The sequence below is a fragment of the Acetobacter okinawensis genome (assembly GCF_002153655.1).
Classification (GTDB): domain Bacteria; phylum Pseudomonadota; class Alphaproteobacteria; order Acetobacterales; family Acetobacteraceae; genus Acetobacter; species Acetobacter okinawensis_A.
Genome location: NZ_JOPJ01000008.1, coordinates 57672 through 115342, shown reverse-complemented (window position 1 = coordinate 115342; position 57671 = coordinate 57672). Strand labels below are relative to the sequence as shown.

The window sequence follows — 57671 nt, the reverse complement described above, 5'->3', positions numbered from 1 at the left end:
CGGCACGCCCACACGCATGCCGTGCGTCTTTGCCCCCCGCACCACCACTGCCGCAGCCCTTGCGCTGGCCTCCGTCTGGCACGCGCCTTTTGCGACGGGCGTGGCCCGTGCGCAGACCACCCATGCCTCCGCCCTGACGGCGCAGCCCAGTGTGGCCCCCATCTCGGACACGATCATCAACCCCGGCAGCAAGGTCCATGCCCTGCCCACGCAGTCCCTGCGCCCGCTGGATGCAGAGACCATGGGCCCGGACCTGAGCGCAATCCGCCGCCCGCCCAATACGCCCATCCCGCCCAGCGGGGTGCCCATTCTGCCGTCCCCCGGTCTGGCGCCGCTGAGCGTCATGCCGATCATGCCGTCAGACACACCCCACTCCCTGCACCAGATTGAACTGGACGCCCTGAGCAATGCCGAAGGGCCATCCGCCCTGCTGCCCGCAAGCATAGACGCCCAGCGCGACTATGACCTGCCAGACCCCTACTACGTGCCCACCGCAGGCACAGGGCACCTTATTCCGCAGTTGATGCCATTCCGCGACCGGCTGCGGGACAAGGGCTTTTCGTTCTCATTCTCCTACAAGGGAGAGGCCATGGGGCTGGCCGCAGGGGGTCTGCATGACCAGAAGGGCATCAGCTACGTGCATGAGCTGACCTTGCAGACCACGTTTGATCTGGGCCGCATGAACCCGGCACTCAACGGCTGGTCTGTGCATGGGCTGGTGATGGAACGTGCAGGCCGTGCGGCGCAGAACGTGCGCGCGGGCGAATACTACGTGGCCCTGCAGGAGGTGTACACGCTCTCTGGCAACGTGGCGGCCCATCTGGTGGACATGTACGCCGAAAAGAAGATGCTCAACAACAAGCTGGACATCATTTTTGGCCGTATGTCCCTGACCCATGTGTTTGCCACATCTCCGCTGCTGTGTTCGTTCATGGTCACCTGCTCCGCCCCTGTGGCCATCAAGCAGTTGCCGGGCATGAGCGTGTACCCCAAGGCCACATGGGGCGCGCGCGCACGCTTCCGCCCCACGCGGGACACGGCCATACAGGTGGGTGCATACTCCGTCAGCACCCTGACGCAGAACCCCTCTGGCTGGTCATGGGGGTCGGAGGACGCTACGGGTCTCTCCCTGCCAATCGAGTTCACGTGGGCGCCGTTCCTGACCCGCAACCGCCTGCCCGGCCACTACGTGATCGGGTATGAGCACGATACAACCCGTTATGCGGACAAGATTGGCTCGGTCCTGCCCAGCCGCGTGGCCAACACGCTGCCGGGTACACGCTCCGCGCCATCCGACGCCATGTGGCTGGAGGCAGACCAGATGGTCTACCGCCTTGGCGGACGTAACCAGATGGCCGGTGGCTACCTGATGGCAGGCTACGTGCATGCCACCCCACGCGTGGTCAATATATCTGATCAGGCTTATGGGGGCCTGTCGTTTGTGGGGCTGATTCCGGGGCGTCTGACCGACCGGTTTGGCGTGCTGTACTCCTGGTACAAAGTCAGCCGCCGCCGCCGCGAGAGCGAAATTCTGGCCGTGGACGGCGGGTACTCGCTGGGCTCGACCATTCGCGGAATCCAGAACGATTCCGAGCTGATCGAGGCCTACTACGGGATTGATGCAACCCACGGCGTGCTGGTCCAGCCCGAGTTCCAGTACCTGATCCACCCCGGTGAGACGCACCACATCCCCGATGCGGCACTGATCGGCCTTAAGGTTATTGCCAACCTGTAAACACCCTGCGGGCAAGCCCCTGCTTTGGCCCCCGCCCCACAAAACAGCATGAACAGGGCCTGCCCCCGTGGCAGGCCCTAGGCATGGGGTGGTAGCTCTGCTAGTCAACAAGGCGAACGTTCAACCTGCACGCGACTGGCCTTGCTGCATCTGGCATGACTGACACGCCCGACAACACCCCCTCCCCCGGACAGACCCTTTCCGCCAGAGCGGAAGCGGCCCGCACCGAACGCCTTGCCCGGCAGGCTGCGGCCCTGCGCGCCAACCTGCGCCGCCGCAAGGATCAGGCCCGCACCAGACAGGACCACACGGCGGAGGACAAACCCGCCACCACCACACACACACCCGGTAATGGAGAGAGCAAGACATGCCCGTGATGCCCGATACATGGATCCGCCAGATGGCGAACGATCACGGCATGATCGAACCGTTTGTGGAGAACCAGCGGCGCGAAGGCGTTATTTCCTACGGTCTGTCCTCCTACGGGTATGACGCCCGGGTGGCAGATGATTTCCGTATTTTTACGGATGTGAACAACGCCATTGTGGACCCCAAGAACTTCAGCCCCGAGGGTTTTGTGTCCCGCAAGGCGGATGAATGCATTATTCCGCCCAACAGCTTTGTGCTGGCCCACACCATTGAATACTTCCGTATTCCGCGTGATGTGCTGGTGGTCTGCCTTGGCAAGTCCACCTATGCGCGGTGCGGCATTATTGTAAACGTCACCCCGCTTGAACCCGAATGGGAAGGGCAGGTCACGATCGAGATCAGCAACACAACGCCCCTGCCTGCGCGCATTTACGCCAACGAGGGTATCTGCCAGTTCCTGTTCTTCAAAGGCGATTCCCCGTGTGAGGTCAGCTACGCTGACCGTGCCGGCAAATACATGGGCCAGCGTGGCGTTGCCACGCCACGGATGTAAGGCACATGGACCATTTTGTCATTCGCGGGGGGCGCCCCCTGCATGGAGAAATTACCATTGGCGGGGCCAAGAACGCAGGGCTCAAGCTGCTGGTTGCAGGGCTTCTGACCTCTGAGCAGCTTGTGCTGAGCAATGTGCCCCATATTGCCGACATTGCCACCATGCGCGCCCTGCTGGAGCAGCACGGGCTGGATGTGCAGGACGTGGCGGGCGATGGCACCACGCTGTCGGTCGGGGGAGAGATCACCAACACCGAAGCCCCGTATGACATTGTCTCCAAGATGCGGGCCTCCATTCTGGTACTGGGCCCCCTGCTGGCCCGCTGCCGGGAGGCACGCGTGTCTCTCCCCGGTGGGTGCGCCATTGGCACCCGGCCTGTGGACCTGCACCTGAAGGGGCTGGAAACACTGGGGGCCGAGATTACGCTGGAGAACGGCTACATCAACGCCCGCGCGCCCAAGGGGCTTAAGGGGGAGCGGATCATTCTGCCCTTCGCCTCCGTTGGAGCGACCGAAAACCTGATGATGGCGGCAACGCTGGCACAGGGTAAAACCGAGATCATCAACGCGGCCCGCGAGCCTGAAATGGTGGATCTGGCCAACTGCCTGAACGCCATGGGCGCGCGCATTACCGGCGCGGGCAGCTCCGCCATTCTGATTGATGGCGTGGAGGCCCTGCACGGGGCCGAGCACCGCATTATGCCCGACCGGATTGAATGCGGCACCTACGCCTGCGCTGCCGCCATTACGGGGGGTGACCTGCGGCTGGTCGGCGGGCAGATGGACCACCTTGGCGCTGTTGTGCGCGCGCTGGAAGAATGTGGGGTTGAAGTCACCCAGGATGGAGACACCATGCGCGTGCGCCGTACTGGTGCCCTGCGCGGGATCGATATCATGACCGAGCCTTACCCCGGCTTCCCGACCGATATGCAGGCCCAGTTCATGGCCCTGCTCTCGGTCGCTGAGGGCGCGTCCATGATTACCGAAACCATTTTTGAAAACCGGTTCATGCATGTGCCCGAGCTCAACCGCATGGGCGCACGCATTAACGTGCATGGGTCTTCTGCCATTATCCGTGGGGTGCACAGCCTGTCTGGCGCACCGGTCATGGCGACCGACCTGCGGGCGTCGTTCTCGCTCATTCTCGCAGGGCTCGCCGCCCATGGTGAGACCATTCTGAGCCGCGTGTACCACCTTGACCGGGGGTACGAGGCCGTGGAACGCAAACTGGCCAAATGTGGCGCACTGATTGAGCGCGTGCGGGACTAAAACCTTCCGCCCTGCACATAAAAAAGCCGGATCAGCACACGCTGGTCCGGCTTTTTTTATAACCAGCCCTCAGGGATTACCCTGTGGGAGCAGGTCATCTGGCGTTCAGTCTTCCCACCAGACACTGAGTGTGCGCACACCCTGTGCCCCACGGACCAGCACGCCCTGAATATCCGCTGTGGCGGACGGCCCGCTCATGAGCACACCGTAATTGGCGGTATGGAACTCGGGGCGGTCCATATAGGCCGTGTGCATGTTGGCCGTCAGGTTCTTGGCCGAGAGAATGACCACAATATGCTGGGTCAGATGCGCTGCCGAGTTCAGGTCCTTCAACTGGGCCTCGCTCAGGTAGATGGACCCCATTTCCGCAATACCAAAGGGGGAGCGCACCACCAGCACATCCACCGATGCCGCCTGCTGTGGTGTACCCAGCTCCTCTATGCGGATGGTGCCGTCAAAGTCCGGCACAGCGGAGCAGATGATCTTGGAATCGGGGAAGCGGCGGGCAATGGCTGTGGCCAGTGTATCCCCTTCCTGCCGCTCCAGCACCTGCCCACCCAGAAGCTGGAGGCTGTTTTCAAACCGGGCCTGCCCGTTGTCCATATCCCCAAGCCGTGCCACGGGGGGGAGCGGGTGGGCCTTGGGGTCTGGCCGGTTGTCCCGCAGGCGGGTCAGAATGGCGTCGCGCGAGGTGCTCATGCGCCTTCCCCTTCCTTCTTTTTGGTTTTCAGCCGGTTCTGCTTGTACCAGCCATGAAAAGTCTGCTTGACCGGGTGTGGCAGTTCGCGGTGCTTGCCCCACGGGTTAAGCCAGTTATACAGCACAAAGCGCGGCATGGTGCTCAGCGCGACCTCCGTGCCGTTAATGGCCGCACGGTACAGGCTGGGCTGGCCCATAAGCTTGCCGGCCATATACATGACCTCACGCTTTACAAACGGCAGTTCGTGGTGTTCGGCCAGAACCCTGCGCCATTTGTAAAGCTGCTCGTGGATGTTGATCTTGACCGGGCAGACGTTGGTGCAGCTCCCGTTCATGGTCGAGGCAAAGGGCAGCGTGCTGTATTTGCGCTCGTTAAAAGTGGGGTCAATAATTGCACCAATGGGGCCGGAATACACCGCACCATAGGACAGCCCGCCAGAGCGACGGTACACCGGGCAGGTGTTCATACACGCGCCACAGCGGATACATTTGAGCGAGGTCCAGAACTCCTCCATGCCCAAACGGTGCGAACGCCCGTTATCCACCAGCACCACGTGCATTTCGCTCCCCTTCTGCGGGCCACGGAAATGCGTTGTGTACTGCGTAATGGGCGAGCCAAGGGCCGAGCGGGAGAGCATGCGGATAAACACCCCCATGTCCGCCATGCGCGGCACCAGCCGCTCAATGCCGATTGTGGCAATGTGCAGGCCCGGCACGGTAGCACTCAGGTCGGCATTACCCTCGTTGGTGCAGACAACAAAGGAGCCGGTCTCGGCCACCACAAAGTTGCCCCCCGTCATGCCCGCATCGGCGGACAGAATGACCGGGCGTGCGGCCAGTCGCTGCTGCCACGCAAGGGACTGCGCGCTATTGTCGTTGGGGTCGGTGTGGTAGTGCTCGGCAAAAATCTTGGCCACATCGGGGATCAGCTTGTGTACGGCTGGCACCACAATATGGCTGGGCATCTGGTTATCAAGCTGCTGGATGCGCTCGCCAAGGTCGGTCTCCGTCACCACCACGCCGCGGGGTTCCAGATACTCGCGCATGCAGCATTCTTCGGTCACCATGGACTTGCTCTTGATGAGCGATTTGGCGCCGTGCTTTTCCAGAATTTCGCCAACGATGCGGTTATGTTCCGCACCATCCGCCGCCCAGTGGACGTGGATGCCGTTCTTTTTGGCATTGGCCTCAAACTGCTCCAGATATTCGGGCAGGTTGGCCAGCGTGTGCTCCTTGATGGCGGAAGCACGCGCGCGCAGCTCCTGCCACTCGGGCAGAATGTGCATCTGGTCGTCGCGCTTTTGCCGCAGGTCCCACAGCCGCTCGTCATGGAAGTCCATGTGGGCCGTATCTTCAATAAACGCTTCGGCCGCCTTGGCGTGGTTGACAGGTTTGACTTTCATTCCCGAGCTCCATTCAGAATTTCAGCAATATGAATGAAGCGGATGGGAACACCGGCCCGCTCCGCGCACCCCTGCTGATGCATCATGCATGACGTATCGGCCGAAACAATGTATTCCGCCCCGGCCTGATGGTGGTCACGCACCTTGTCCGTACCCATTTTGGCCGACACGGCCTCCTCCGTCACCGAGAAGGTGCCGCCAAAACCGCAGCATTCATCGGGCCTTTTGGGCGTTGCAAAGGAAATGCCCTTAACCTTGTTCAACAAATCCATGGGTTTGGAAAAAAACGGCTCGCCCAGTTCGGACATGCTGGCCGTGCGCAGCGCCCGCAGCGTGCCGCAACTGTTGTGCAGCCCCACCTTGTGCGGAAACTCGGCCCAGGGGAAGTCCTCCACCTTGAGCACGTCATGCAAAAACTCGACCAGTTCAAACGTGTTTTCACGCACGTGGCGCACTTCGTCCGTCTGTTCTATGGCGTCAAAATTGTCACGCACATGGTGTGTGCAACTGCCCGACGGCATGACAATAACGTCGTATTTGGCAAAGTTTTTAACAAACAGGGCTTCTGCCGGAGCCGCATCCTTGTTGCAGCCCGAATTGGCCATGGGCTGGCCACAGCAGGTCTGGTTCATGGGGTATTCCACATCCTGCCCCAGCTTTTCCAGCAGTTCCAGTGTAGCAATCCCCGCGTTTGGATAAAACGCGTCTATATAACAGGGAATAAACAACCCGATTTTCATACGCACCCCCGGTAAAGAGCGAGCCTCCTCAGCTCGCTGCAATCACAATTTCCACTAAAGATGGGCCATCAGTTGCCAAAGCCGCCTCCAGTGCCGGGGCAATGTCGGCTGCCCGCGTCAGTCTGGTGGACGGCACACCCATGGAACGGGCAAGCGCCTGATAGTCTATGCTCGGGTTGACAATATCCATGGCCGGATATGTGCCCTCCCGCGCGGAAATATAATCTTTTTGCTGCCGCATGAAGTTCTTGAGCACATTGTACTCCTGATTATTCATGACCACAAAAGTCACGGGCAGCTTTTCATGCGCCGCAGTCCACAGCGCTTGTGGCGAATACAGCGCGGCCCCATCCCCCACGAGCGAGACCACACGCCCCCGCCCAAGGCCGAGTGACGCCCCAACGGCTGCGGGCATGCCCCAGCCCAACGCCCCACCACGCAGGAAGGAATACTGCGCAGGCCATGCACTTTCCAAAAACAGGCGCACATCGGAGGACGTGGCTATGGCCTCGTCCACAATGGCAATGTCAGGGCCTATGGCACGCACCACCTCCCACGCAGCCACACTGGGGTGGATGACCGCATCCGTCTTGTGGGTCAGCACATCCGCACGGGCCTGCGCCCTGTGCTGCCGCCGCGCCGCAGCCACCTGCGCACCTGCGGCACTATAGGCCTGAGCGTTAGCCTGTGTGGCCCTGCGCAGTGCGGGCAGCAGGGCATGCAGGGACGCCTTGATATCCCCCACGACCGAGAGCGGGGTCCAGAACGTCCGCCCGAGGTCACGCACATCGGACGACATCTGATACACCGCGCAGCTTGGCGGCAGGGCCGGACCTTCGGTGTAGAGGATGGTAATGAGCGATTTGCCACCCAGTGCAAAAATAGCGTCATACGCGCCCAGTTTTTCGGCAATGGCGGTAGCCTGCGTTGGCAGGTTGCCACACCACAGCGGATGCGCGGTGGCAAAGGGAATGCGCGATGGCCAAGAGGACCCAAAAACCGGAGCGCCCAGACATTCGGCCACGGCTGCAACCTCGACCGCGGCATCGGAGCCGTAAACCTCGTCCCCCGCAATAATGGCCAGCCGTCCCGGAGCAATCCCCGCCAGCGCATGTGCAAGTTCGGGCAGCCCCCCCGCTACGGCCTGCCGGTTGATCTGCGATGGCGCGCCAATATCCACCGCACTCAATTCCTCCATCACATCCATGGGGAGCGAGAGGAACACCGGCCCGCTGGGCGCTGCCGTGGAATCGTGAAAAGCGCGGCGCAGCAGCACGGGCAACTGGTCCGCGTGGGCAACCTCCTGCGCCCATTTGACGGCGGGGCGGGCAATCTGCACCAGATCACCAAACAGCAGCGGGTCGGAAATAGTGTGGCGCGAATCCTGCTGCCCTGCTGTCACCACCAGCGGGGTCTGCGCAACACTGGCATTGAGCAGGTTGCCAAGCCCATGCCCCAGCCCGCCCGCCGTGTGCAGGTTGAGAAAACCCGGCCTGCGGGCAGCCTGCGCGTAACCATCGGCCATGGCCACCACGCTGGCCTCCTGCAGACCCAGCACGTAGTGCACGTCCGGCACTTCCAGCAGGGCGTCTATCAGCGGGAGTTCGGTGGTGCCGGGGTTGCCAAAGATGTAATCCACCCCCTCGCTCCGCAACACCTCCAGCAGCACGGCGGCACCACGGCGTACCCGCCCCCCTGCTGCATCCACCCCTGTTATGCCTGACATGCCCTGTGTTCCCCCGCGCTGCTGTTACGCTACCTTGCGTATGCGCAAACCCATTTTACACACCCATACGGGCCGCACGGCTTGCGCGGCCCCGCACCGGGCGCTCTATTCCGCTGCCAGTTTCTGGCCCTGAATGGCGGCGGGTTCCGGCCCCCCTGTAGCCCAGTCCAGCAGTTCCACGGTGTGGACAAACGGTAGCCCCACCTCCCCCGCAAGCTGGGTCATGCAGCCAATGTTACCGCTGGCGGCAATCTGGGCCTGCACGGAGCGGATGTTCTTGAGCTTGCGCGCCTTGAGCTCATTGGCAATGTCGGGCTGGAGCAGGTTGTACGTGCCTGCCGAGCCACAGCACAGGTACCCCTCTGGCACGTCCAGCACACTAAAGCCCGCAGCACGCAGCAGGTCCTTGGGCTGGTTCACAATCCGCTGGCCATGCTGCATGGAGCAGGCGGAGTGGTACACCACACGCAGCCCCGTGGGGATTGTGGGCTTTTGCAACCCGATTTCCACCATAAACTCGGTAATGTCGCGCGCCATGGCAGACACACGCGCAGCCTTGTCCGCCCATGCCGGGTCCAGCCGGAGCGCATGGCCATAAGCCTTGATGGACGTGCCACAACCTGATGTGTTGATGACAATGGCATCCAGCCCGTCCGGGCCATCGGCCTCGCGCAGCCATGCGTCAATATTGGCCTTGACCAGTGGCAGGGCCTGCGCTTCGTCCCCCATATGTTCGGCGGGAGCGCCACAGCAGCCTGACCCTGCGGCCACCACAACCTCCACCCCGTGGCGCTGGAGCAGGCGGATTGTGGCCTCGTTAATGGCGGTGTCCAGCACCGTCTGCACGCAGCCGTTGAGCAGGGCCACACGCTTGCGCGGCTTGACCGCCCGGCCCCCTTCGGGCGCAGGCAAAAAGGTCTGGGGCCGGTCCACGGGGCTTGGGGCTGGCAGGGGTGTTGTGGGCACCATGTCCAGCATGGCGCGCAGGGTGCCAGAGAACAGACTGCGGAAGGGCCGCCCCAGACGCCCGCCAAAAATGGCAAGGCGGAACAGCCGCGCATTGGGGATGAGCCGCACCAGTAGTTCGCGCACGGCACGCTGGAAGAGCGGACGTTTGTAGTGCTCCTCCACATATTCGCGCCCGTGGGCAATGAGCTTGGAATATTCCACGCCGGAAGGGCAAATGGCCTCGCACGCAAGGCAGGTCAGGCAGCGGTCCAGATGTTCGACCGTTCTGGCGTCTGGCACGCCGCCTTTTTCGTACATGTCCTTCATCAGGAAAATACGGCCACGGGGGCTGTCGTTTTCCTCATGCTTTACGGCATAGGTGGGGCAGCGCGACAGGCACACCCCGCAATGCACGCAGTTGCCAATAATGTCTTTGGCCAGTTGCACGTTCGGGTCCGCATCCAGCGCGGCCTGGGGAATATGGCTGAGCATTGGGGCGTCTCCTATGCCTGAACGGTCATGCGGCCGGGGTTGAGAATACCTGCGGGGTCAAAGGCTGCACGGGTGCGTGCTCCAAGGGTTGCAACCCCTGCACTTACGGGTGGGAACGCACCAAAGCGCACAAGCACATCCTGCGGTGCGCGCAGGATGGTCGCACGCGCACCGGCCTGCTCCGCCATTTTGCGGTAACGCAGGGTGTCCACCTCGGGCTGGACACCACGCATGGTGGAGAACACAACGCCCCCCGCCCAGTCCACAAAAAAGCGGTTGATACAGCCTGCACTACGCGCCTGCTCCACAAAAGCAGGCATGGTGGTGGCGGGCAGGTTTACGCGCCAGACCAGCTCGTCCGGGCGGGCGTTCAGGCACTCCAGTTCCCGCACACCGGCCCACAGGGCATGGCTTGCCTCCTGCTCCAGCACCACCATACCCCCACGTGGGGCCAGCAGACCGGCCAGCACCTGCTGGTTGCCCGCAACACCGGGCACGGTCCCTTCCACACGCACCAGCAGCTCGCACGCACCAGCCGCGTTAACCCGGCGGGCCAGCCCGCCAATGCCCAAGGGCAGTGCGCGCATCTGGCCAAACAGGGCCACGTCCTCCGCCAGTGTTGCGGCAGGCAGCACCAGAGTGACTTCCGCCCGGGGGGCGGGCAGCACCTTGATGGTCACACTGGTCAGGGCTGCCAGCGTGCCATTGGCCCCGGTCACCAGCTTGCTGATATCGTAGCCGGTCACGTTCTTCATGGTCCGGCCACCGGCCTTGAACACGTCCCCCTGACCGTTCACACCCTCCACACCCAGCACAAAGTCGCGCACCGCGCCGGTTAAGATCCGGCGCGGGCCGGACAGGGCGGTGGAGACAGCACCACCCAGCGTGCAGCGTGCGCCATCCGTGCCATACAGCCCGGCATAACGTGGCGGCTCAAAGGGAAGATACTGCCCTTTTTGCGCCAGAATCTGCTCCACGCTCTCCAGCGTCACGCCAACACCTGCGCGGATGACAAGGTCATCGGGGTCGTAAAAATCTATCTGGTCCAGCCCGCCCAGTTCCAGCACCTGTGTGGCGGCAACCGGGTTGCCCAGACCGGCGCGGGTGCCATTGCCCCGCACTACCAGCGGTGTGCGGTTGTGGGCCGCGTCCATAAGAATATCCGCAACGTCCTGTGTGGTGGCAGGACGCATGGATGCAGCGGTTTGTGTGTCTGTCATGCTTGCAATGCCCTACCAGAATCAGAAACGCGGAATATCCGCAAAACGCAGGTTGCCGTTATGCACATGCATCCGCCCGAACTCCGCACAGCGGCACAGGGTGGGGAACATCTTGCCCGGATTGAGCAGGTCCTTGGGGTCAAACGCACATTTGACCATCTGCTGCTGCTGCAAATCAATTTCGGTAAACTGGTGGGTCATCAGGTCACGTTTTTCAACGCCTATTCCGTGTTCCCCGCTGAGCACCCCGCCCGCGTCCACGCAGGCGATCAGCACATCGGCCCCAAACTCCTCCGCTTTTTCCAGATCCCCCGGCTTGGCCGCGTCATACATGATGATGGGGTGCAGGTTGCCATCCCCCGCATGGAAGCAGTTGGCATAGTCCAGCCCGTATTTTTTGGACATATCCGCCATCTTGTTCAGCACCTCGGGCAGTTTGTTGCGCGGGATGGTGCCGTCCGTACAGTAATAATCGGGGCAGAGCTTGCCAATGGCCGAGAACGCCAGCTTGCGGCTGCTCCATATGCGCTGGCGTTCCTCCTCCGTGGTGCTGACCTTGAGCTCGATCGCCCCCTGCGCGCGGGCCACATCGCTCACCACCCCCACAAGGGCATCCACCTCGACCGCCGTGCCGTCGAGCTCGCACAGCAGCAGGGCCGCCGTGCGGTCATCAAATTTTTCCTTGATCAGGACGGAGACGGCATCAAGCACCTTGCGGTCCATGAACTCCAGCCCGGCGGGAATAACCCCCACACCAATAATGGCGCCCACGCAGGCGCAGGCCTCCTCCACCGAAGGAAAACTCATGGAGATCACACGCGCCACCTCTGGCACCGGCTCCAGCCGCACGGCAATTTCGGTCACTACGGCCAGCAGCCCTTCCGAGCCGGTCAGCACCCCCATAAGGTCCAGCTCGCCCTCGGCCGCACCAAGGTAGGCACCGCCAAGCTCCACCATCTCCCCGGTCATCAGCACGGCCTGAATGCCCAGAATATGGTTGGCGGTCACGCCGTATTTAAGGCAGTGCACGCCCCCTGCGTTTTCGGCCACGTTGCCACCAATGGTGGAAATAAGCTGGCTGGACGGGTCGGGCATGTAGCACAGCCCAAGATGGCTGACTGCCTCGGTAATTTTGATATTGGGAACACCGGGCTGCACGCGGGCAACGCGGTTGTGCGCATCCACCTCCAGCACGTTACACAGCCGCGAGGTTACAAGCAGCACGCCATCTTCCAGCGGCAACGCCCCGCCAGAGAGCGAAGTGCCCGACCCGCGCGGGACAATCTTGACGCCCCGTTCATTGCAAAAACGCAGAACCGCCTGCACTTCCGCCGCACAGCCGGGCAGCACCACAAGCAGCGGCATGGCCATGTAAGCGGTAATGCCATCACACTGGTATGGCCTGCGCTGCGCATCGTCGGAAATGACCCAGTCTTTCCCCACGATCTGGCGCAGGCCCTGAGCCAGTGCATCACGCTGGCTGATAATGGCCTGATTGGGTTCGGGCATCTGCATTCTTGTTCTCTTTCATACTGCGTTGCCGCGTCATGGAAGAAAAAAGGCAGTGCGCCTGCCTCCTTTGCTCCGTCCGCCAGTGGCGCCGTGTTGTGGTGTTATAACAACATTGTCGCGCTAATGAAACGGATGGAGCGGATGACAGCAATAGAACCTGTTCTGCGTCAAGCGCAGCCCTATGTTCAGGCTGCGGCTGTGGTCTCACCCAACTGTGCGAGTGGCTGCATGAGCAGGTGGTTGTGCGAGTAATCAACCGGCACGGCAATCACCACCGGGCCTTCCACATCCATAGCCTCACGCAGAGCCTGACGCACCCCGTCCTCCGTTGTGGCTGTAATGCCTTTTGCCCCGCAGGCTTCTGCATATTTTGCAAAATCTATCGGGCCAAAATGCACGCCGGAGCCACGGCCGTATTTTTTCTGCTCCTGAATTTCCACCATGTTGTAAGCCTGATCGATCCAGACCATATGGATCAGGTTGCACTTCAGGCGCACCGCAGTCTCAAGCTCCATGCTCGACATCATGAACCCGCCATCGCCAGAAATGGAAACAACTTTTTGCGATGGGTTTACAAGGCTGGCTGCAATACCCCATGGCAGGCCAACCCCCATGGTCTGCTGGCCATTGCTGATCAGCACCTGCCGTGCGCGGAAGGACAGCAGATACCGCGCGAGCCAGATGTGGAATGTCCCCATATCTAGGCACAGCGTCATGTCCGGGGTAACAAACTGCTCCAGTTCACGCACGATCTGGAGCGGGTGCACCGCGGTGTTGCTGCTGCTGCGCGCATTGAGCAGGGCGGAGCTACGGGCCTTTTTATACCCCTCCAGCACGGCCTCCAGCTCTGGCGCACGGGCCAGACCACCCGCCTTGCCCCCCAGAGCAGACAGGCTGAGCCCGATATCGCCAATCAGTTCAATGGCTGGGACAAAGGCATTGTCGAGTTCGGCTGGCACAATGTCGATGTTGATAATCTGGCGTGCGTCGTTCACGTTCCACAGCCACGGGTCATATTCCACCGGGTTGTAGCCCACGGCCACCACCACATCTGCCTCGTGCAGAAGCTGGTCCCCATGCTGGTTGCGGAACAGGCCAATACGCCCGCCAAAGCGGTCCACCAGTTCTTCCGACACCGCCCCCGCAGCCTGATACGTCCCCACCACGGGCACACCGGTCTGCTTGACAAAGGCGCGCACGGCCTCCGCCACATCCGGGCGGCTGGCCAGCATACCCAGCAGCATAACCGGGCGTTTGGCATGCCTGAGCAGTGTGGCGGCCTCGGCCACCACATCAGCCGGAGCGCCCCCCATGCGCGGCGCAAGGCGGTCTGCCAGCACCGGAGCATGAGCGGGCATGGACAGAACATCCATGGGCGTGCTGACAAAGGCCGCACCGGGGCGCCCACTTTCGGCAAAGCGGAAGGCATTGGCCATCACTTCGGAAATGGCGGTGGGGGTGGTCAGCTCCACGCTGTATTTGGTCACGGGGCGGAACAGGCTGACCGTATCCATGGTCTGGTGGGTCAGTTTAAGCCGGTCTGCCAGCTTGACCGCACCGCCAATGGCCAGCACCGGGTCCCCTTCCGAGTTGGCAGTGGCCAGCCCGGTAATAAAGTTGGAAGCACCGGGGCCGGATGTGGCAATGCACACCCCGGCCTTGCCGGTAATGCGGCCAAGACCACCGGCAATAAAAGCAGCGTTCTGCTCATGCCGCGTTACCACGGTCTCGATCGAGGAATCGACCAGCGCGTCAAACAGGCGGTCCACCTTGGCGCCGGGAATACCAAACACATGGGTAATGCCATGTGCTTCCAGATTTTTGACAATAAGCTCCGCACCGCACTGGGCGGTGGTGTCTGCATTTTTGGTCATTGTAGAAAAAACCTCTGGTCAGCCGGGGGCCGGGTTACAAAAACCGCGTGCAAACCCCGTGCAATTCAACAAAACAGGTCAGGGCCGAGAGCGGTTAGCCACCCTCGGCAATACGAATGGCCTCGCTCAGGCTTTCGGGGTTCAGGTTGGCCTGCGCAAACTGTCTGGTGCGCGGCAGCTGCACCTGAAGGTCGGAAATGCTGGCCACTTCCAGCATCCCCTTGATGATCTTGTATTCGGTCACATGCCCGCCGCGTTTGTGATCTTCGGAGAGGAAGTGCAGGTGGTAGCCCGCCACGTTCACGCCCTGCATATACACCGGGGTGCGGAAGCCGATCATGGTGCCGCTGACCGATTCCATGGTGAAGGTCGGCTGTTTTTTCACCACTTCGAGCATATGGGGGTAGGGCTTGCACTGGCAGAACACCGTGCGCGTATCCACCCGCTCGAACAGGCCGGTAAAGCGCACCGCGCCAAACAGGTTGGGGTTGCCCAAAAGCTGGTCCACCAGCTCTTCAAAACTTTCCTTGTCCTTGGGCGTATCGACCATGACATTTTTTTCGGGTTCAAAATATGTCACGCAGGCAAAAGGTGTTTTAAGCGATCCGGGCACTTCTGCCGCCAGCCCTTCCGCACGGAACTGGCGCACCACACCGTCTGTAACAATCATCTCCCCATCAAGGGAGTTAAAGGTGCCAAGGCCAAAGTTGCCGTGCTGGAGCAGCTCATCCAGCGTGGTTTCCCCATCGTATACCGCATCGAGCAGTGCGGCCATGGTGGAGGTCTGGTAAAGGCGGTTGACCGCAGGCTTGCCAACAACCCCGCCCCCAAGGGCGGAGGACCGTAGGTCTATGTCTGCTACCGGCTGCTTTACCATGTTCTACACTCCTTCAAACGCGCACTGGCCCAAATCATCTGACGCAGATGTTATAACGGTCCGAAGCAGTCTTCCAATATATCTTGGCGGTGTTATCCATATCGGATATATATGGGTCATGGACATCCGACACCTGCGCTATTTTGTAACCGTGGCCGAGCATGGCAGCATTACCCGCGCGGCCGAAGCACTGGGCATGGAGCAGCCACCGCTCAGCCAGCAGATCCGCCAGCTTGAAAAAAACCTTGGTGTGGTGCTGTTCGAGCGTTTGACGCGCGGTGTCCGGCTGACCGATATCGGGGCCATGCTGCTCCCACGCGCCAAGACCATTCTGGAGTTGCAGACGCAGTTCCTGTCCACAGCGCAGGGGCTTGCGCGCGGGGAGATGGGGCATATCCGCCTTGGGCTTGCGGGGGCGGTCTCACTCCTGCCGGTTATCCCGTTCACCATCCGCCGGTTCCGGGAAATGGCGCCAGATGTCACCATTTTTCTGGAAGAGAGCAATACGCCCTCGCTGTGCACCGCACTGCATGAACCCAGCGTGGACATTGCCATTGTACGCCCCCCCGTGCCGGACCCCGTGCGGCTCTCGGTTTTTCATCTGCTGGACGAGCCCACGGTTATTGCCCTGCCACGCGGCCACCAGTTGGCGGATACCCCCGTCATCAGTCTGGATATGGTGGCGCAGGACCCGCTGATCATCTTCCCGCGTGAGTTGGGTCCGGGTTTTCATGACGCCATTCTATCGGCCTATCAGGTGGCGGGGGTCACACCGGTTATGGGGCAGCAGGCACCCCAGATTGCGGGCACCATTCCGCTGGTGGCCGCAGGGCTTGGGGTGTCTGTGGTTCCGCGCTCACTCAGCCAGATCCATGCCGGGGGGGTAACCTTCCACACCATAAGCGAGCCTGCGCCACGCGCCACGCTGGCGGTGGCCATACGGGCGGGGCAGAATATGCCGCTGGTTACCCGCTTTGCCAGCGTGCTGCGCACTGCCTGCCGCAAATGGACAAACCGACAGCCCGGACAGGATTTTTTTGATCTGGAATGACCGCGCAGCAGCGCAGGTTGCCTAAAACGCGTATTCCCTTGCATCCGCCACCGCGCGGAGCACAAAAAACGTGCGGGTCTGGCGCACATGGGGCAGCACACTGAGCACATCGGTATGGAAGCGGTCAAAACCCTCCATGTCTGCCACCCGGACTTTTAAAAAATAATCAAAATCCCCGGCAACAAGGTAGCAGTCCAGCACTGCGGGCTGCGCGTCCATGGCCGCCTCAAAGGTGGGAAAGCTCTGGGGGGTGCGTTCAAGCACAACCCCGACCAGCACCACCATGCCAAGGCCCACCCGGCTGGCATCCACCCGTGCCTGCACGGAGGAGATATACCCTTCATCAAACAGCCGCTGCACCCGGCGGTGGCAGGTGGCGGGGCTGACCCGCACCTTGTCCGCCAGGTCCGTATTGTGGATCCGCCCGTTATTCTGCAACAGGCGCAAAATCTGCCGGTCCGTCTTGTCCAGACAGTTTTCCATGAAATGCTGCTCTCCAATTACCCAAATTTATGAAATTTTGTTATTTATTTTTTATTAAATCCGAAAGATTCCATCACAGGATGTCTTGTTTTTAAATTAAAGGCCATCTGCCCCGCACCCGCAATGTTTTATCATCACAACCGGGTGCGCAAGAGCAAAAAAGGGCAGAAGCGCCCTGCACACCCAACAGAACGACAATAAAACCATTTGCTGCACCAGACAGATTTTGTTTAATTTTATACAAGTTACAAAAGGACTTACACGCCCCTGATTTGTTGCATGGCCGGAACCAGCACCCCCGCCAGCACGGAGACAGACCACTTTGAGCATGAACGCACCCCTCCCCTCCGCCACCCCGCCCGAGCAGACAGTGGAAGGCTACAGGCAGGGTCTGGGTAAACGACAGATCCAGATGATTTCGGTCGGGGGGGCCATTGGCACCGGCCTTTTTCTGGGAGCGGGCAGCCGGTTGCAGGCCGTGGGGCCATCGCTTGCCATTGTCTATCTGGTCTGTGGTGTCTTTTCCTTTCTTATGCTGCGCGCTCTGGGCGAGCTGGTCATGTACCGCCCCACCAGCGGCAGCTTTGTCTCCTACGCGCAGGAATTTCTGGGCGACAAGGCCTCTTACGTTGCGGGCGCGCTCTCATTCTTCAGCTGGGCCATGACCGGCATTGTCGATATTACCGCCGTGGCCCTTTACATGCACTTCTGGGGTGTTTTTGCCGTTGTGCCCCAATGGGTCATGGCGTTTATGGCGCTCCTTGTCATTACCGCCATGAATCTGGTGGGCGTCAAATGGTTCGGGGAGATGGAGTTCTGGTTCTCCATCATCAAGGTTGCGGCTCTGCTGGCTTTTCTGGTCGTGGGCACAGCCATTCTGGGCCTGCGTGTGCCGGTGGATGGGCATACCACGGGGCTGGGGCTGATTACCGAGCACGGCGGGCTGTTCCCCCACGGCATGTTACCCGCACTTGTGCTTATTCAGGGCGTTGTGTTCGCCTATTACGGCATAGAGATGATTGGCACCGCCGCTGGCGAGTGCCAGAACGTGCGCGAAGTCCTGCCCTCGGCCATTAACAACGTGATCTGGCGGATTATGATTTTTTATGTCGGCACGGTCACATTGCTGGTCCTGCTGCTGCCGTGGTCGGCCTATCAGGCAGGGGTGAGCCCGTTTGTCACCTTTTTCTCGCGCCTTGGGGTGCCGGGGGTGGATTCGCTCATGAACATGGTGGTGCTGACCGCAGCCCTGTCCAGCCTGAACTCGGGCCTGTATTCCACAGGGCGGGTACTGCGCGCGCTGGCACTCAACGGCACGGCACCGCGCTACCTTGCCCATATGAACAGGCAGGCCGTGCCTGCTGCGGCCATTTTAACAACGGTTGCCATTTATCTGGTGGGAGTGGGGCTGAACTACCTGCTGCCCGCCCAGATTTTTGAAATTGTCCTGAACATGGCCTCCATCGGCATTGTCAGCACATGGTGTTTTATTGTGTTCTGCCAGATCAAACTGCGGCAGGCCATTCGCGCAGGCCGCATTGCCCCAACCGGCTTTGCCATGCCCGGAGCCCCCGTTACAGCCTGGCTGACCATTGCCTTTTTTGTCAGTATTCTGGGGTTGATGCTGTTTGACTACCCAACGGGCACCTACTCCATTATGGCCATTCCGGCACTGGCCGCCCTGCTGTTTGTGGGCTGGAAAGCAGCAAGCCATACTCCGCTCAATGTTGTGCCGCAGACAATTCCCTCGGCTGAACTGACGGATGATGCGAATTTTACCCCCACCAGCCACACAGGCCAGAACACCCCATAACAACCCGGCCCAACACAGCATGACAAACAAAAAAGGGGAGCCCTGTGTGGGCTCCCCTTTTTGCTGTTTCCGCCAGTCTCAGTATCCCGGCGGGGGTGGGTATGGCACGGGCGCTGGCACAACAGGCACCGCCGGGTAAGCCGGGTACGGTGTTGCCACCGGGTAAGGTGCTGCGGCATACGCGCCACCGGCTATCACGTTGGAGATCACGCCGGTTGCAATGGCCGCGAGCAAAAAGCTGCCACCATAATTGATCCAGCGATAACCCGGCGGAGGCGCGTACAAACCACCGTAACCACGCCAGTTATCTACAAAAATACCGCCGCCATCATACCGGTCGCCTGCGCGCCACATGCCGCCATGCGGGCCACCGCCCCCACGCCAGCCACCCGGCCCACCGCGAAAACCACCGCCCCCCGGACCGCCATGAAAACCCCCACCACCGGGGCCACCACGACCGCCACCGGGCCCACCGCCGGGTCCGCCACCACCATGACCGCCCCAGCCGGGACCACCCCCACCGGGGCCGCCGGGGCCACGCTGCGCATGGGCAGCAAGCGGAGCAACCGCCACAAGCAACCCCATAAGGAACGCCATTGAACGCTTTGTCTTGAAGATCATTGTCAATCTCCTTCCTTCCTGCACCATTGAGGCGAGCATGATGTGGCAAAAGTTTGTCTGGGTCATGCCCACGTACGCTCAGGCGCGCTCGGGCCTGCCTGCACGGTGGTACGGGTGGCCTGCCGCAATGGCCTGCGCGCGGTAAACCTGCTCAACCAGCATAATCCGCACCAGCATGTGCGGCCATGTGAGTGTGCCAAAAGACAGGGTTGAATCCGCACGTTGCAGCACCGCGCCATCCAGCCCCTCTGCCCCGCCAATAACAAAGCAGGGGGGGCGGGCATCGGCCTGCCAGCCCGCAAGGGCTGTGGCAAAGGCAACACTGCTGTAGGTGCGCCCGCCCTCATCAAGGGCAACAACATGGCTCTGCGCGGGGCAGGCCGCCAGAATGGCCTGCGCCTCGCGCCGCTTGATCTCGTCCGGGCTGCCGCGCCCGTCGGGCAGTTCCACAATATCCAGCGCAGGGCGCAGGCGTTTGAGGTACCGCTCGACCAGCGCACGCTCGGACTTGTCCTTCATGCGCCCAACCGCCACCAGCCTCATACCCGGCTCCCGTGGCGGCGCAGCGCTGTGGGTTTAAACACAGGACACCAGCACTTACAGACGGGTCACGCCGTCTTCGTTGCTTTCATCCAGTTCCGCGCCCCACATTTTTTCCAGCCCATACAGCGCGCGCGCTTCGGGCTTGAACAGGTGGACCACAATATCCCCCGTATCCAGCAGAACCCAGTCGGACCCGTTGGCCCCTTCAACCAGCACGCGCTTGATGCCAATATCGCGCAGCTTGCGCTCAATGTGCTGGGCCATGGCGGCAATCTGGCGGTCTGCCAGACCCGTGGCAATGACCATCTTGTCCGCAAAGGAGGCGCGACCGGCAAGGTTGATCACAACCAGGTCTTCCGCCTTGTCATCCTCCAGACTGGTGGTGATGAGGGTGAGCGACTGCTCCAGCAGATCGGGGTCCACGCTCTCACGCTTGGTGCGGGTTTTGGGGCCTGCTGCGGCCGCTTTTTTGCGAACGGAGCCGGGGGCCGCAGCCGCTTTGGGCACTGCGGCAGCACGGGGGGAGGCCGCACGGCTGCCACGTGCAGTGGCGGGGCGGGCGCGTGCCGGCGTCTCGGCGGGTGGCTTGGTTGTTATGACCGTTCTCCTGAAACTGAATGCTTTATGGGGGTGATGGGCTGATCCGTGGTGGCGTCAAACCCGCCCCGCTGACGAATGGCTGTTGCAGATATACTGTTTTGTACCCCCGGAAGGAAAGCCCAAGCTGGGGGAGAAAGTGTGGCAAGCCCTGCTGCCTGCCGTGCAGGCACGCGCCAGCGGGCCAGATAATGCGCCGCCAACCCGCCCAAAGCCCGCACATTCTGCCCCGGACGGGGGAAAACCGCCAAAGGCACCTGCCGCACAAGCTGGTGCCAGTGCTTCCACCGTGGCAGGGTGACCAGACCGTCCGCCCCCATCAGCCATACAAAGCGCACATGGGGGAAGCGGGCCTTGAGCCGGGCCAGTGTGTCCACAGTGTAGCGCGTGCCGAGTCGGGCTTCCAGATCGGTCGCGACCACCTTGCGGCCATCGGCCAGACTGCGCGCCGTGGCCAGACGGGTGGCAAAAGACGCCATCTCCCGCCCTGCCTTGAGCGGATTGCCCGGAGAGACCAGAAGCCACACCTGATCAAGCCGCAACTCCAGCAAAGCCCGCCGCGCAATGGCCTGATGCCACCTGTGGGCGGGGTTGAACGACCCCCCCAAAAGACCGATGCGGCTGTGCCGCCCATCCCCCCATGTTGGCACCGGCTGCCCACCGGACCTTGCCACCCCCGCAGGAGCAGCGCTGGCAGGCAGGCCCCGCAGGCGGGTGTGCTGCACGCTCAGGGGCGAACCTGCCCGCTACCAATGACCTCGTACCGGAAGGTGGTCAGCTGTTCCACACCCACCGGCCCACGGGCATGGAAGCGCCCTGTGGCAATGCCAATTTCGGCCCCGAAGCCAAACTCGCCACCATCACAGAACTGGGTGGAGGCATTCCACATGACCACAGCACTGCTCACACCATTCATGAAGCGGATGGCCACGGCCTCATCCGCCGTCACAATGGCCTCGGTGTGGGAGGAGCCAAAGCGGGCAATGTGGTCAAGGGCTTCGTCCACCCCATCCACCACGGCCACGTTCAGCACCGCATCCAGCCACTCGGTGGCAAAGTCCTTCTGTGTTCCCACCGGCAGGTCGGGCATGATCTGGCGGGCAGCGGCATCGGCACGGAAGGTGCAGCCCTGTTCGGCCAGGTCCGCCACAATCTGGGGCAGCAGCACGGAGGCAATGGCCGCATCAATCAGCAGGGTTTCGGTTGCGCCGCAAATGCCCACACGCCGCATTTTGGCGTTGAGCACAATCCGCCGCGCCATGGCATGGTCGGCAGCGGAGTGCACATAGGTGTGGCACAGCCCCTCCGCATGGGCGAGCACGGGCACGCGGGCCTCGCGCTGGACGCGCTCCACAAGGGAGCGACCGCCACGGGGAATAATCAGGTCCACAAGGCCTGCTGCGGTCAGCATGTCCGCCACATGTTTACGGTCTGCATCGGGGGCAATCTGCACCGCATCCTCGGGCAGGCCCGCGTTGCGCAGGCCGGTCTGCATGGCAGCATGGATGGCGCGCGCGCTATGTAGGCTTTCCGAGCCACCACGCAGCAGCACGGCATTACCGGATTTGATGCACAGCCCCGCAGCATCCGCCCCCACATTGGGCCTGCTCTCATAAATAACGCCAATGACGCCAACAGCCGTGGCCACCTTGCGAATACGCAGCCCATTGGGGCGCGACCACTCCTCCAGCACCTGCCCCACGGGGTCGGGCAGGTCGGCAATGTCTTCCAGCCCACGGGCCATGGCCTCCACCCGCTCGGGGGTGAGGGTCAGCCGGTCACGGAACGCCTCGTTTGCGGTGGAAGCGGCAAGGTCGAGCGCATTGGCCTGCAAAATGGCCGGGGCGGATTCGCGCAGCGCACTGGCTGCCGCCCACAGGGCCTTGTCACGCTCGGAGGAGGAACTCTGCGCCAGCGTGCGGGCAGCCAGTCTGGCCTTGTGCGCCAGATCGTGCATGGAGCATGGCGATGGCGCATCCTGCTGGGGGGTGCGTGTCTCCGCCGTGGCCATATGCTGCCGACTGTCTTCCTCCGTATTCATGCTGGCGTCCCTTATCTCCATTGTCCTGTTTTCTTTTTTGCTGTGTGTGGCCCGCCCCGCATGGGCGGACCTGTAAGCGCGCTTTACAGTGCCGTATCAGACGTTAAAGCGGAAGAGCAGAACGTCCCCGTCCTGCACAACGTAGTCCCGCCCTTCAACACGCAGGCGACCGGCTTCCTTGGCGCCTGCTTCCCCGTTATAGCGGACATAATCATCAAATGCGATGGTTTCGCAGGCGATAAAGCCACGCTCGAAATCATTGTGAATAACGGCTGCCGCCTGCGGAGCCTTGGTGCCGACCGTAATGGTCCATGCCCGTGCCTCCTTGGGGCCTACGGTAAAGTAGGTGCTCAGACCCAGCAGCTTGTAGCCAGCCGCAATCACACGGTCCAGACCGCTATCACTCAGACCCAGCCCTTCAAGGAACTCGCGGCGTTCCTCGTTTTCAAGCTGGCTGACCTCAGCCTCAATGGCTGCGGACACGATCACCACCGCGGCTCCTTCGGCTGCGGCCTTGGCCTTCACCTTCTCTGAGAACGCATTGCCGGTGGAGGCCGAGTCCTCGTCCACATTGCACACATACAGCACGGGCTTGCTGGTCATGAGTTGCAGGCGGCGGACAGTCTCCTCCTCCCCGGCGGGGATGGCGGTACGTGCGGGGCGGCCATCACGCAGGGCGGCCAGAATGGGGGTCATGACTTCAATCTGGGCCACGGCCTCCCCATCGCGGTTGCGGGCACGCTTTTCCAGCGCGGGCAGGCGCTTTTCCAGCGAGTCCAGGTCCGCCAGCATCAGCTCGGTTTCAATAATTTCCGCATCACGCACCGGGTCCACGCCACCTTCGACATGGGTGATGTCATCATCCTCAAAGCAGCGCAGGACATGGATAATGGCGTCAACCTCGCGGATGTTGGCCAGAAACTGGTTGCCCAGCCCTTCCCCGCGGGAGGCACCACGCACAAGGCCCGCAATATCCACGAACTCAAGGCTGGTCGGCACTTCGCGCTGGGACTTGCCAATAACGACCAGCTTGTCCAGCCGGGGGTCGGGCACGGCCACACGGCCCACGTTCGGCTCGATCGTGCAGAACGGGTAGTTGGCAGCCTGCGCCGTAGCGGTCGCCGTAAGCGCGTTGAACAGGGTGGACTTGCCCACATTGGGCAGACCAACAATACCGCAGTTAAAACCCATCAGCCCTTGCTCCCTTGTGGCAGTGCAACCTTGGTCATAAACCGGTCGGCATGCCCATCCGCCAGCAGGGGGGCGGCATCGGCCATGCGTGCGAGCATGGGGTCGAGCCAGTCCTGCTGGTCTGTTTGTGTAAAATTACCCAGCACCCAGCCGTGCACCCGCTCCTTGGCGCCGGGGTGGCCTATGCCTATGCGTACGCGCCAGTAGTCTGGTGTGCCCAGCATTCTGTCTGTCGAGCGCAGGCCATTATGGCCCGCAGCCCCACCACCATGCTTGATGCGCAGCCTGCCCGGCTCCAGGTCCAGCTCATCATGGAACAGCGTGATCTGCTCGGGGGCTATTTTGTAAAAAGCGGCCGCTTCCTGCACGCTCTCGCCCGAGCGGTTCATGTAGGTCATGGGCAGCAGCGCGAGCACCTTGTGGTTGCCTACGCGGCCCTCGGCCACCTCCCCCCGGAAGCGGTTGCGCCAGGGTGAAAAACCATATCGGGCGGCAATGGCCTCAACCGCCATAAAGCCGACATTGTGCCGGTGCCGGCGCATGGAGGACTCGGGGTTACCCAGTCCGACCCAGAGCAGCATTGCGGGTTCCGCCTTGTGTCTATCAACAGAAAAGGGGGGCACATGCGCCTGCACGTGCCCCCGCGTTCGATCAGCTCAGGTTTTAGGCCCGCTCCGGTTAGGAAGCAGCCGCACCTTCTGCCGGTGCCGCTTCAACAATCGGTGCGGCAATGGAGGCAACAACAAAGTTGGCTTCGTGGGAGACAGGAGTCGCACCTTCGGTGCCCTGCACGTCGTCCCAACGCACGTTGTCGTTGATGTCGAGCTTGCTCAGGTCAACCGTGAAGAACTCGGGAATGTTTTCCGCGGCCACTTCCACGTCAACCGTGTGACGCACGACGTTGAGCATGCCACCACGCTTGATGCCGGGGGACTTGTCTTCACCCACAAAGTGCACGGCCACTTCAACATGCACGCGCGAGCCAGCGGCCAGACGCAGGAAGTCGATATGGACGGGCGAGTCCTTGACCGGGTGGAGCTGCACGTCACGCACCAGAGCGCGCTCGGTCTTGCCGCCTTCGATCTGGATGTCATACACGCGTGAGCGCCAGCCAGAGGTCTGGATTGCCTTGACAACCAGACGCGGGTCGAGCGCGATCAGCGTGGATTCCTGCTTGCCGCCGTACACAACGCCGGGCACCAGACCTTCACGCCTCGTCGCACGCGCTGCCCCCTTACCAGCCTTCGCGCGCGCAGAAGCTTCAATTGTTGTAATTTTGGACACCTTGACTTCTCCTGAAAAACTTGTGCACGCAAGCCTCCAGGGGTGCCTGCGCGGTGGCTGCGGCCTTACAGCAAAACCCCACCACAAGCAAGGTCTGGCTTGCAGGCCCCATATAATGCGCCCCCTGTTCCGTGCCCTCTTGCGCACCCAACCCCAGCCGGAGAGTTTGCCGTGACCCTTACCCCGCAGGTTGTCCCCAGCCCCCCCGCCACACCGGCCCCCGCGCAACAGTTTGGCAGCGACAATTACGCAGGTATCTGCCCGCAGGCACTCGAAGCCATGACCCGCGCCGCCACCGGCTCCACCCCCGCCTATGGGGATGATGCATGGACCCGCCTTGCCGCACGGGCCGTAGCCGCCCTGTTTGACGCCCCACAGGCACGCGTGTTTTTTGTATTCAATGGCACGGCGGCCAATGCGCTGGTGCTGGCAACGCTCTGCCCGCCGTATTGCAGCATCATCAGCTCCGAAATCGCGCATGTGAACACGTCAGAGCGGGGAGCACCGGAGTTCTTTTCGGGCGGGGCCAAGCTGATTACGCCCCCCACGGAGGATGGCAAGGTCACCCCGGCCAGCATTGCCATGGCCATGCGCCGCACACGCAGTGCTGCCGCCTCCACCCCTGCGGTGGTCAGCATCACCCAGCCGACCGAGAACGGCCTGCTCTACACGGTGGACGAGATCCGGGCCATTGCCAACGCCTGCCATGACAACGGCCTGCGCCTGCACATGGATGGCGCACGCTTTGCCAACGCCGTAGCTGCACTGGAGTGTACCCCTGCCGCCATGACGTGGCAGTCCGGTGTGGACGCGCTGAGTTTTGGCGGCACCAAAAACGGCATGGCCATGGGGGATGCGGTGGTGTTCTTTACCCCACAGCTTGCACAGGGCTTTGCCGAGCGCACCAAGCAGAGCGGGCAGACCGCCTCCAAAATGCGTTTTCTCTCCGCCCCGTGGCTGAGCATGCTCCAGTCCGGCGCATGGCTGGACAACGCCCGCCACGCCAATGCCAGCGCCATGGCCTTTGCACAGGCCATAGAAGGGCTGGAGGAGGTCGAACTCGCATGGCCCGTGCAGAGCAATGCGGTGTTCCTGCTTATGCCGGAGCGCGTGGCCAACGCTCTGCGCGCACGCGGGTGGCGATTCTACACCCTGTTTGGCAGCGTGTACCGCTTTATGTTCGCATGGGACGCGCGGGCGGACTCCATTGCAGCCCTTGCTACGGACCTGCGCCACAGCACGCACGACTGAACAGGCCACAAAAGCCCCCCGGAGCGTAAAACAGGGGGGCAACACCCGCTTCCAGCCTTGACATAAGGCCCCGGCCCCTGCTTCCTCCACCCCAATTGAACTCTGGCAAACCCAGCGCCCGCAGGCCGGGCCAAACAATTTGGGACAAGACCATGCACCCTTACCGCACCCATAGCTGCTCGGCCCTTCGCGCGGGCGATGCTGGCACCACCGCGCGTCTGTCCGGCTGGGTGCACAGCAAGCGCGACCATGGCGGCCTGCTGTTTATTGACCTGCGTGACGAAACGGGCATGACCCAGATTGTCATTCCCGCAGGCTCGGACGTTATGGCCACAGCCGAACCCGTGCGCGTGGAAAGCGTGATTACGGTTACGGGCAATGTGGTCGAACGTGCGGAAGGGACGCGCAACCCCGACCTTGCCACGGGTGATATTGAAGTTCAGGCAAAAGAGTTTGTGGTGCAGTCCCACGCTGCCGTGCTGCCGCTGCAGGTTGCCGGGCAGGAGCATTATTCCGACGAGCTGCGCCTGCGTTACCGCTACATCGACCTGCGGCGCGAGAAGGTGCACGCCAACATCCGCCTGCGCTGCGCCGTTATCGCCAGCATGCGCAAGCGCATGACAGCACTGGATTTTGTGGAGCTGCAAACCCCGATCCTGACCGCCTCCTCCCCCGAAGGAGCGCGGGACTTTCTGGTGCCCTCACGCAACCATCCGGGCAAGTTCTACGCCCTGCCGCAGGCACCGCAGCAGTTCAAGCAGCTTGCCATGGTGGCCGGGTTTGACCGCTACTTCCAGATCGCCCCGTGCTTCCGCGACGAAGCCTCCCGCGCGGACCGCTCCCCCGGTGAGTTCTACCAGCTTGACTTTGAAATGGCTTTTGCCACGCAGGACGAAATTTTTGCGGTGATGGAAGAGGTCATGAGCGGGCTGTTTACCGAGTTCGGCAATGGCCGCACGGTCAGCACCGCACCGTTTGAGCGTATTCCCTACGCCCGCGCCATGCAGGTCTATGGCTCCGACAAGCCCGACCTGCGCAACCCGCTGCTGATTACGGATGTAACGGAAGACTTTGCAGGCTCGGGCTTTGGCCTGTTTGCCCGCATTGCCGCTGATGGGGGAGAAATCCGTGCCATTCCCGCCCCCGGTGCAGGGGACAAGCCCCGCTCGTTCTTTGACAAGCTCAACGCATGGGCGCGTGAGAACGGGGCTGGCGGTCTGGGGTACATCACCTTTAACGCTGAGGGTGGCCAAGGCCCGATTGCCAAGAACCTTGAGGCCGAACGGGCCGAGGCCATCCGCACCAAACTGGGGCTGAAGGCGGGTGACGCCGTGTTCTTTGCCGCAGGCAAGGGGCATGACGTGGCCAAGTTCTCCGGTCTTGTGCGCACCCGCATTGCCGAAGAACTGGACCTGATCGAGAAGAACGCCTTCCGCTTCTGCTGGATCACGGATTTCCCCATGTACGAGCTGAACGAGGAAACCGGGCTTGTGGACTTCTCCCACAACCCGTTCTCCATGCCGCAGGGTGGGCTGGACGCGCTGAACACCAAAGACCCGCTGGATATTCTGGCCTACCAGTACGACATTGTGTGCAACGGGATCGAACTCTCCTCCGGCGCAGTACGTAACCACCTGCCAGAAGTAATGGTGCGTGCGTTTGAAATTGCCGGCTACCCCGAAAGCGAGGTGGAAGCCCGCTTTGGTGGCATGCTCAACGCCTTCCGCTATGGAGCGCCCCCGCATGGTGGCTCCGCCCCCGGTGTGGACCGCATTGTCATGCTGCTGGCCGATGAGCCGAACATCCGCGAAGTCATCCTGTTCCCGCTCAACCAGCAGGGCGAAGACCTGATGATGGGTGCTCCCGCCCCCGTGGCACCGGAGCGGATGAAGGAACTCTCCCTCGCGCTCAACCTGCCCAAGCCCAAACCCGTGGTCAAAAAAGACTGATAACGGCCTTTTAAGCCCATAAACACACATCCGGCCGGTTGCATGACCGCGCCGGATGTTTTCTTTTAGGGGCATGACCTTACGCCCCCCGCGCCCACGGGCCACCATTCTGGCCAATACGCTGGCTACGTCCATGGCCACGGCCACCCTGTTTGTTTTTGCAGTCCCTGCGGCCCACGCACAGGCCAGTGCTGCTGCGGCCCTTGTATCGCAAAGGGCTGTGTATGATCTGGGGCTGGTGGAAGCCGCAGGCGGGCAAACGCTCTCCGCTACAGGGCGCATGAGTTACACCGTGCTCAAAACCTGCCTTGGCTGGTCATCCCACCAGCGACTGGACATCCAGAGCGTCACCCGCCAGCGCGGGGAGGAGCACCTGCTGTCCGATTATGCCGCGCAGGAAAGTCTGGACGGGCAGCACCTGACCTTTAAAAGCCAGGAAACGCGCAACGGCAAGCTGCTCCGCGTTGTTAGCGGGGAGGCAAGCCTTGCCCCCGATGGTTCGGGCGTTGTGCAGTACCGCCAGCCTTTGGCCAAAACCCTGCCCCTGCCCGCTGGCACGTTGTTCCCGGTTGCCCATACCGCCCGTATTCTGGCCACTGCGGCCAGTGGCGGAAAGGAGCTGACCACCCCCTTGTTTGACGGCACCCTGCCTGACGGGCCGGAGGATACCTACGTTACACTGCTCAACTGGTCCCCTCCCCCGGCAGGTAGCCCTTACCTGCCCCTGCAAAAACTGGCGGCTGGGCATGTGCACATCGCTTTTTACGACCGTAACGCCCATACCATGATGCCCGAGTACGAAATGGGCATGCGCTACTTTGCCAACGGGGTATCCGACCAGTTGCATCTGGATTTTGGGGATTATAAAATGCAGGGCACACTCAGCACGCTGGACCTGCCAGCAACCCCAAGCTGCACACAGCCCGCGCCACACTGAGCACAGGCGGGGTAAGGGGGCGCTAGACCTCCATCGCCCCTTCCGTAAACAGCAGGCTCTGCAAATCCATTTTGCTGCGCTGGTTTTTCCTGCGCCACTTCTTTTTATCCGCCCGCCGCCACACACGCGGCACAAACGGGTAAGCACGCGGCAGACAGCCAGAGAGCAGGGCAGCCCAGCTCATAATCAGGATCGGGGTCAGGCCCGTGCTGGACAAAGCCCCCATATAGGGCGAATCCGCCATAAGGTTCTGGGACAACGCCAGCACGGAACTCCCCACCAGCGCGTCCTCCTCCCCGTCTCCACGGCGTAGGGTCGCCGCACTCCAGCCTGCCAGCAGGGGGGCCACCTCCTCTGCCTGCTGGAGCATCTGGTTCAGCAAAGGTTGCTGCACGGCGGCCAGATAGGCGGCATTCCTGCGCAGTGCGGCACGCAGCCCCCCGGCCCCCGGTCCACCGGACAGGTCCAGTTCTTCCGTGCGGCCCATATCCTCCACCTCGCCCGCAAGGGTGGCGCGGACCAGCCGCCCACGCTGCGCTGGCGTGAGTGCGGGCATAAGGGCTGCGGCCAGCAGGGGGTTGAGCAGCGCCTGCGGGATCTGCCCGGCCCCGTCCTCCTCCTCCGTGTCCAAAAGCTGGAGCAGGAGCGTGGCAGCTGCCTTTTGCGCATCGGTCGCGCTCTTGTCTGCAACAAGGGCAGACAAGGCGCGGAACAGTTCGGGCAGAAGGGCATTTGTCAGGGCATTGCCTGCAAGAGGCACCGGAACAGACGCCCCCGCTCCCTGCCCCACGCTTTGCGAAAGCTGGACAATGCCGCCGGGCAGAACAATCTCCTCCCCCAGCGTTGCGCCCATGTTCTGCAAGGCTGTAGCCATGGCCGCCCTGCCATCCAGCACCGCACTCCTGGCCAGCCCATACAGGCCCGAGGTCGTCACAACCGCACCACCCGCCACCCCGGACGGCAGGACCTCGGCCTGAAGCAGCGGCAGGCTGGCCACCATGCCGCTGGTCCACGCGCTGGCGGACTGGCCCGCCATGGCGGTGAGCATCCGCACAAGCTGGCTGGCCATGGCTTTTTGCACATCTGTTGCCAAGGGGTCGGCCAGCACCGTCTCTACCGCCTGCATGACATCGGCAACCAACGTGCTGACCCCCGCCCCGGACGCAACACTGCCCGAGGCCAGCCCGGATGCCCCCCCCTGCGCCGTACCGTGCGCAACATTCTGTGCTGTATTCTGTGCTGTCTCTGCGGGTGCGGCCTGTGCGCCACTGGCGGATGTGGCCGTACTGCCCCCCTGTATGGTGGCCGCCCGCCCCACCACATCCAGCAGGGTGCTACCATCCAGCAGGCTTTGCGCCCCTGCGGACAGGCTCAGCATAACCCCGGCCTGCTGGGCCTGTGCCTGCGCCAGTGCGGTGCGCGCGCTCTGCACCAGTGTGGTGGCCGAGGGCAACCCCACCTGAGCGGAGGCACCAGCCTGCGCACCGGACTGCGCAGCAGACTGGGCACTACCCTCCGCCGCACCAGCCCCCTGCATACCCAGACCCGCCCACGGCCCCGGGCCGGACAGACCGCCCGCTCCTGTTGTTGTCATGGCCCGCTCCGTACCATCCCCGCTATGGCGGGGCAGGCTTGTCCACGCCCCGTCCACCGGGGCTTCAACCTGCCACACCCCGCAGGCTCAGGCCAACAGGATTAAATCATGGACGCTCTAGTGGACCTGCGTGCTGCTGCTGTCCGTACTCTGGCGCAGAACGCCCACCAGCTCCTGCAACGCCTGCGGGTTGTTCTTGAGGATGGCCACATTGGCTGCATCCGGCACGGGCATCTGCGCGCCACCCTGACCGGGGGGAACATTCAGCAGGCTGCCAGTCAGGCCCACGCAGGTCAGGCTCATGACAAAGCTGCGCGCATCCAGCCCATGCGCCTTGAGAATAGCCTCCAGCCCCGGCACCTGCCCCACAAGAGCGATCTGCTGGTCCAGCGACATGCCAGCATGCCCCGGCGGCTGAATTTTGGCGGCCTGAATGGCCCTGAGCGTAGCACTCAGCCGGGGCAGTACATCCGGGGCCAGCTTGTAGTGCAGGGCTGTGTCCATGTCATGCTGCATGGTAACCACCTGCTCGGGCGTCAGGGACGGTGCATGGGGGGTGGCACCGCCAACAGGGGTCACACTCTGGGCATGGGCCGCGCCACCTGCCAGCAGGGCCACAGCCCCCAGAACAGTGGAAACCTTGCGGATAAAAATCATGTTTTCAAACCCTCTCATACTGCAATCACCCATTCACCACCGCGCATGAGCGGCACGCGGCCGCCCTGTGCGTCCAGCCCGTCCACATCAATGTCGCCCGAGCCGATCATCCAGTCTATGTGGATCATGCTTGTATTGGCGCCGCGTGCGGCCAGTGCGGCCTCGTCCTGCCCCTGCGTGTCCCGCATGCATTTGGTGTAGGACTGGCCAAGAGCTATGTGGCTGGCTGCATTTTCATCAAACAGAGTGTTCTGGAACAACAGCCCGCTGCGCGAGATGGGGGAGGAATGGGGCACAAGCGCGACCTCACCCAGTCTTCTGGCCCCTTCATCCGTGTCCAGCACCCGCTCAAGCACCTCCTGCCCGCGTGTTGCGTGCATGTCCACAATCCGCCCGCCCTCAAAGCGGACCTTTATCCCGTCTATGAGCGTGCCTTGGTGCGAGAGTGGCTTGGTGCTGGCCACGGTGCCCTCCACACGCAGGCGGTGGGGGGTGGTGAATACCTCCTCGGTCGGGATGTTGGGGTTGCACACAATGCCGTTGCCCGCTTTTTCGGCCCCAGCGGCCCAGTCATGCCCATCGGCCAGCCCGACCAGCAGGTCCGTGCCGGGGCCGGAAAAATGCAGGGCGTCGTAGCGCACATCGTTCAGATAAGCTGCGCGGCGGTGCAGAATGGCGTTATGCGCCGCCCACTGCGCCACCGGGTCATCCCCCGTTAGGCGCGAGACGGCAAAAATGGCCCGCCAGAGTTCCTCCACCGCCTGCTCCTGCGGCAGGTCGGGAAAAACCTGCATGGCCCATTCCGGCGTAGCGGCGGCCACAATGCACCAGTTCACATCAAAATTGGTAATGATCTCCATGGCAGGGCGGTTCACGCGGGAGGCGGCCTTGCTGGCGCGGGAGACGTGCTCGGGGTTCTGCCCTGCCAGCAGGGCGGGGTTGGAGCCGGTAATGGCCATGCGCGCAGCCCCTGCACGAAAGCCCTCTGCCATGCCTGCGGCCAGCCAGCCTGCGGCTGTGTCAAACGTGTCTTCCGCGCCGTACTGGTAGCGCGCCAGCGTGGTCTGCTCATCCGAATAAAAGGTGCTGACCAGCGATGCACCTGCCTTGTAGGCGTGCTCGGTAATGCGGCGCACCAGCAGCACTGCATGCAGCGGCGCGGTCATGATAACCTGCTGGCCGGGGGCTACGTTCAGCCCTGTGCGGGCTGCCACCTCGCCCAGCCGGTCAAGCTGGGCGGCAAATTCGGCCGAAGCCAGATAACCACGACCGGCCTGCGTGTTGTGTTCCGTCACGTCTGTCTCCATCCCTTTGTACAGCCTAACCCTGTTGCGTGTATGGGATACCCATGGGGCGCATCCGTCAACTCCGCCCTTTACCCCCGCATGCCTGCCACGCCATCTGCCGCTGCGGGGGATGTTGCGGGCAGTTCAAAGGGTTTGAGGTCGGCTGGCAGGTAGAGCGGGTGGCATGGCCGCCCCCCCGCACTCAGCCTGAGCGCACATACGGCAATCCCGTGGTTCTGGAGCATTTGCACAACCTGTGGCCCGCGCGCGCGCAGCCCCTTGTGGTGGGGGGAGCCATAGGCGGCAACAACAAGGTCGGCCTTGCGCGCCATATCCAGCAGGGCGGCATCGTTACCCGGCCCTACGGGGTCTGGTGTTTCCAGCAGCCGGGTCTGGTCGGTGCAGCGGTAGGCAAAGGTATTGCCCACAAACAGCCCACCATACCCCCATGCCCGCGCGTAACGCTGGCATTTGGCCACGGTCCGGTCATCTCCATGCTCGGTGGCGACTGAGGGGTTCATCATCAGCCACATGACCATTGGCCTGCCCTCCTCCCACACCCGGCGCAGGGTGTAGCGGTAGCAGTTGTCCTCCCCGCCATAGGTGGCGGTGCTTACGACGTCATCCGACAGTCTGAGCGGGCGGGACTGGCCGACATGGTGGCCTGTAAACAGATCTTTCATCACACTTCTTGCTGGCAGGGTTGGGGGCTTGTCTGCCCCCTGTGTATGCTGCAACGCCTGCCAGCACAAACCGGAGCCAACGCATCCACCACCCTACGGGGCAAAGCCGGTGCGATCAGCCGGGGTCAGGGCGCGTATGACCCGGCATGGCACCCCTGCGGCCACCACCCCGGCAGGCACGCTGCGCGTGACCACACTGCCAGCCCCCACAATACTGCCCGCACCAATGCTGACACCGGGGGTAATATGCACCCCCGCCCCCAGCCACACCCCGTTGCCAATACAAATGGGGCGGGCGTAGCACCCACCTGCCGCACGCTCGGCGGCATCCAGTGCATGGTTGGCCGAATACAGGCCCACACGCGGACCAAACAGGACATTATCCCCAATTGTAATGGGGGCAGCATCAAGCAGAATACAGTCAAAATTGGCGTAAAAATTATTGCCAATGCTAATATTACGCCCAAACTCGCACCGTAGTGTGGGCTCAAAATGCACATGCTGGCCAACAGAACCCAGCAGGGTGCGCAAAAGAGCCTCCCGCTCCGGGGCGGGGCGGCCAAAGCTTGCGTTGTAGCGGTTGCTCAGCACCACCGCAGCCTCACGCGCGCGCACCAGTTCTGGCGCAAGGTCGTTGTACATCGCACCCGTGCGCATGAGCGCCATGTGCTCATCCAGTGTCATTATGGCATTCTTCTCCCTGCCTGCGTCTGGTTTTGTTCGTGCCCCTAAACTACCCCCCCCTTAGCCGGGGTGTGCCGCATGCCAGCGCGCCGTGGTTGCAGCCTGCACTGCGGCCTGCTCGCGCACAATTTTTTCCGGGTCATACCCAAGGGCTACACACTGGGCATGGGTTATGTAGCCTGTTTGTAGCAAAAAAAGGGCCAGCGCCTGCGGGTAAGGCACTTTGCGCTGGTAGGGCGCGGGACAACCCTCCACCCCCCGCACCTTAACGGACGGGTCCAGTGCGCACCATGTCTGCCCGCTATCCGCGCGCCGGTCATACCAGTGCCGCATGTACATCCACCCCGACCGGAGCTGCCCCAGATTGGCGCTATTGGCCACATAGGCGGCCAAAAACCCGTTAATATCCTTACGATCCGGCGGAGGTGGCGCCCGAAAGGCAGGGAAGTCACGCCGGAACCCGGCCCGCAAAAACGGTGCATAGGCAGGCTGGGTGGTGACGTTACGCAAAGTACCGGGCGTGTAATCATAAATTACAACAGGCAGGACAGACCATGCATAGGACGCAAATACGTAGTTGAACTGCTGGTCACCCAGCACAAACTGCCGCCCGCCATCATGGTTGATGTCCAGCACCACGGGTGTACCATCCCCATCCTGCGATGGCAGGGGGGTGACCCGCCACTGGCCCGTGTCATCCAACCCCACAATGGCGGCAACCGTGCAGCAGTGCGCCCCCATTGTGTAACCCGACAGCAGCACCTGCAAAGGTCCGCCACTTTTGTCCAGATGGTACAGGGCAAGGCGCAGGGTGCCCAGCATACCCCCGTCATCTCCCGTTATCAGGGGTGCAATATCCTGCCTGAACGCGGGGTGGCCGGGCGCTTTGAGCACCAGCGTTGCCACGGTGCATGGTGGCTCCCCCCCGGCGGGTGCGGGGTTGGACGCCTCCATCAACATTGCCTTGCCCGGGCAGGGCTGTTGCGGGGCAACCTCTACCTGAACGGATATACCCTCCACCTCCAGCGCCACAGGCTGGGGGGACGTATGGTTGATCCTGTCAAAAATTACGGCGCGGGCTAGTGGTGGCACACGCAGGGGCTCCAGGATCGGGGCTGGGGCCGGGGTGCGCACACGCCGTGGCGGGTTGGCCGCCATGGCGGGGGCAAACACGCCCAGTGCAACCAGCAGGCACGCGGCTCTTCCAAAATGGCGCATTGTGGGGTCCTTGCTGTCAGGCGTGTTCACCCAATGTGCTTTGCGGGTGCAGGCGGGCGTTGAGCAAGGTTAACACCAGCACCACCAGTGCCGCCATACCCACACTGAGCATAAGGGCGGGAGCCAGCCCTGCCCCCATCCACGCCGCTAGCCGGGTTTGCAACAGGGCGTTGCTGGCCGCGATCAGGTTGCCGCACTGGTAGGCCAACCCCGGAAAGGTGGCCCGTACAGATGCGGGGGAAAGCTCGCTCAGATACGCAGGCACCACCCCCCACGCCCCCTGAATACAGAACTGGATGCACATGGCCCCCACCCCAAGCCAGAAGACCGAGTGCGGCAGGGTCCATAACGGCAGGAGCGGCAGGGTCAGCCCTGCTGCCACGGCAATGGCATACTGCCGCCCGATCCGCTGGGAGAGCACACCAAACACCACCCCGCCCGCAATGGCCGCCAGATTGTAGAGCACCGCAAGGGTTGTAATGGAGGTTGGCGGCACATGCCGCTCAAGGGCAAGGAACACCTTGGGGTACAAGTCCTGCGAGCCGTGGCTCATAAAGTTGAAAGCCGCCATAAGGGCGACCGCAAACACACACAGGGCCATGTTCTGCCGGACCACATCGAGCATACCGGGCTGGCGTGCAGCCCCTGCCCCCTGCGCTTTGCGGGCCAGCCAGTCCGGGCTTTCGGGCACCCGCAGCCAGATGTAAATGGCCGAAACAATGGCCCCACCCCCCAGCACAAACAGCCCGCGCCAGCCCAGAACAGGCAGGAGCAGGAACAGCAGCGAGGCCAGCAGATACCCCGCCGGGTACCCCGCCTGCAAAATGCCCGATGCCGTACCCCGCCATGATGGAGGCACGCTCTCCATGATCAGTGACGTGCCAACGCCCCATTCCCCCCCAAGGGCTATGCCAAACAGTGCGCGCAGGACCAGAAAGACCGTAAGCGTTGGCGCAAAAGCCGACAGCACCTCAATAAGCGAGTAAATGGCGATTGTTCCGATCAGCACCGGTTTGCGGCCATAGGCATCCGCCGCCCGCCCGCACACAAACGCCCCTATGGGCCGGGTCACAAGGGTGAGCGTGGGGGCCAGCAGCACCACCTCCAGCGAGGTGGAAAAACTGTGTGCAACATTATCCAGCGTGAACAGGACAATAAAAAAATCACACGCATCAAGCATCCACCCCAAAAACGAGGCAGCCACAACATGCCGCGCTGTTGTGCGGTCAAGGATGGGGGAAGCACTTATGGCCATGGGGGGGACTCCTGCCTGCGGGGTTCCCCACTTTGTCGCATGCCCGCTATCTGGCCCGCCACGGTGGACTCATCACGAATACGCCAGTCTGGCGCGGACGTGAACACGCTGCACAGCCGACAGCCCGTAACAGGCAAAAGGGCCGGGGCGTTACCACCCCGACCCCTCCGGTCTTGCCGCGCTTAGCAAGATTTTGCTGCGTGCTGGCCTGTTGGCTCAGGCTCTGGCCTGCACTGCTTCTGACTGCCCAAAAGCCATCTGCCCCCACACGCGCTCACGCAGCATGGGCACAATGGACTGATCGCTCAGGGCCGACAGATCACCCAGTTCATTCGTATCGCCACTTGCGATCTTGCGCAACAACCGCCGCACGATTTTGCCCGAGCGGGTGCGTGGCAGGTCTGGCACCAGATAAACCGCCTCCGGCGCTGCGTAACGGCCAATCAACTGGACCACAAGGCGGCTGATGCCTGCCTCATCCAGCCCTGCGGTTACGTCCTTGCGCGGGATGGCAAACACCACCAGCGCCTGCCCCTTGACCGGATGCTCAACCCCAACGGCTGCGCACTCCACAATCCTGTGGTCGGCACCCAGTGCATCCTCCACCTCCGCCGTGCCAAGGCGGTGCCCGGCAATGTTGATGACGTCATCCATACGGCCGGTTATCCAGTAGTATCCATCCTCATCCCGCTTTGCGCCATCGCCGGTAAAATACAGGCCCGGCGCCATGGAAAAATACGTCTGGCAAAAACGGGCATGGTCGCCCCATATGGTGCGCGCCTGACCGGGCCATGAGCGGGCAATGCACAGCGCCCCCTCCGCAGCGCCCTGCTCCACGCGGCCACGCTGGTCGAGTATGGCCATTTCCACCCCCGGCAGAGGCATGGTGGCCGAACCGGGCTTGAGCGACTGCACCCCCGGTATGGGGCCAAGCACAATGCCTGCGGTCTCGGTCTGCCACCATGTGTCGGCCACGGGGCAGCGCTTTTTGCCCACCACATCATGGTACCACAGCCATGCATCGGGGCTTATGGGCTCACCCGCAACACCCAGCAGGCGCAACGAGCCAAGGTTATGGCGGTTTACCACCGCATCGCCTTCGGCCATCATGGCGCGTACGGCTGTGGGGGCGGTAAAGAGCATGCTCACCCTGTACTCGTCTATCAGGTCAAACCATCTGCCCGGCTGGGGGTAGGTTGGCAGGCTGTCCGAAATCATGGTGGTGCCACCATTGGCCAGCGGGCCATACACAACAGAGGTGTGCCCCGTAATCCACGCCACATCCGCTGTGCACCACAGCACATCTCCCGGCTGGTGGGTGTAGACCATGCCCATGGTGTAGGCCGCCCACACCATATAGCCCCCCGTTGCATGCACCACCGCCTTGGGCTTGCCCGTGCTGCCCGACGTGTAGAGCATGAACAACGGGTCCTCCGCCCGCATGACGGCGGGGACAAAATCCGCCTCGAAATTGTCCACAAAGTCATGAAAATCGTAGTCACGTCCGGGCAGCATGGGCACAGCCTCCTCCGACGTGCGCACGACCAGCACGGAATGCACACCACTGTTGCCCCCCGCCTTGCGCAGGGCCTCGTCCATGCTCTGTTTGTAGGCTACGGGCTTGTTGCCACGCCACGCCATGTTGGCGGTAATAACGGCCACGGCCCCGCTGTCCACCAGCCGCTCGGCAATACCTTCTGCCGAAAACCCGCCAAACAGCACCACATGCACCGCCCCAATGCGCGCACACGCCAGCATGGAGACAACCGCCTCCGCCACCATAGGCAGGCAGATAGCCACCCGGTGCCCTTTTTCCACCCCCAGATGGGTCAGGGCGTTGGCAAGGCGGCACACGCGCTCGTGCAGGTCCGTGTAGGTCAATTTTTCCGAGCGTCCATGCGCCTCACGCTGGCTGATCAGGGCGACCTGATCCCCCCTGTCGGTCAGGTGCCGGTCTATGCAGCAGACCGAGGCATTGAGCGTGCCATCTGCAAACCAGCTTATGGACACGTCATTTTCAAAACTACCAGTAAAGCCCTGCGTGGGTCTGGAGCACCAGTGTATGCGCCGCGCCTGTTGCAGCCAGAACCCGTCCGGGTCGCGCTGTGCCTGCTCACGCATGGCCTGTAACTGCTCGGGTGTCATCAGTGCCGGGTAGTCGGGGTAGTTGCGTGCCGGGATGAGTGTGTGGTCCGTCATGGTCTTGTATCCCCTGTTCTTGTTGTTTGTGTGGGACAGAAGTTCTGCGGTGTTCAGGCGGCGTTGCGGTCGGGCTGCCCTATGTGGGGCAGGACGGTGGCCACAATGCCTGCGTCCAGTGTTTCGTAGTCATAATAACGGAGTGTTCTGTACAGCTCCTCGCGGGTTTGCATACGGTCCAGCATGGCATGTGTGCCACCTGTGCGCGCAATGGTGGCAAACAGTTCGGCCTGCGCCTTGTTGGCCGCCCGCAGGGAGCTGACAGGCCATATGACCATGCTGTAGCCCATGGACTCAAACTCGGAGGCCGTAAAATAGGGTGAACGCCCGAACTCGGTCATATTGGCCAGCAAAGGCACGTCTGGCAGGCGGCGCGCAAACTCCCTGAACATCTCTTCCGATATCAGTGCTTCGGGGAAAATGGCATCGGCCCCGGCCTCGTAATACAGGCGTGCACGCGCAACTGCGCCATCCAGCCCTTCCGAGCCTGCGGCATCTGTGCGGGCAATGACCACCATGTCACGCCGGGCGCGGGCAGCGGCGGCCACTTTTTGCGCCATCTCCTGTGGGGAGACGAGTTTTTTATCATTCAGGTGGCCGCATTTTTTGGGCAGCACCTGATCCTCAATATGCACGGCGGCGGCCCCTGCCTCCTCAAAAGCGCGGACCATGTTCATCACGTTCAGGGTTTCACCGTACCCGGTATCCCCATCCACCAGCACGGGCAGGCCTGTGGCGCGCACAACCTGACGGATGAAAAAACACACCTCGTCTATGGTAATAATACCAAGATCAGGCAGGCCCATGCTCGCGGTCATGGCCGCACCTGACAGGTAGAGCGCGCCAAAACCGCAGTCCCGCGCCTGGAGCGCGGCCTGCCCGTTATGCGCACCAGGGATCTGCATGATCCCTTTACGGTGCATCATCTCCTTAAAACGCTGGCCCGCGGGGGTTGCGGGCAGGTCTTTGCCTACCAGATAGGTCATGCGGCGTACTCCAGTCCATCGCGTTCGCGCAGGGGCATTAACGGGCGCGGGTCCGGCCCTGTATAATTGGCGGAGGGGCGGATGATTTTTCCATCCCGGCGCTGTTCCATAATGTGTGCGCACCAGCCCGTAACGCGGGACATGACAAACACAGGGGTGAACATGGGCGTGGGAATACCCATGGCGTTGTACGAAACAGCGCTGAACCAGTCGAGGTTGGGGAACATCTTCTTCTGCTCCGCCATAACCCGCTCCAGACGCTCGGCTACGGTGTAGAGCCGCATGGTGCCGTTGCGGCGGGAGAGGTCCCTTGCCACTTCCTTGATAATGTCGTTGCGTGGGTCAGCCAGCGTGTAAACCGGGTGCCCAAAGCCGATAATGACCTCCTTGGCCTCCAACCTGCGGCGGATGTCCGCCTCGGCCTCGTCCGCCGTGTGGTAGCGTTGCTGGATATCCAGCGCCACCTCGTTGGCACCCCCGTGCTTGGGGCCACGTAGCGCGCCAATGGCCGCCGTGACGGCGGAATACATGTCCGCCCCCGTGCCTGCGACCACGCGCGCGGCAAAGGTGGAGGCATTGAACTCATGCTCCGCATACAGGATGAGCGAAGTATGCATGGCCTGCACCCAGTCTGCCGGGGGGGCATACCCATGCAGCAGGTGTAAAAAATGCCCGCCTACGCTGTCATCTTCCGTCTGGGTGTCTATTCTGCGCCCGTGGTTGGAGTAATGGTACCAGTAGAGCAGCATGGAGGCTGTGGAGGCGACCAGCCGGTCCGCAATCTCACGCGCACCGGCTATGGGGCTGTCGCTCCGCTCGGGCAGGGCGCAGCCCAGAACCGACACAGCAGTGCGCAGCACGTCCATGGGGTGGGTGGAGGCAGGCAGGCGCTCCAGCGCCGCCCGCACAATGGCGGGAATGTCACGCAGGCCCATCAGGTGGCGTTTGTAACCCTCCAGCTCCGCCGTGTTGGGCAGGTAGCCGTGGATGAGCAGGTAGGCGACCTCCTCAAACGTGCAGGCACGGGCGAGGTCTTTTATGTCATACCCCCGGTAGTGCAGGTCGTTGCCGCTGTGGCCAACCGTGCTCAGGGCCGTATTGCCCGCCACAGTGCCGGACAGGGCTACGGATTTTTTTGGTTTTGTGCGGTGCAGTTCGGTGTGCATGGTCCTTGCTCCCCTGCCGTCATGTTCTGTGTCTGTCAGGATGTGAGGGCTGCGCTCTGCTGAGAGGCTCTGGCCCCCTTACCCGACAGGCCGAAGTTGAAAATGCCTTCCACCTGACTGAGCTGCACGTCCTGTGGAGGAATATACAGCTCAAGCTGGTGGAGTTCCCCCGCCCCCAGCTCGGGCAGGCGCTGCACGGCCGCCAGAAAGCGCTCGACCTCCGCATCCGCCACAATCCCTTCTGACAGGGTGCGGAATTTTCTGATGTAGTCCGCACGTTGCCACGGGGTTGCCCCCAGCGTATGGGCGTTGGCCACGGCCAGCTCGTCTGCCAGAATGGCGCCGTTTTTCATACGGATGACAATGCGCCCACCAAAGGCTTTTTTGTCCGGGTCACTCTCGTGGTAGCGTTGTGTCCACTCGGGTTTTTCAATCGTGTGGATTTTTTTCCACAACCGCACCGTATCGGCCCGGCGTGCCCGTTCCGGCTCGTAGGAGCGCACATGGTGCCAGCACCCGTCCTGCAACGCCACAGCCACAATATACATAATGGAGTGGTCCAGTGTCTCCCGCGTGGCCTGTGGGTCAAACTTCTGCGGGTCATTGGAGCCTGTGCCAATCACGTAGTGGGTGTGGTGGCTGGTTTCGATCAGCACATCGTCCACATCCTCCCAGTTGCTGATTTTTTTGCCCATGCGAAAAGCAAGGTCGATCAGCGCCTGACTCTGGTATTCGGCAGAATGCTCCTTGGTAAAGGAGGACAGAATAGCCCGCTTTGGCTCGCCCATGCTTGGCAGCGGCACGGAGTAGAGCGCGCTCTTGCCATCAAGCATCCATGCAATCACGCCATCTTCCCCTTCGTAAATAGGGGTTGGGGATGTCTCGCCCAGCATGGCGCGGTCAACGGATTCCACAGCCATTTTGCCCGCATGGGCCGGTGCATACGCCTTCCATGACGAAATCTCGCCCTTGCGGCTCTGGCGCGTAGCTGTGGTCACATGCAGCGCCTGCCCGATGGCCTGATAGATAACCGAAGGCGGCAGGCGCAAAAGTGCGCCAATGCCTGCCGCAACCGATGGGCCAAGGTGGGCCACATGGTCAATCTTGTGCTTGTGCAGGCAGATGGCGCGGGCCAGATCAATCTGGATTTCGTACCCCGTGGCAATGCCACGGATCAGGTCCGCACCACTGCGGTTGCACTGCTGCGCCACGGCCAGAATACCGGGAATATTGTCCCCCGGATGGGAGTATTCGGCCGCCAGAAACGTGTCATGGTAGTCCAGTTCGCGCACGGCGGTGCCGTTGGCCCATGCCGCCCACTCCGCATGCACGCGCACATCCGCCCCCATGCCAAACACGGTCGCCCCGCCCGGCCTGCGGTGGGCCAGTGCCTCGCTCCGCGCACTCATGACCGAATGGCGGTTGACCGAGGCCATGGCCACGGCGGCATTATCGATCATGCGGTTGATAATCATGTCCGCGACTGCAGGCTCCACCCCCACCGGGTCCGCGGCGACCTGCGCAATTTTCCATGCCAACTGGTCTGCACGGTTCAGGCGGTCGCTCTCGGGGTGTACGCGCACTTCATGATTTTGCATTGTTCCGGCCCTTGCCATCTTGTGATCTAGGGAAACAGTTGCAGACTGTCGCGTAAAGAAGCAGAGGAATAAGAGTAAAAAGAAGCGAAGGAATTCGCGCCGCTTGCAAAGTCTGTGAAGGTTGGTGTGCATGCCCAGAACAAAAACCAAGCTGTTTGCCGGGAACAGGCTGCGCCAGCTCCGCCAGCGCGAAAGCATGACACAGGCCGCACTCGCGGAGTGTGTTGGCGTCTCGCTCAGCTACCTTAACCAGCTTGAGCGCAACCACCGCCCCCTGCCCGACCACCTGCTGCAAACCCTGTGCGAACGCTTTGCCCTGAACCCCGCATGGTTTGCCGACACGCGGGAGGCCCATGCCGTGCAGGCCCTGCGCGAGACCATGGCCGACCCGATTTTTAAAAACGCGCCCCTGCCACTGGCAAAAATGGTGGAGTCCGCGCGCCAGAGCCCAGAACTGTGCGAGGCGTTTTTAACCCTCTACCGCGCCTATACCTTTGACCAGGAACGGCGCGAACATGCACCTTCGGCCAGTAGCCCACCCCCGCTGGAGCCTTACGAGAGTGTTGGCAACTGGGTGCAGGAGCATAACAATTATTTTCATGAACTGGATTGTGCCGCAGAGGATTTTTACGAAACCATCATTCAGGACACACTCCCACTCAGCACAGCCCTTGTGCGCCACTTACAGGAGCGGCACGGCCTGAGCATAACCCACAGCACGGACATGCACACCCGTGGTCTGGTGTGGCGCATTGACCGGCACAAACGTCAGGTCCAGCTCCCCCATGACCAGCCACCAGAGAGCACGCTGTTTTTTCTGGCCCAGATTATTGGCCAGTTGGAACACAACCGCCTGATGAGCGATATTCTGCGCCGTGAAGGGCCAAAAGAGCGCAATGCGCAGGAACTCGCGCGTGTGTACCTTGGCAACTATTTTGCTGGCGCGCTCATCCTGCCCTATATGCGGTTTTTACAGCACGCCCAGAGCATGCGGTATGATGTGGACGACCTGCGCCGCCACTTTGGCGTAAGTTTTGAGCAGGTCTGCCACCGGCTGAGCACCATGCAGCGCTTTGGTGCTGAGGGCATTCCCTTCTATTTTCTCAAACTGGATATTGCCGGGAATATTCTTAAAAGTTTTTCGGCCAACCGTTTTTCCCAATCCCGGTTTGGCGGCCCCTGCCCGTTGTGGAACGTCTTCCGCGCCTTTGCAACGCCGGGGCAGATACAGGTCCAGCTTTCGCAGACCACGGATGATTCCATCTACCTCAACGTCGCACGCACCGTAGGGCGCGAGGGGCTGAACTACGCCGACCGCCCCCGCCAGATTGCCATGGTGCTGGGCTGCACCATACAGGACGCGGCAAAAACCGTTTACGCCGCAGGGCTGGACCTACAGGACCACACGCTGGTGGTGCCTATTGGGCCGGGCTGCCGGGCCTGTGGGCGCGAGCAGTGCAGCCACCGCTCGCTCCCTGTTTCTGGCAGGGTTCTGGACACGGGCAGCAATGCCCGCGGGGTTGTGCCTTACAGAGCCGTACCCGAACGCTAGAAAATAAAACCTGCGCCACTGGCCATGCCCACAGGCACACCCACCGATCAGTCAGGTCAACCTTGATAATGCCTTAGTACGCAAAACTGACTTCACCCATAAACATCCGTCCGGCCGAGGGCGTAGCACGGTTGGAGAAAAGGCTCTGGTAATTAAGGCGATTAGCCAGATTGTAACCGTTCATGGAAATTTTCCAATGCTCGTTAAAGCGGTGAGAAATCACGGCGCTAAAGTCGAGATTAGCCGGAGCACGCAGCGTATTTCCCGCATCCAGCCAGACATGCTGGCGCCATGTTACGCCACCACCAATCATGAGGTTATAGGGCTTGGATGCAAACGCATTGTAAGCCGTCCACAACGTCGCCTGATTATGCGGGACATACTGCACATTCTTGCCAATGTTTTTGGCGGTTGAGGATGCCGTTGTGCTGCTGTCATACAGGGCATATGTGGCGGAGATATTCCAACCCGGCAGAATGACCCCACCAACAGACAACTCAAGCCCCTGATTACGCTGTTTGTCAGACGAGCCCTCAAGTGTTCCGGTCACGGGGTCTGCATTCAGGGCGTTGCCCTTGTCCAGCCGGAACAGGGAGGCGCTCAGCCCCATCCGGTCATGGAGAATGCTGTATTTTGCACCAATTTCGTAAAGCTGTGCGGTTTCAGGGCTGGCAAAGGAATTGGTTCCCGGGCGGATTGGCACAGACCCGTTGGTCACATACATGCCCATCGGGGTCGTGGAGCTGGCCCATGTAAAGTAGTACGTCTGGTGTGCATCCGGGGTGATGACCAGACTGACATTCGGGTTAAACACCCCGCTGACATCATGGAAGTGTTTATCAGGATATTTGGAAACATCCCCGCCGGTGACATTGTAGGTTGTCTGCCAGCGGTCCCAGCGGAAACCACCTTTGACCGACAGCCAGTCCGTGAACCATATCTGATCAAACAGGAACAGGCCGGTATCAAAACCATATCCATTACTGCCAGATTTTGCCCCAATACCACCCAGATTAACCAGACCCGTCGGGTTGGAATCACCCGGGACAAGGTTGAGGTTGCCCACATAAGGGTTGGGGTTTACCAGACTGGCGTATGGTTTGGGGTTCAGGTAGGTAGACTGTTTGCGCTCGTCATTGACGCGCTCAATATCAATCCCGGCCACAACCTGATGTTTGAGAAAACCGGTTTTGAAATTGGCGACCATGGACGCAACATTCTGGACCGACCAGCTCTGCTGCTCGTACGGCAAAGGCGCCTGAATGGTGCCGCCCCCTTGCCCGTTGCCTGCACCATTGGGGCCAGAGCGGGCCACCAGCGCTGCTGCGGGGTCACCCATAAAGTAATTGTTCACGCAGGTTGTGTCACACGTTGCCTTGGATGCGGCAAATGTGCGGTAGTATTGGCCCCCACGCAGGTCATCATAAAACGTAATATGGTCGTTCAGCTTATAGGTAAAGCGCGCGGTTTCCATATTATCACTGGTGGCGTTCTGGTCGCTATCCGTGCCATAAAAATTCGTGCGCCGGATGCCGTATTCGGTAATAGGCTGGCCATAGGCCGCCCCCGGCTTGGTCACCACCGGCACCCCAAAGTCGGGCACGGAGTTTTCCTGCTGGTGCATGTATTGCAACACCAGCGTTGCCCGCTTGCCCAGACCAAATGTAATGGACGGAGCAACACCCCAACGATGCGAAAAAATATAGTTCCGGCCCACAACATTATGCTCATCCCCCATTCCGGTAATGCGGAAGGCGGTTGAGTCATTCAGCTTCTGGTTCACGTCAAATGTGCCACGGTAATAACTGCCCGACCCGCCGGAGAATTCTGCCGCATAGCGGTTGGTCAGTGTTGGGGCTTTGGTCACCATGTTAATGGCGCCACCCGTTGTGCCGTTACCAAACACCTCCGACGATGGTCCTTTGATAACGGAGACAGTCTCCATATTAAATGAATCACGGGAATAGACGCCAAAGTCCCTTAACCCGTCTTCATAAATATCATTCTGGGCCTGAAAGCCACGGATCAGGAACTGGTCACCATTCATGCCACCAGCGCCCTCGCCAATGGATGATGTCACACCCGGTACATCCCGCAGGGCCTCGTCCAGAGATTTGACATTCTGCTGCCGCATGAGTTCTTGCGGAACCACGTTGATTGTCTGCGGTGTATGCATAACGTCCTGCGGCATACGCGACAGGCCCAGACTCTGGTGCATGATATTAAAGGCACGCCCGGTGACTGTCAGGCGTTCTGTCTCCTGACTTTCTACGCCGTCCCTCTGGGCATGCTGCGCGGATGTGGACTTCTGATTATGCTGGTCTTTTTTTTGCCGGGTCTCATCGACCTTGCCCGTATCCGCAGCGTTGGCCTGCGCGGCAAGGAAGAGAGTTCCCGCGATTGAAAGAGAATGAAGACTGCGATGAACTGACATTTTTATGATCTTTCATGGTGTTAACGACCGACCACCTAAAGATCTCTGAGGGTCTGAGGCCAAAAGTCGTTTGACCTGTATCAAACCTGAGACACTCTGTAAATGATAATAAATCGCAATAACATCCGCTTTTTGGCAGAAAACCGCACAACCGGAGTACTCATTGCAGCACAACATAAAAAAACCCGCACAGGGCGGGTTTAGGCTGGCGGGGCAAGGGGGAGGAGAGAAAGAGACCTTCCGGACTGACCGGGGATGCAAAACAGTCCGAAAGTTCGGGGGGATAGTTTTTTAACGGTAGTCACGACAACCACAGATTGTCGCGGTGATGCCCCTTGCCCCACCAGCAGAAACGCCTTCATCACCGCGACAGGATGATAATAAGAACGATTCTCATTAAAGCGCAAGCAAAAAAACAGGGGCCTGCGTATTTTTTTACGCAGGCCCCCATATGGTGTGCACAAGCCCTTACTTTGGCTTGGTTTTTTACTGCGCACCAGCCTTGGTGGAATCGGTGCCAGCGGGTGCCGGTGCGGCCGCTACAGGCGCTGCGGCACTGCTGGCGGGTGCTGCCGGTGCCGTGGCGGCAGTTGTTGTGGCTGCTGCCGCATGCGCCGCAGCTTTACCTTTGCCTGCAGTGCTGGCACTGGCGGACTGGTCTACAAAATCATCCGACACAAACACAATGCTATCCAGCAACTGGTCCAGTGCTTCCTTCGCCTGAGCGGCCTGCCGGCCTTCGGTCAGCACGCGGGCGCGGTACAGGGTGCTTTTGGTCTGTTCCAGCGGTGCGAGGGCGATAATAAAGTCCGCATCCTCCCCCACAACCTGCAGGTTCTGCTGGGCCTGCGTGTTCTGACCGGCCTTGAGCGCCTGATTGGCCTGCTGGGCTGCTGCTTTTTTGTCGGGGGCCAGTGTTTCGGTCAAAATGAACTCACCACCCACGGGAATCCACGTAATGGCACCCGTAGCAGGCTTGTGTGTGGCCGAGACCGGATGCTTGGGGGAAAGCTGCAACTGGTCTTCCGCTGCAAAAAACCGCCGGTTATCTTTTTGCGCCGCGACAAACCGCTTTTGCGCATCATAAATCGGGGGGATGGCCGCATCCGTTTTACCCTGCGCCAGCAGGTCGCGCGCAACCAGCACGTCCTGCATGGCCTTTTGCCCATCAACCGACAGATGGTGCAGCGCACGACCGGCCTTGAACTTCTCCCAGTCTGTATGAATAACGCCCGCGTGGGCTGCGGTGGTGCTGACCATAAGGGCAGCCAATGCCGCCATAGATGCCTTGAAACGCATGAAAACAATCCTGACCGAAAATGTTGAACGCTCAAACAATAGGTATTCAACCTCAATATCTGGTTAGTAAAATCCGTTTCTCAAGGTGAGAGGGGGCGGAACATAACGTATTAAAAAATTTATTATTTTTGCGATGTCTGCTGTGTAGGTCAGGCAACTCCTCAACGCCTCCCGCATCATGCAACACAGCCATGTTTTAAAAACAGGCAAGTGCTCACCCCCCGCCAAATGGCACGGCACATTCCGCACGCCCGCGCAAAAATCCTCTTTACGTCAGATTCGTCCACAGATTCTGCGGATGCTCCGGTGCATAAGCCTGTGGATAATGTGTACAGATGGTGTGAAAGCCCGGCACGGCACATGGGCATCCCCTCCCCCGGACCAAGGCGGGCAGAACCACGCTGGGCCGTGCCATGCCGTGTGAACTTACCGCGCCCATTGTCATGCAACTGTCACACTGCGGTAGCCATGCAGTTGCTACATGCCTGCCCATCACCCACACTGGCGGGGCAGAGGGGTTTACGTGTTAGACAACACAGAGGCATGCAGCATCTGGCTGGCCACCCATATTCTCCCGCACGAAGGCCATATCCGCGCATGGCTGCGCCGTTACGGCGATATTGAGGCGGACGACATTATCCACGAGGCCTATGTGGTCATGGCGCAGGCAGACCATGCCGCAGTTGCCAACCCACGCGCCTATTTTGCCTCCGTCTGCCGCAACCTTGTCATGCAGCACTACCGGCGCGCCCGCGTGGTGCCCGTGACCAGCCTGGCACTTATGCAGGCCGACAGCGTGGCCGACGCCACACCCTCGGTCGAGCGGGTGGTGCATGCCCGGCAGGAAATGCGCTTTCTGGAAAAAACAATAGCCAGACTGCCAGCCCGGTGCAGGGATATTTTTATTTTGCGCAGGGCCCGCGGGCTGAGCCAGAAAGAATGCGCCGCACAATTGAATATTTCTGAAAACGTTGTAGAAAAACAGCTTGCTCGTGCACTTGTTTTTCTCTCCAACGCCTATTCTGACTCAGACAGGGAGATGACCGTTGATGAGGAGAGACGCCCGCGTCTCGCCCACTCTCGCAAACGCCAGCCCTGACGAGGCGGCGGCAGGATGGACGGCCAGACTGGACAAAGGCCCCCTATCCGCAGGCGAACAGCAGGCACTACAGCATTGGCTGGAGCAGGATATACGACACAAGGGAGCCTTCCTGCGTGCAAAGGCCATATGGCATGCAAGCGGCAGGCTGGCAGCCCTGCAAGGCCCCACGGCACCTGCCGTTGCACACCCGGCCACGCTGCCTGCACTGCCACGCCGCCGTTTTTTTGCAGCGGCGGCCGCCGCTGTGGCGCTGCTGGCCGTACCCAAGCGGCAAGGCAAGGCCAACAGCCTTTATACTACGGCCAATGCACTGTCCGCCCCGCTCAGCACCGCATTTGGCACCATTACGCTCGATTGTTACTCCAAGCTTAAAATGGGGCTGGAGAGCAGCCGGCTGGTTAGCGGGCGCTGCTGCGTTCTGGGCCGGACCGGAATGATCATGAAGGCGGGCGAGCTTATTTTTGCGCCTCAGGGCCGCCTGCTCCTGTCCTGCACACCCTCGCAGGTTGTGGCGACGGCGGTATCTGGCACCGTGCGGCTGCGCCTGCACCACACAAACGACTGGTGGACCCTGCGTGCAGGCGCACAGATTACCCAGAACGGCACCCAAGCCCCCGAAATGCGCAGCCTGATGCCCGAGGAGCTGGATGCCCAGAACGCATGGAGCCTTGGGCAACTGGAAGTCCATGATGAGAGCATGGCCAGCATTGCCAGCACCTTCAACCGTTACAACCAGCGGCAGGTCCATGTGTCCCCCGCACTGGCCAGCCACCGCCTGACCGGCGTGTTCACCCTGACGCGGCCAGAGGAATTTGCCGCAACAGCCCGCACCATACTGGGGGCCAAACTGGCGGAAACCCCGCAAACCCTGAGTTTATACTAAGGTTTTTGCTCTACATTACAAAAGTTCCACCTGTCTTATTTGTGTAACAAAAAAAACCAGCGGAAAATACAGCGGTTTTGACTCTTAGCGGTATGTTCGTCACAAGCAGGGCAACTACCGTGCAGTCTTTTTCCTTCCGCCTTTCCTCCCTTACCCTTGGCCTTTGTGGCGTATCCTTTCTGTCCGCCTCCCATGTGCTGGCGGCACCCATGCATTTTGCCATTCCCGCAGGGCCACTGAACCAGACGGTTGTCACCTTCAGCCGCCAGTCCGCGCAGCAGGTGGCGCTGGACAGTTCTCTGGCCGCTCATGCCACCTCTGCCCCGGTTTACGGCACCATGGAGCCGGATGTAGCACTGGAGCACCTGCTACAGGGCACCGGGCTGAGCGTGGACGGGCGGCAGAAGAACATGCTGATCCTGCGCAAAACCCCAACACCTCCCGCAAAAGCCACGCACCACACCACGCCTTTGCAAAAAGAGGCAAACACAAATGAACATATAACGGTTTTGGGGCGCGCCATGCGGCTGTCCCCCGCCGTGGTGCCGCTTGATATTACGGAACCTACGTCGCGCATTCAAAGCAACTTTATCAACAACAACATCATCCCGCTGGCCAGCGTGGATGATATTATCAAGTTCCAGCCCAGCATATGGACCCAGAACCCCAACGGGCCGGGCATGGGCAAGGCAGAAACCATGAGCCTGCGCGGTTTTCAGGACGGGCAGTACAACATGACGTACGATGGTATTCCCTTTGGGGATTCATCGGACCTGCACCATACGACATCCTCTTTGTTTATCTCGCACTTTTTGGGCGAAGCACAGATCGACCGTGGCCCCGGCACGGCCTCCACCATTGGCAATGCGACCTTTGGCGGCACGGTGGGTTTTCGCTCCAAAACACCTCCCTCACGCGCGGGGGTGCAGCTTTATGGCACCTATGGCAGCTTTAACACCCGTGCAGGCGGGCTGGAGCTGGACAGTGGCAAAACCCGTTTTGGCAAAGCCGTGCTGGACATGCAGCACGAGGAAACGGACGGCTACCTGACCAACTCCTACGAAAAACGCTCCAACATTATGTTCAAGGACGAAATACAGCTCGCCCCGGACACGCAACTGACAATCCAGACCACCTATAACAAGGAGTGGCAGTACACCACGCAGGGTGCCACGCTGGCTGAATACGACAGAAGCGGGAAAAACTACGGCCTGTGCAATGACCCGAGCAGGCAGTGCTATTACGGCTACAACCCCAGCACCTACACATCCGACTTCAGCTACATTGCGCTCAAAACCCGGCTGAATGACTGGCTTAGCCTGCAAAACTCCGTGTACACAACAGGCTTTGAGCATGAATACACGGAATCCACTGATGCCAGTGAGACATCACTGGCAGCCAACGGTGTGACTTTTTACAACGCTGCAGGCAAAAAAGTGGCCAAATACGCCGACGACATTCCCGGTAAATACGCAGATGCCCACTTCCGCAATTATGGGGACACACTTAACCTGACAGCCAAAACACATTATGTGGATGTGCAGCTTGGCGTCTGGGCGGATGTGCAAAAGGACAGGCGTGTCAGCTACGCGGTTGACCTTTCCAAAGGGAGCATACCTGTTCCGGGCAAGACGGGCAGCGCCTACAGCTATAATATTACCGATACAAACACCACGCTCCAGCCCTTCCTTGAGCTGGACATACACCCCATGCGCGGCATGACCATAAAGCCCGGGATCAAATACTCCTACTTCCACCGCGATTATGACGCGGCACTGAACAAATCCACCAAAAAACCGCTTGATGCCACACAGACCTTTGAATCATGGCAGCCCTCCATTGCCATTAACCAGCGCATTCTCTCGCAATGGAGTGTTTACGGGCAGGTTGCCCGCGGTTTTCTGGCCCCGCCCATTTCCGTTTTTCAGGTCGGTAATGTTGGCAATGTCAAACCAGAGACCACCATGAACTACCAGATCGGCTCCGTTTACCGGGACAAAAAATGGATGCTGGCGGCAGATGCCTATTACATCAATTTTTCAAACTACATTGCTGCTGCACAAATTAACGTGCCCAGCATTGGCAACACCACCACATACGTCAACAGTGGCGGCGCCATTTACAAAGGGCTGGAGCTGGAGGCACAATATGTGATCGGCTATGGCCTGTCTCTTTACGGCAATTACAGCGTAAACAGCGCCAAATACAAACATACACAGGTCAGCGTTGCCTCCAGCCCCAACATGCTGGCCTCCTTTGGCCTGCTGTATGAAAACGAAAAAGGCGCGTATTTTTCCATTATCGGCAAATACGTTGGCAAACACTGGGGGCTGGACAGCACCACCAACTCCGCTGGCAACACGCAGTTTGCCAACCAGTACAAAATTGGCTCCAACACAACCGCCGACCTTGCCATGGGCTGGCGCATCCATAATATTGGCAGCGTTTTCCGCGAGATTACGCCAAGCCTTAAAATTGGCAACCTGTTCAACAACCGTTCTGTCAGCAACTTTGCGGGGAACCAGAATTACGATGGCACCCCCCTTTACTGGCGCAACCCCGGACGCAGCGTCTTCTTCAACCTTGCGGTGACCATGCCATGAGACATCTTGCCCTGTTCTGCACCCTGCTTGTGGCAACACCCGCCCTTGCAGCACCAGCCCCCGCCACGCCAGCGCTGGCACCCTCCGCCACCGCAGCCACCACACCACCTGCCCTCCCCCCCGGCGGGGCAGTACTGGAGCGGGTGGTCCTGCTGGCCCGCCACGGTATTCGTAGCCCCACCAAAGACCCGCAGGTCCTGCAAACCCAGACCGGCCATGTGTGGGCGCAATGGCCCGTGCCGCCGGGAGAACTGACCGAGCACGGCAAACAGGCACTGGCCCAGATGGTCAGCATGGTGCGCGCGCACTACACGCATGCGGGTCTGCTGCCCCAAACCGGCTGCCCCCAGCCAGACAGCCTTGCCATATGGTCCGACGCCAAGGACCACCGCACGCGAGAAAGCGGGAGCCTGTGGGCCGCGCATCTGGCCCCCGGCTGCGGGCTGCATGCCCGCGCTCTGGCCGATGGGCAGGAAGACCCGATTTTTGCGGGTTCTTCCACCCCCCTGAGTGTGCAGGAGCAAAGCGCCATTGCGCATGAGTTTGCACAGCGCGCCCACACCCTGCCCCCCACAGTCACGCAGGCGCTGAACACGCTGCAAGCTGTGCTGGCCCCCACCGCCTGCACCACCGACACCCCACATTGTCTGAGCGCCAATGTTGCCACGCTGGCGTGGAAAAAAGACAAACCCCACCTTGAAGGCGGCATTGCCACAGGCGGCACTGCGGCGGAAAACCTGCTCCTGGAATACGCGCAGGGCATGCCCGCACAGGCCGAACCTTTTGGCCAAACGGCCCCCGCACCCCTGATCTGGCAGGTTTTTCCCCTCCATACGCAGGAAAGCTGGCTGATCCGCCGCCTGCCCACACTGGCGGCCCACAAAGGTGCGGCCATGGCCCAAGCCGTGCAAAATACCCTTGCCGGCAAAGCAGCGCCGGGCCTGCCCGCCTCCACGGCGCAGGCGCGCCTGCTTGTCCTTTCTGGCCATGACACCAATCTGGACGCGCTAGCCACACTGTACGGGCTGGACTGGGCTTTTACCGACCAGCCAGACCCCACTGCCCCCAACACAACGCTGGCCTTTGAGCTATGGCGCACAGCACATGGCCCCTACATAGCCGTGCGCCTGTTCCATCAGGGGTTGGAAGAACTGCGTGCCCTGACCCCGCCAGACCCGGCGGCAGACATGCAGCTGATTGCCAGCGGCCCCTCACTCCAGACCCTGCGCCCGACCGTACCGGCCAAAAACAGACCATAGCGTGCATAAAACGGGGTGCGGGCGGGCCATAATCTTTGCAAAATGCCCCCCGCACCCCATATTTTACACATGACCAGCGCACACACATCCGCTCCGGAGCAGAACCTCCCCCCCGAACATCTGCGCCAGCGCCGCATGGCGCTCCTGATTGTTCAGCTTCCGGGCAAAACACGCGGGTGGCTGTTCTGGCTGCGTGAGCCACAACAAAAATGGTTGCGCCTGCCCGCTGGCATGCTGCTGATTGTGGGGGGGCTGTTCTCCTTCCTGCCCATTCTGGGGTTATGGATGCTCCCGCTGGGCATTGCCCTGCTGGCGGAGGATTTTGCCCTGTGCCGCAAAATATGCGCGCATATGCTGGACTGGGTCATCCGGCGCAAACCCCACTGGCTTGGCATAGCCCCGGACGAAACCGAGGCCGATGCCTACCAGCGTATTCGCCCCCTGCTCCCCCCGCACCATACGGTCGAGGCCATGGCGCCAACTGAGCGCTAGACAACCACGGGGCAGAGGCAGAGCGCCCTTACAGCTCTGCCCACTGACGCAGCAGGTTATGGTAGGTTGCCGTCAGCCCCAGCACGGCGGGGTGGTCATCGGGCAGGGCTTTACGCGTTTGCATAATCGACTGGTCAAACTGGTAGAGCAGGGCGCGCTGCGTGTCTTCCCGGATCATGGACTGTGTCCAGAAAAAGGACGCCCAGCGGCTCCCCCGCGTGACCGGGCTGACCGCATGCAGGCTGGTAGAAGGGTACACCACCATGTCCCCCGCCGGGAGCTTGACGCTCTGCTGGCCATACGTGTCCTGAATAACCAGTTCGCCGCCATCGTACTCGTCCGGGTCACTCAGGAACAGGGTGGATGACACATCCGTGCGCAGGCGGAACCCCGTACCCGGCACCGGGCGGATTGCGTTGTCCACGTGCATGTCAAACTGCATGCCCGCATCATAACGGTTGAACAGCGGCGGGTACACGCGCAGCGGCAGGGCGGCACTATGGAAGATGGGGTTGCGGCCCAGTGCTTGCAGAATATGCTCGCCCAGTTGCCGGGCTGTGTCGCTGTCCTGCGGAATCTGGAGGTTGTATTTGGCTTTGGCCGACTGCTCACCCGCTGTCACCTTGCCGTCCACCCAGCTCTGCTGCTCCAGAATATGGCGGAAGCGGGCAACATCCTCCGCGCTCAGAACATTGGGAATACGGACCAGCATACAGGAGGGCTCCTTGGTTACATGTGCTGGCTGGTTATAGGGGTTTATGCGAATGATTATCAAACAAAATCATTCCCCGCCTTTTTCAATGTGTTATCGCAAAAAACATGCCATAACTGCGCCACCGGCATAGACCCCGCGACAACAGCCATAAAAAAGACAATGGTTGTGCCGTGCATGAATACCGCCCGATGGCCTCTTTTATTCCAGCAGTGCTTGGCGTTATACTCCCGCGCACATAGTCTGGTATGCTTGTTACCCCGCGTTTTTGGCACTGCGCGGAAAGTCATATTTTATATTGTTCGATCAAAGGGTTCCGTTAACATATGTCTTCCGCCTTTATTACGTTATCTCCGCTCGACCAGATGAAGGAGACCATTAACGCAACCCCGGTTCATGTCCGCAACATCCTGCGCAGCGTGGTGCAGGATTACGGGGTCCATTGTGTGGACCTGTTCTACAATGCGCTGTTCCACCACGAACGCGCCGCCATTTTTTTGGAAAAGGAAACTGTTGAGGTTAAAATGCGACCTCAACTGCTGGCATGGATCCAGAGCCTGTTCTCCACCGAGGCCGATCAGGCCGAAGAACTGAGCGAACTCCAGCGCCGGGTCGGCACGGTCCATGCCAGACTAGATATTCCGACCGACATTGTCGTGTATGGAATGTACATTATAAAACAGGCACTTATTGAAGGAATTCGCGCAACTACAGCGAATAAGGACGATATTATTGCCGCCATCATCTACCTGAACAGCATGATGGATTTTGCCTTCAAGTTCATGATCAAGGCCTATGACATCAACTTCCGCAAGAAAGTGGAAAGTGATGAGGCTTTTCGTCTGGTCTCCCTTGGGCACAATATCTCTTACGAAAAAGAAACACAGATCAGCACGTTTTCGAGCTGGAGCACGGAGGCTTTTTTCTGCCTGTGCAAAGGCCACGCGCAGGACCTGCCCGCCATTGCGGAATCCGAGTTTGGCCTGTGGCTGACCCACAAGGGCATGAGCCTGTTCAAAGGCACGCATGAGGCGCAGGAAATCCAGCAAAAAGTGCGCGCAGTGGATGTAAAAATCCGCGAGATCAAGGCAAGCGGCCTGATCCCACCCGAATTCCCCACCGAACTCCACAAGGCCGTGACCAACCTGACCTTTCTGATCGGGCGCGTCTTCCGCCATCTGGAGGAAGTGGAAAACGGGCGTGACCCGCTGACCAAGGTTTTCAACCGCCGGTTCCTGGACGTGGTGATCCAGAACGAGATCACCTTTGCCCTGACGCACGAAAAACCGTTCAGCCTTGTTATTCTCGACATCGACCACTTCAAAAAAATCAATGACCGTTTTGGTCATCTGGTGGGTGATGAAGTGCTGTGCTTTGTTGCAGAAATCATTGCCGCCAACGTGCGCGCAAACGACTTTATCTTCCGCTACGGCGGAGAAGAGTTTTTGATCGTCCTGACCGAAACCACACTGGCGGACGGGCTGGCCAGCGCCGAGCGGATCCGCCGCGCTCTGGCCGAACAGCCTTTGACCCTCTCCTCCCATGATCAGGTCAGTGTCACCATATCGGGTGGTGTGACCTCTTTTGAGGGTGAAACAAACAGCCGCCTGCTGATCCATCAGGCGGATGAGGCACTTTACAAAGCCAAGAATAACGGGCGCAACCGCATTGTAACCACGCGCAACAGCCCTTAAAAAACACCCTTAATATTACAAATAAATCAGCCAACCGGACTACGACCTCCCCCTTACGCGGGGGAGGGTGCATAAGCATTACGTGCAGCACCCTGTAGCGGGACATTCTATAACCATTTGATTTAAAATAACTTAACCACACGTATTTACTTGTCATTTTTTCCATATGACAACTGGATTTTTTTGGCATTGCAACAATTGCAGTGCAGAAACGCCATGTTTTATCGGTAATATTTTTTTTTCTGAGTTTACGGCCAATTGTATTTTTTATAAAATCGTTCAAAGAAAACTAAATAAATCCCATTCAGTTTCCACGAGTAACCTATGTATGCCTGACTGTACCATCGCCCCCACGTGGGATGCCGGAACGCTTCCCCCGCCCTCACTCCCCCACAAAGACTTTATTCAGGGTGTGAGCAATATCCAGAACGGGCATGGTCGTCGCGTTGGGTTGCTGGCTGTTCTTATCAACCGGCTTGCAGGGCTGGGGCTGGACCCCGACATTATCCAGCTTGCCGGAGAACTGCATGACACGGGCAAGGTACTGACCGGGCGGGACATTCTGCACGCCCCGCGCGCCCTGACCCCGGACGAAAAAAACGTCATTCGCAAGCACCCGCTGCTCGGGCTGGGCGTGCTGCAATGGTACCGGCATGACTTCCCGCGGGAAGTTATGGATGCGGCCCTGCTCCACCATGAGCGGTGGGACGGCACCGGCTACCCGCTTGGGCTTAAGGGGCAGAACATTCCGCTCTGGGTGCAGGTCATTTCCGTGGCGGACACGATTGATGCCTGCCTGTCCAAGCGGAACTACAAACACTCATGGACACCCGAGGCCGTACGCAAAATCCTGCAACAGGAGGCCGGGCGCGCGTTTGAGCCCAAACTGGCCATTTTATGTGCAGCCCATCTGGACGAACTGCTGGAAGTCTGGGACGCGGATTATGCGTGGGAAAAAGCGGGGGACACGCTCCCTACCGGCCTGCACACCAACTAGGCCACAGCAAACAGGCAGGGGGCCGGGCTGTTCAGGCGCTCACATCCTGCAAAACGGTAAAGCCCTCAAACACCGGCGGGCCTGCGGTCAGGGCCTTGCCCTGCCCCGCCCCCGCATGGGCCTGACGGAACTGCTCGGACT

The 57671-nt window shown here is 60.8% G+C and carries 49 protein-coding genes and 1 pseudogene (2 of these 50 cut by a window edge); 17 read left to right on the top strand and 33 right to left on the bottom strand.

Annotated features, from left to right (window positions below; genetic code table 11):
• The 4 genes from HK26_RS05810 to murA all read left to right on the top strand — a co-directional run.
• On the top strand, nucleotides 1–1735 hold the 3' portion of the coding sequence (locus HK26_RS05810; RefSeq protein ID WP_086638906.1) for a carbohydrate porin. The gene continues 29 nt to the left of window position 1, outside the view; 1735 of the gene's 1764 nt are visible here — the last part of the coding sequence; the start codon falls outside the window, past its left edge; the stop codon is at nucleotides 1733–1735.
• Nucleotides 1736–1890: 155 nt separating this feature from the next.
• On the top strand, nucleotides 1891–2112 hold the full coding sequence (locus tag HK26_RS05805) for a hypothetical protein (protein ID WP_086638905.1): 222 nt from the start codon (nucleotides 1891–1893) through the stop codon (nucleotides 2110–2112).
• Nucleotides 2103–2657, top strand: coding sequence for a dCTP deaminase (gene dcd, locus HK26_RS05800; protein WP_025828253.1), 555 nt, complete (start codon nucleotides 2103–2105; stop codon nucleotides 2655–2657). The genes HK26_RS05805 and dcd overlap by 10 nt, the downstream gene beginning before the upstream one ends.
• Nucleotides 2658–2662: 5 nt before the next feature.
• Nucleotides 2663–3925: a UDP-N-acetylglucosamine 1-carboxyvinyltransferase gene (murA, locus tag HK26_RS05795; protein WP_086638904.1), complete on the top strand. Its 1263-nt coding sequence runs from the start codon at nucleotides 2663–2665 to the stop codon at nucleotides 3923–3925.
• Between the two features lie 105 nt (nucleotides 3926–4030).
• Here murA and HK26_RS05790 read toward each other — a convergent pair whose 3' ends face one another.
• From HK26_RS05790 to budA, 9 genes are all read right to left on the bottom strand, one after another.
• On the bottom strand, nucleotides 4031–4624 hold the full coding sequence (locus tag HK26_RS05790; protein WP_025828249.1) for a LutC/YkgG family protein: 594 nt from the start codon (nucleotides 4622–4624) through the stop codon (nucleotides 4031–4033).
• Nucleotides 4621–6027 carry a lactate utilization protein B gene (locus tag HK26_RS05785; protein ID WP_086638903.1) on the bottom strand — a complete coding sequence of 469 codons (1407 nt, stop codon included), beginning with the start codon at nucleotides 6025–6027 and terminating at the stop codon, nucleotides 4621–4623. Before HK26_RS05785 ends, HK26_RS05790 begins: the two co-directional genes overlap by 4 nt.
• A complete protein-coding gene (locus HK26_RS05780; RefSeq protein ID WP_025828246.1) occupies nucleotides 6024–6767 on the bottom strand; it encodes a (Fe-S)-binding protein in 744 nt (247 codons plus the stop codon). Before HK26_RS05780 ends, HK26_RS05785 begins: the two co-directional genes overlap by 4 nt.
• A gap of 28 nt (nucleotides 6768–6795) precedes the next feature.
• On the bottom strand, nucleotides 6796–8493 hold the full coding sequence (locus HK26_RS05775) for a thiamine pyrophosphate-binding protein (RefSeq protein ID WP_086638902.1): 1698 nt from the start codon (nucleotides 8491–8493) through the stop codon (nucleotides 6796–6798).
• A gap of 105 nt (nucleotides 8494–8598) precedes the next feature.
• Nucleotides 8599–9933, bottom strand: a complete 1335-nt coding sequence (glcF, locus tag HK26_RS05770; protein WP_086638901.1) for a glycolate oxidase subunit GlcF — start codon at nucleotides 9931–9933, stop codon at nucleotides 8599–8601.
• Between the two features lie 11 nt (nucleotides 9934–9944).
• Nucleotides 9945–11153 carry an FAD-binding protein gene (locus HK26_RS05765; protein ID WP_086638900.1) on the bottom strand — a complete coding sequence of 403 codons (1209 nt, stop codon included), beginning with the start codon at nucleotides 11151–11153 and terminating at the stop codon, nucleotides 9945–9947.
• A gap of 21 nt (nucleotides 11154–11174) precedes the next feature.
• Nucleotides 11175–12668, bottom strand: coding sequence for an FAD-linked oxidase C-terminal domain-containing protein (locus HK26_RS05760; protein WP_086638899.1), 1494 nt, complete (start codon nucleotides 12666–12668; stop codon nucleotides 11175–11177).
• 182 nt (nucleotides 12669–12850) lie between these two features.
• Nucleotides 12851–14539: an acetolactate synthase AlsS gene (alsS, locus tag HK26_RS05755; protein WP_086638898.1), complete on the bottom strand. Its 1689-nt coding sequence runs from the start codon at nucleotides 14537–14539 to the stop codon at nucleotides 12851–12853.
• A gap of 94 nt (nucleotides 14540–14633) precedes the next feature.
• Complete coding sequence (gene budA / locus HK26_RS05750; RefSeq protein WP_086638897.1) at nucleotides 14634–15416, bottom strand: acetolactate decarboxylase; 783 nt, start codon at nucleotides 15414–15416, stop codon at nucleotides 14634–14636.
• Between the two features lie 118 nt (nucleotides 15417–15534).
• Between budA and HK26_RS05745 the strand changes: the two genes are divergently transcribed.
• On the top strand, nucleotides 15535–16467 hold the full coding sequence (locus HK26_RS05745) for a LysR family transcriptional regulator (protein ID WP_025828242.1): 933 nt from the start codon (nucleotides 15535–15537) through the stop codon (nucleotides 16465–16467).
• A 21-nt stretch (nucleotides 16468–16488) separates the two neighbouring features.
• On the opposite strand, the gene HK26_RS05740 is transcribed toward HK26_RS05745, so the two are convergent.
• Entirely contained in the window at nucleotides 16489–16950 is a 462-nt protein-coding gene (locus tag HK26_RS05740) for an Lrp/AsnC family transcriptional regulator (RefSeq protein WP_086638896.1), read from the bottom strand.
• A 328-nt stretch (nucleotides 16951–17278) separates the two neighbouring features.
• On the opposite strand from HK26_RS05740, the gene HK26_RS05735 reads away from it, so the two are divergent.
• On the top strand, nucleotides 17279–18763 hold the full coding sequence (locus HK26_RS05735; protein WP_086638895.1) for an amino acid permease: 1485 nt from the start codon (nucleotides 17279–17281) through the stop codon (nucleotides 18761–18763).
• 78 nt (nucleotides 18764–18841) lie between these two features.
• Here HK26_RS05735 and HK26_RS13975 read toward each other — a convergent pair whose 3' ends face one another.
• The 8 genes from HK26_RS13975 to HK26_RS05695 form a co-directional block, all read right to left on the bottom strand.
• Entirely contained in the window at nucleotides 18842–19384 is a 543-nt protein-coding gene (locus tag HK26_RS13975) for an RcnB family protein (protein WP_086638894.1), read from the bottom strand.
• Nucleotides 19385–19462: 78 nt separating this feature from the next.
• Entirely contained in the window at nucleotides 19463–19927 is a 465-nt protein-coding gene (locus HK26_RS05725; protein ID WP_086638893.1) for a 23S rRNA (pseudouridine(1915)-N(3))-methyltransferase RlmH, read from the bottom strand.
• Between the two features lie 54 nt (nucleotides 19928–19981).
• Nucleotides 19982–20434, bottom strand: coding sequence for a ribosome silencing factor (gene rsfS / locus HK26_RS05720; RefSeq protein WP_035373045.1), 453 nt, complete (start codon nucleotides 20432–20434; stop codon nucleotides 19982–19984).
• An 86-nt stretch (nucleotides 20435–20520) separates the two neighbouring features.
• Complete coding sequence (locus tag HK26_RS05715; RefSeq protein ID WP_374188224.1) at nucleotides 20521–21198, bottom strand: nicotinate-nucleotide adenylyltransferase; 678 nt, start codon at nucleotides 21196–21198, stop codon at nucleotides 20521–20523.
• A 53-nt stretch (nucleotides 21199–21251) separates the two neighbouring features.
• Complete coding sequence (locus HK26_RS05710; protein ID WP_374188221.1) at nucleotides 21252–22565, bottom strand: glutamate-5-semialdehyde dehydrogenase; 1314 nt, start codon at nucleotides 22563–22565, stop codon at nucleotides 21252–21254.
• A gap of 96 nt (nucleotides 22566–22661) precedes the next feature.
• Complete coding sequence (gene ychF / locus HK26_RS05705) at nucleotides 22662–23756, bottom strand: redox-regulated ATPase YchF (RefSeq protein ID WP_086638892.1); 1095 nt, start codon at nucleotides 23754–23756, stop codon at nucleotides 22662–22664.
• Nucleotides 23756–24337 carry an aminoacyl-tRNA hydrolase gene (gene pth / locus HK26_RS05700; RefSeq protein WP_086638891.1) on the bottom strand — a complete coding sequence of 194 codons (582 nt, stop codon included), beginning with the start codon at nucleotides 24335–24337 and terminating at the stop codon, nucleotides 23756–23758. The genes ychF and pth overlap by 1 nt, the downstream gene beginning before the upstream one ends.
• A gap of 97 nt (nucleotides 24338–24434) precedes the next feature.
• The gene (locus HK26_RS05695; protein ID WP_025827815.1) at nucleotides 24435–25040 is read right to left on the bottom strand and encodes a 50S ribosomal protein L25/general stress protein Ctc; all 606 of its coding nucleotides are present in this window, start codon (nucleotides 25038–25040) and stop codon (nucleotides 24435–24437) included.
• Between the two features lie 171 nt (nucleotides 25041–25211).
• On the opposite strand from HK26_RS05695, the gene HK26_RS05690 reads away from it, so the two are divergent.
• From HK26_RS05690 to HK26_RS05680, 3 genes are all read left to right on the top strand, one after another.
• Complete coding sequence (locus HK26_RS05690) at nucleotides 25212–26291, top strand: threonine aldolase family protein (RefSeq protein WP_086638920.1); 1080 nt, start codon at nucleotides 25212–25214, stop codon at nucleotides 26289–26291.
• 152 nt (nucleotides 26292–26443) lie between these two features.
• Nucleotides 26444–28240, top strand: a complete 1797-nt coding sequence (gene aspS, locus HK26_RS05685; RefSeq protein WP_086638890.1) for an aspartate--tRNA ligase — start codon at nucleotides 26444–26446, stop codon at nucleotides 28238–28240.
• A gap of 73 nt (nucleotides 28241–28313) precedes the next feature.
• On the top strand, nucleotides 28314–29177 hold the full coding sequence (locus HK26_RS05680; protein WP_257640873.1) for a cell envelope integrity EipB family protein: 864 nt from the start codon (nucleotides 28314–28316) through the stop codon (nucleotides 29175–29177).
• Between the two features lie 22 nt (nucleotides 29178–29199).
• Here the strand turns inward: HK26_RS05680 and HK26_RS05675 are convergent, their stop codons facing one another.
• The 11 genes from HK26_RS05675 to HK26_RS05625 form a co-directional block, all read right to left on the bottom strand.
• A complete protein-coding gene (locus tag HK26_RS05675) occupies nucleotides 29200–30849 on the bottom strand; it encodes a hypothetical protein (RefSeq protein WP_086638888.1) in 1650 nt (549 codons plus the stop codon).
• Between the two features lie 39 nt (nucleotides 30850–30888).
• The gene (locus HK26_RS05670) at nucleotides 30889–31446 is read right to left on the bottom strand and encodes a hypothetical protein (RefSeq protein ID WP_086638887.1); all 558 of its coding nucleotides are present in this window, start codon (nucleotides 31444–31446) and stop codon (nucleotides 30889–30891) included.
• Complete coding sequence (locus HK26_RS05665) at nucleotides 31443–32687, bottom strand: aminopeptidase (protein WP_374188223.1); 1245 nt, start codon at nucleotides 32685–32687, stop codon at nucleotides 31443–31445. The genes HK26_RS05670 and HK26_RS05665 overlap by 4 nt, the downstream gene beginning before the upstream one ends.
• A 116-nt stretch (nucleotides 32688–32803) precedes the next feature.
• Nucleotides 32804–33397 carry a DUF1643 domain-containing protein gene (locus HK26_RS05660; protein WP_086638885.1) on the bottom strand — a complete coding sequence of 198 codons (594 nt, stop codon included), beginning with the start codon at nucleotides 33395–33397 and terminating at the stop codon, nucleotides 32804–32806.
• 93 nt (nucleotides 33398–33490) lie between these two features.
• Entirely contained in the window at nucleotides 33491–34081 is a 591-nt protein-coding gene (locus HK26_RS05655) for a sugar O-acetyltransferase (protein ID WP_086638884.1), read from the bottom strand.
• A 60-nt stretch (nucleotides 34082–34141) separates the two neighbouring features.
• Nucleotides 34142–35299 (bottom strand): thylakoid lumen protein, encoded by a 1158-nt coding sequence (locus HK26_RS05650; protein WP_143296291.1) that lies wholly within the window; start codon nucleotides 35297–35299, stop codon nucleotides 34142–34144.
• Nucleotides 35300–35315: 16 nt separating this feature from the next.
• Nucleotides 35316–36554 (bottom strand): MFS transporter, encoded by a 1239-nt coding sequence (locus tag HK26_RS05645; protein ID WP_086638882.1) that lies wholly within the window; start codon nucleotides 36552–36554, stop codon nucleotides 35316–35318.
• 216 nt (nucleotides 36555–36770) lie between these two features.
• Entirely contained in the window at nucleotides 36771–38753 is a 1983-nt protein-coding gene (acs, locus tag HK26_RS05640; protein WP_086638881.1) for an acetate--CoA ligase, read from the bottom strand.
• 53 nt (nucleotides 38754–38806) lie between these two features.
• Nucleotides 38807–39739: a methylisocitrate lyase gene (gene prpB / locus HK26_RS05635; protein ID WP_086638880.1), complete on the bottom strand. Its 933-nt coding sequence runs from the start codon at nucleotides 39737–39739 to the stop codon at nucleotides 38807–38809.
• The gene (prpC, locus tag HK26_RS05630) at nucleotides 39736–40905 is read right to left on the bottom strand and encodes a bifunctional 2-methylcitrate synthase/citrate synthase (protein ID WP_086638879.1); all 1170 of its coding nucleotides are present in this window, start codon (nucleotides 40903–40905) and stop codon (nucleotides 39736–39738) included. Before prpC ends, prpB begins: the two co-directional genes overlap by 4 nt.
• 35 nt (nucleotides 40906–40940) lie before the next feature.
• Nucleotides 40941–42503 (bottom strand): MmgE/PrpD family protein, encoded by a 1563-nt coding sequence (locus HK26_RS05625; protein ID WP_086638878.1) that lies wholly within the window; start codon nucleotides 42501–42503, stop codon nucleotides 40941–40943.
• A 130-nt stretch (nucleotides 42504–42633) separates the two neighbouring features.
• Here HK26_RS05625 and HK26_RS05620 point away from each other — a divergent pair, with 130 nt between their 5' ends.
• Nucleotides 42634–44055, top strand: coding sequence for a helix-turn-helix domain-containing protein (locus HK26_RS05620; RefSeq protein ID WP_086638877.1), 1422 nt, complete (start codon nucleotides 42634–42636; stop codon nucleotides 44053–44055).
• Nucleotides 44056–44128: 73 nt separating this feature from the next.
• Here the strand turns inward: HK26_RS05620 and HK26_RS05615 are convergent, their stop codons facing one another.
• Entirely contained in the window at nucleotides 44129–46489 is a 2361-nt protein-coding gene (locus HK26_RS05615) for a TonB-dependent receptor (RefSeq protein WP_180539344.1), read from the bottom strand.
• A 627-nt stretch (nucleotides 46490–47116) separates the two neighbouring features.
• Nucleotides 47117–47788 (bottom strand): annotated as a pseudogene (locus HK26_RS05605) (YfdX family protein); the annotation flags it as partial.
• Between the two features lie 523 nt (nucleotides 47789–48311).
• Between HK26_RS05605 and HK26_RS05600 the strand changes: the two are divergent.
• The 5 genes from HK26_RS05600 to HK26_RS05580 all read left to right on the top strand — a co-directional run bounded on the left by HK26_RS05600 (nucleotide 48312) and on the right by HK26_RS05580 (nucleotide 54127).
• Nucleotides 48312–48887 carry an RNA polymerase sigma factor gene (locus HK26_RS05600; RefSeq protein WP_180539342.1) on the top strand — a complete coding sequence of 192 codons (576 nt, stop codon included), beginning with the start codon at nucleotides 48312–48314 and terminating at the stop codon, nucleotides 48885–48887.
• Nucleotides 48838–49773 (top strand): FecR family protein, encoded by a 936-nt coding sequence (locus HK26_RS05595; RefSeq protein ID WP_086638872.1) that lies wholly within the window; start codon nucleotides 48838–48840, stop codon nucleotides 49771–49773. The genes HK26_RS05600 and HK26_RS05595 overlap by 50 nt, the downstream gene beginning before the upstream one ends.
• A 119-nt stretch (nucleotides 49774–49892) precedes the next feature.
• Nucleotides 49893–52376 (top strand): TonB-dependent receptor, encoded by a 2484-nt coding sequence (locus tag HK26_RS05590; protein ID WP_257640871.1) that lies wholly within the window; start codon nucleotides 49893–49895, stop codon nucleotides 52374–52376.
• The gene (locus tag HK26_RS05585) at nucleotides 52373–53635 is read left to right on the top strand and encodes a histidine-type phosphatase (RefSeq protein WP_086638871.1); all 1263 of its coding nucleotides are present in this window, start codon (nucleotides 52373–52375) and stop codon (nucleotides 53633–53635) included. Before HK26_RS05590 ends, HK26_RS05585 begins: the two co-directional genes overlap by 4 nt.
• Before the next feature lie 69 nt (nucleotides 53636–53704).
• A complete protein-coding gene (locus tag HK26_RS05580; RefSeq protein ID WP_086638870.1) occupies nucleotides 53705–54127 on the top strand; it encodes a hypothetical protein in 423 nt (140 codons plus the stop codon).
• Between the two features lie 28 nt (nucleotides 54128–54155).
• Here HK26_RS05580 and HK26_RS05575 read toward each other — a convergent pair whose 3' ends face one another.
• Nucleotides 54156–54839 carry a Fe2+-dependent dioxygenase gene (locus tag HK26_RS05575; RefSeq protein ID WP_086638918.1) on the bottom strand — a complete coding sequence of 228 codons (684 nt, stop codon included), beginning with the start codon at nucleotides 54837–54839 and terminating at the stop codon, nucleotides 54156–54158.
• A 326-nt stretch (nucleotides 54840–55165) separates the two neighbouring features.
• On the opposite strand from HK26_RS05575, the gene HK26_RS05570 reads away from it, so the two are divergent.
• Nucleotides 55166–56533 (top strand): GGDEF domain-containing protein, encoded by a 1368-nt coding sequence (locus tag HK26_RS05570; protein WP_086638869.1) that lies wholly within the window; start codon nucleotides 55166–55168, stop codon nucleotides 56531–56533.
• Between the two features lie 328 nt (nucleotides 56534–56861).
• Nucleotides 56862–57530: an HD-GYP domain-containing protein gene (locus tag HK26_RS05565; RefSeq protein ID WP_180539340.1), complete on the top strand. Its 669-nt coding sequence runs from the start codon at nucleotides 56862–56864 to the stop codon at nucleotides 57528–57530.
• A gap of 31 nt (nucleotides 57531–57561) precedes the next feature.
• Here HK26_RS05565 and hmuQ read toward each other — a convergent pair whose 3' ends face one another.
• Nucleotides 57562–57671 carry the end of a heme-degrading protein HmuQ gene (gene hmuQ, locus HK26_RS05560; RefSeq protein ID WP_086638867.1) on the bottom strand. It continues 211 nt past the right edge of the window, so 110 of the gene's 321 nt are visible here — the last part of the coding sequence; its start codon lies beyond the right edge, outside the window; the stop codon is at nucleotides 57562–57564.

Bases quoted from the DNA above. Each gene is read 5' to 3' on its own strand.
- HK26_RS05805 (WP_086638905.1), top strand. From the start codon at position 1,891: ATGACTGACACGCCCGACAACACCCCCTCCCCCGGACAGACCCTTTCC.
- dcd (WP_025828253.1), top strand. From the start codon at position 2,103: ATGCCCGTGATGCCCGATACATGGATCCGCCAGATGGCGAACGATCAC.
- murA (WP_086638904.1), top strand. From the start codon at position 2,663: ATGGACCATTTTGTCATTCGCGGGGGGCGCCCCCTGCATGGAGAAATT.
- HK26_RS05790 (WP_025828249.1), bottom strand. From the start codon at position 4,624: ATGAGCACCTCGCGCGACGCCATTCTGACCCGCCTGCGGGACAACCGG.
- HK26_RS05785 (WP_086638903.1), bottom strand. From the start codon at position 6,027: ATGAAAGTCAAACCTGTCAACCACGCCAAGGCGGCCGAAGCGTTTATT.
- HK26_RS05780 (WP_025828246.1), bottom strand. From the start codon at position 6,767: ATGAAAATCGGGTTGTTTATTCCCTGTTATATAGACGCGTTTTATCCA.
- HK26_RS05775 (WP_086638902.1), bottom strand. From the start codon at position 8,493: ATGTCAGGCATAACAGGGGTGGATGCAGCAGGGGGGCGGGTACGCCGT.
- glcF (WP_086638901.1), bottom strand. From the start codon at position 9,933: ATGCTCAGCCATATTCCCCAGGCCGCGCTGGATGCGGACCCGAACGTG.
- HK26_RS05765 (WP_086638900.1), bottom strand. From the start codon at position 11,153: ATGACAGACACACAAACCGCTGCATCCATGCGTCCTGCCACCACACAG.
- HK26_RS05760 (WP_086638899.1), bottom strand. From the start codon at position 12,668: ATGCAGATGCCCGAACCCAATCAGGCCATTATCAGCCAGCGTGATGCA.
- alsS (WP_086638898.1), bottom strand. From the start codon at position 14,539: ATGACCAAAAATGCAGACACCACCGCCCAGTGCGGTGCGGAGCTTATT.
- budA (WP_086638897.1), bottom strand. From the start codon at position 15,416: ATGGTAAAGCAGCCGGTAGCAGACATAGACCTACGGTCCTCCGCCCTT.
- HK26_RS05745 (WP_025828242.1), top strand. From the start codon at position 15,535: ATGGACATCCGACACCTGCGCTATTTTGTAACCGTGGCCGAGCATGGC.
- HK26_RS05740 (WP_086638896.1), bottom strand. From the start codon at position 16,950: ATGGAAAACTGTCTGGACAAGACGGACCGGCAGATTTTGCGCCTGTTG.
- HK26_RS05735 (WP_086638895.1), top strand. From the start codon at position 17,279: ATGAACGCACCCCTCCCCTCCGCCACCCCGCCCGAGCAGACAGTGGAA.
- HK26_RS13975 (WP_086638894.1), bottom strand. From the start codon at position 19,384: ATGATCTTCAAGACAAAGCGTTCAATGGCGTTCCTTATGGGGTTGCTT.
- HK26_RS05725 (WP_086638893.1), bottom strand. From the start codon at position 19,927: ATGAGGCTGGTGGCGGTTGGGCGCATGAAGGACAAGTCCGAGCGTGCG.
- HK26_RS05710 (WP_374188221.1), bottom strand. From the start codon at position 22,565: ATGAATACGGAGGAAGACAGTCGGCAGCATATGGCCACGGCGGAGACA.
- ychF (WP_086638892.1), bottom strand. From the start codon at position 23,756: ATGGGTTTTAACTGCGGTATTGTTGGTCTGCCCAATGTGGGCAAGTCC.
- pth (WP_086638891.1), bottom strand. From the start codon at position 24,337: ATGCTGCTCTGGGTCGGACTGGGTAACCCCGAGTCCTCCATGCGCCGG.
- aspS (WP_086638890.1), top strand. From the start codon at position 26,444: ATGCACCCTTACCGCACCCATAGCTGCTCGGCCCTTCGCGCGGGCGAT.
- HK26_RS05680 (WP_257640873.1), top strand. From the start codon at position 28,314: ATGACCTTACGCCCCCCGCGCCCACGGGCCACCATTCTGGCCAATACG.
- HK26_RS05670 (WP_086638887.1), bottom strand. From the start codon at position 31,446: ATGAGAGGGTTTGAAAACATGATTTTTATCCGCAAGGTTTCCACTGTT.
- HK26_RS05660 (WP_086638885.1), bottom strand. From the start codon at position 33,397: ATGAAAGATCTGTTTACAGGCCACCATGTCGGCCAGTCCCGCCCGCTC.
- HK26_RS05655 (WP_086638884.1), bottom strand. From the start codon at position 34,081: ATGACACTGGATGAGCACATGGCGCTCATGCGCACGGGTGCGATGTAC.
- HK26_RS05650 (WP_143296291.1), bottom strand. From the start codon at position 35,299: ATGCGCCATTTTGGAAGAGCCGCGTGCCTGCTGGTTGCACTGGGCGTG.
- HK26_RS05645 (WP_086638882.1), bottom strand. From the start codon at position 36,554: ATGGCCATAAGTGCTTCCCCCATCCTTGACCGCACAACAGCGCGGCAT.
- acs (WP_086638881.1), bottom strand. From the start codon at position 38,753: ATGACGGACCACACACTCATCCCGGCACGCAACTACCCCGACTACCCG.
- prpB (WP_086638880.1), bottom strand. From the start codon at position 39,739: ATGACCTATCTGGTAGGCAAAGACCTGCCCGCAACCCCCGCGGGCCAG.
- prpC (WP_086638879.1), bottom strand. From the start codon at position 40,905: ATGCACACCGAACTGCACCGCACAAAACCAAAAAAATCCGTAGCCCTG.
- HK26_RS05625 (WP_086638878.1), bottom strand. From the start codon at position 42,503: ATGCAAAATCATGAAGTGCGCGTACACCCCGAGAGCGACCGCCTGAAC.
- HK26_RS05620 (WP_086638877.1), top strand. From the start codon at position 42,634: ATGCCCAGAACAAAAACCAAGCTGTTTGCCGGGAACAGGCTGCGCCAG.
- HK26_RS05615 (WP_180539344.1), bottom strand. From the start codon at position 46,489: ATGTCAGTTCATCGCAGTCTTCATTCTCTTTCAATCGCGGGAACTCTC.
- HK26_RS05595 (WP_086638872.1), top strand. From the start codon at position 48,838: ATGAGGAGAGACGCCCGCGTCTCGCCCACTCTCGCAAACGCCAGCCCT.
- HK26_RS05585 (WP_086638871.1), top strand. From the start codon at position 52,373: ATGAGACATCTTGCCCTGTTCTGCACCCTGCTTGTGGCAACACCCGCC.
- HK26_RS05580 (WP_086638870.1), top strand. From the start codon at position 53,705: ATGACCAGCGCACACACATCCGCTCCGGAGCAGAACCTCCCCCCCGAA.
- HK26_RS05575 (WP_086638918.1), bottom strand. From the start codon at position 54,839: ATGCTGGTCCGTATTCCCAATGTTCTGAGCGCGGAGGATGTTGCCCGC.
- HK26_RS05570 (WP_086638869.1), top strand. From the start codon at position 55,166: ATGTCTTCCGCCTTTATTACGTTATCTCCGCTCGACCAGATGAAGGAG.
- HK26_RS05565 (WP_180539340.1), top strand. From the start codon at position 56,862: ATGCCTGACTGTACCATCGCCCCCACGTGGGATGCCGGAACGCTTCCC.